The organism is Arthrobacter sp. MAHUQ-56, assembly GCF_019710585.1.
Lineage (GTDB): Bacteria > Actinomycetota > Actinomycetes > Actinomycetales > Micrococcaceae > Arthrobacter.
The window spans coordinates 1-55,541 of record NZ_JAIFZQ010000008.1 but is presented as its reverse complement, the minus strand read 5'-3'; the positions used below and the strand labels follow the sequence as shown (position 1 = coordinate 55,541).

Here is a 55,541-nt window from a genome sequence, read left to right as displayed (position 1 = left end):
CATGTCCCCCATCAGCGCGGTCCCCAGCGATCCGCCGCCGTCCACCACCAGCACCGCGCCGTTCCCGGGCGAGCCGAGCGTGGATTTCACCAGCGCATTGTCCTGGAAACAGCGGATGGTCCGCACCGGACCGCTGAAGTGCGTGCGGCCACCCAGGGACTGGAACTGCAGCGACACGGAGGCCAGTTCATCGCCGCGCTCGTCGTAGAGGTCTGCGGTGTTGATGCCGGCGCCTTGGGCTGGGGTGGGTGCGCTCATGTGGTTCTCCTTTGTACGGCGGACCTTGGAGTACGGCTGGACGGACTGCGGGAGCCACGTCCACGGACGGCCCCTTAGCGCCCACGATAGTCTGGTTCCACCGCCAATCGGCCGCACCAGGGGGAGCCAAGCCAATGAGTCTGCCAGATACGCCCGCCGCCCCGGACGGCACCTCGGATGGCACAAGCACGACGGCGGCGCTCGCCGAGCCCACACAAAAGGTCACCGCGCGCTGGGTCACCGGACTGGTCCTGGTCAACGTGGGCATCAACGCGGCCTTCTTCGGCCCCATCAATGTCTTCATCGGCCAGCAGGCGATCAGCATCGATGCCCCCAGCAAAGAAGCGATCCTGTCGCTGGTGACTGCCTGCGGGGCGGCCGTGTCCCTGGTGGCCAATCCGCTCTTCGGCGCCCTCTCGGACCGCACCACATCCCGCTTCGGCCGCCGGGCCCCCTGGGTTCTGGCCGGGGCCGTCCTGGCCACGGCCGCACTCGTGGCCATGTCCTTCTCCACCGTTGTGGCGCTGATGGTGCTGTTCTGGTGCCTGGTGCAGCTGGGCGCCAATGCCGCCTACGCGGCCATTACCGCTGCCGTCCCCGACAGGGTGCCCGTCATCCAGCGCGGCAGCGTGGGGGGACTTGCTGCGATGGGCCAGACGCTGGGCATCCTCACCGGCGCCGTCTTTGGCGCGGTGGTGTCCGGAAACTTCGTGTTGGGTTACTGGCTGTGTGCGGCTGCGCTGCTGCTGTCCGTGCTGTCCTACCTGTTCCACCGCAATGACCCTGCCCTGCCGAAGTCGGAGCTGGAGGTGTTCCGGCCCCGGGTCTTCATCAAGGGCTTTTGGATCAGTCCCTTCATCTACCCCGATTTCGCCTGGGCCTGGCTCACCCGCTTCCTGGTCAACGTGGGCAACCAGCTCACCATCGTGTACCTGCTCTTCTTCCTGCGGGACGTCATCGGGTACGGGGATCCTGCCACAGGGGTGCTGGTCCTGACGGGAATCTATGCCGTGATGGTGATGATTACCGCAGTGCTCGCGGGGCCGTGGAGCGATCGGGCAGGGAAGCGGAAGCCGTTCGTGATCGGTTCCTCCGCCACCATCGCCATGGCCGGGGCCATCATGGCGTTCTTCCCGGTCTGGCCCGGGGCGCTGGCCGGTGCCGCCGTCCTGGGTATCGGCTTCGGCGCCTACCTCGCGGTGGACTTCGCGCTGCTGACCCAGGTCCTGCCGTTCGCCGTGAGCCGCGGGAAGGATATGGGCGTGATCAACGTGGCCAACTCCCTGCCCCAGGTGGTTGCCCCGGGGCTGGCGCTGTTGGCCGTCACTCTGTGGGGAGGTTACCGGACGCTGTTCCTCACGGCCGCGGTCATCGGCCTGCTCGGTGCCGTCTTCGTGGTCAAGATCAAGGGCGTGGACTGACATCCCCGCCACTCGGCCGTAAGGCTGCTGACGAATGAGGTCACGGGCGTGTGGCGTATAGTTGAGGCGGACTGCAGGGCGGTATGGATGGGGGCGCTCCAGGCAGCAGGCCCCTACCAGACAACCCCGGAATGCTGATGCCCGAGACTTTTTCAGATCATCCGCCCATGGCCGCCAGGCCTTCCGCTCCCCGCCAGCGTCTCCGGTATGCGCGGATCCTCGATACCGCGGCGGGGTTCGCCCGCAAGGGGCTCGACTCGGTGGAGTTGTCCGCAGTGGCCGGGAAGGCAGATGTTCCGCTGGGCACCCTCTACCGGTACTTTCCCTCGCCTACGCACCTGATGCTCGCCCTGTACCGGCACCAGCTCGATGAGCTGCAGACGGGTGCCGCGGGTTCCTCCACCCGCTTCCGGGGGCGTGCCCTGTCCGGCCTGCTGATGGAGATTTTCCATATGCGGGTCATGCAGCCGGCGGTGGAACAGTGCCTGAGCCGGGGCGTATACGTTCCGGACCGGGACACCACCGAGCTCCTGCGCGAGATCGACGCGCTCAGCGAAAAGCTGGTCTTCGGAGCCAGCGGCGATGCGGTGGGAGCCCGGGTGCTGCTCCTGACCGTCACTGGTCTGGTCCAGTCCGTCCGGAACCGCCGGCTGTCCCTGTTTGAGGCCGAGGAAGACCTGAAAAAGGCGTGCGCACGGTTGTCACCCGCTGCGGAAGCAGGGTTAACACTCACCAAAAGCGCGTAATCGGTCTAGACCAATAGCCCATTAAATCGTCCATAATGGCGTGACCCCCGTCACTAGAAGCGGTGATTAAACGTTTTGGCGCGGGTGCGTGATGTCGTCTCCGGCCCGCCGGGCTGCCGGGCTTGCCTACGATGGTGCCACCGGAGCAACAGGGAGTGAACATCCCCAGCGTTCCCACGGACCCGCCACCCCTGGGTTTCCTGTCGCACCATTTCCCACGCTTGGGCCCGGCCGGGCCCGGGCCCCATGAGCCGTGTGCCCACGGCGAGCACCAGGAGACAACGACGTGTCCATTGACGCAATCACCGCCATTGACGATTCCGCTACCGCCCCGCTGACCGAAGACGAGATCTTCGGCGCGCACCAGGGCGGCAAGCTGACCATCGGCACCACCGCCCCGCTGTCCAACAAGCGCGACCTGTCCATCGCCTACACGCCCGGCGTTGCGGAGGTCAGCCGCGCCATCCACGCCAAGCCCGAACTCGCGCGCACCCTCACGTGGGCCGAGCGCCTGGTGGTCGTCGTCAGCGACGGCACGGCCGTCCTGGGCCTGGGCAACATCGGCGCCAGCGCCTCCCTGCCCGTGATGGAAGGCAAGTCCGCGCTGTTCAAGACCTTCGGCGACCTCGACTCCATTCCGCTGGTGCTGAACACCACCGACGTGGACGAGATCGTGGAGACCCTGGTCCGGCTGCGCCCCAGCTTCGGTGCCGTCAACCTGGAGGACATCTCCGCCCCCCGCTGCTTCGAGCTCGAGGAAAAGCTGATCGAGGCACTGGATTGCCCGGTCATGCACGACGACCAGCACGGCACCGCCGTCGTGGCCCTCGCCGCGCTGACCAACGCCGCCAAGGTGACCGGGCGCGGACTTGAGGGCCTCAAGGTAGTGGTTTCCGGTGCAGGTGCCGCCGGCATCGCCGTCGCCGAAATCCTGCTGGCGGCCGGCATCAGCGACGTCGTCCTGCTGGACTCCCGTGGCATCATCAACACCACCCGCGAGGACCTTGCCGCGGACCCGGCCAGCAAGAAGGCCGATATCGCCGTCCGCAGCAACCCCCGCCGCCTGGCAGGCGGTCCTGCCGAGGCGCTGGCCGGAGCCGACGTCTTCATCGGCGTCTCCTCGTCCAAGCTGGATGAGGCGCACCTGGCCTCGATGAACGAGGACGCCATCGTCTTCGCGCTCTCGAACCCGGATCCGGAGGTCCTGCCCGAGGTTGCCGTGAAGTACGCCGCCGTGGTGGCCACCGGGCGCAGCGACTTCCCCAACCAGATCAACAACGTCCTGGCGTTCCCCGGCATCTTCCGCGGCGCACTGGATGCCGGTGCCCGCCGCATCACGCCGGCCATGAAGCTGGCAGCCGCCCGGGCGATCGCCGAACTGGCGGCCGAGGACCTCTCGGCCGACTACATCGTGCCCAGCCCGCTGGACCCGCGCGTGGCTCCGGCCGTCACCGCAGCGGTGGCAGCCGCCGTGGAAGCGGAGTAGCACTTCCCAGCGGAAACCACGACGGCGGCGCCTCCTTGCGGAAGGAGGCGCCGCCGCGCGTTCCAAGCAGGGGGGCGCGTTAGGTCCGGCCCCTAGACTGGGGCCATGAGTTCCGAGACAGTGGTGACCATCCTGTGCGGCCTGGCGATCCTGGTGGGCGTGGCCGGCACCATCATCCCCGTCCTTCCGGGAAGCGTCCTGATCGGCGTGAGCCTGCTGGCGTGGGCCATCTGGGGCGGCGCCGGGACGGCAGGATGGGTGGTCTTTGCGGTTGCCATGGTCTTCGTCGCCGCAGGCATGGCGGCCAGCGCCGTCCTCACCGGCAGGAGACTCAAGCAGCACGCCATTCCCAGCCGCAGCATCGTCGTGGCCTTGGTTGCGGGCGCGGTGGGGATGTTCATCATCCCGGTGGTGGGGCTTTTTGCCGGGTTTGCCGCCGGCTTGCTGGCCGGCGAGTTCCTCCGCACCAGGAACCTTTCGACGGCGGCGCGCTCCAGCTGGGCAGCCCTGAAAGCCACCGGCCTGGGGATGCTCGCCGAGTTTGGGCTGGCATGCCTTGCGGCAAGCACCTGGGTCATTGGCGTGTGGATTGCCGCGGCCAACGGCTGAATGCGTTGCGCGCGGGGTCTCCCGCGGGTAAAACCAAGGCATGACCCACCCAGCTTCAGCCCGGGACCTTGCCCGCGAAACGGTCCACGCCTGGATGGCCAAATACCAGGCGGCGTGGACCAGCAACGATGCCGGGGACATCCGTGCCCTCTTCACCCCTGACGCGGTCTACGAGACCCGGCCCCATGACCCCGAGCCCTGGGAGGGCCAGGACGGGATTGTTGCGGGCTGGCTCGCCGCCCGCGACGAACCGGCCGACTGGACGTTCAGCTGGGAGCTGCTCGGGACCGACGGTGACACGGCCTTCGTCAAGGGTGTCACCACGTACTCCGGCGGCCGGCCCACCTACGACAACCTGTGGGTCATCACGTTCGACGGGTCCGGCCGCGCCAGGTCCTTTACCGAATGGTTCATGGCGCGGACGTGACGGATCGTCCCGGCTAGCATGGAGGGATGACCGCCGGGGACACCGCACCGATCTACTGGGACAGCCGGGACCTCACGCCTTTTGGCCAGGCACAGCTGCGCACGCCGGTCCATGACCTTGCCGGCGGGGTGGGCGGCCTGCTGAACGGAGTTCTTGGCGGACGCAACCCGGCGCTGCTGTCCATCGACGGCGAAGTGCCCCGGCTCAAGCGGCTCCTGCCCAAGCCTGCCAAAGCCGTGCACGAGGCAGTCTTCACCAGCCGCGAACCTGAGCGGCTGATCACCCTGGCGCGTGCCTACCCCGGCTGGGCGGGGCTCTGCTACCTGATGGCCGGGCTGCTCGCCTACAAGCACGGTGGCTACCTGCGCGCCTCCGAACTCCTCCAGCGCGGGCTCACCACCAGAAATGACGAGGAAGCCAACCGCTACTCGTCCACCTACCTCACCAGGATCGTCACGAGGATCGAGCTGGCCGAGCGGGTGGAAATTCCGGTCCTGTTCAGCGAGGAATCGGTGTTCCTGGCCCTGGCCCACTCGCTGCGCGAAACCGGGCGCACGGAAGCTGCGCTGGACGCACTGGCGGGCCTGCCGCCGTCGCTCCCCATGGCGCTGGCACGCTGCTCCCTTGCCCTCACCCTGGGTCGCAGCCGCACGGTGATCGACTGGACGGAAGGCCTGCTGAACGCGGACGATCTCTCCGCCGCCCTGCTGTTGGTCCGCGCCCGCGCGCTGCGCCGGGAAGGCCGGCTGGATGCTGCGCACCAGGCTATCGCCGAGGTCCTGCGCCGCCGCAAGACGCACCTGGCACTGCGGAACGACGCCCTGACGGACCGGGCGCTGCTGGTGCTCGAATCAAGCCGCCGGTCCCTGAACCCGCGCGACTGGGGACGCCGCCGCGGCGACCCGGAACCGCAGCGCGAGCTGGAAGCGCCGGCGCCCATCCGCAAGGACGAGGAAATGCGCCGGATCTGGGAGCAGGACTGGAAGGAGCTCAGCGGGGACTAGGAGCGGCCAGCCAGGAACGGAAGCAGCTGCTCACCGAGGAGCACAGCGCCCAGAGCCACCATGATGATGCCGCTGGCCAAGGTCACTGCCCGGGCAGCCCCGGGCCTGCTGTGCAGCAGGCTGCGGGAGAGAAGTGCCACCACCGTGTACACCAGGGCCGCCAGTGCCACGAACGTCATGCCCAGCAGGCCTGACTGCACCGGAACGGGCAAGGCGGCGTCGGCGCTGACGAACTGCGGAATGAGGGCAACATAGAAGAGCAGGCCCTTCGGGTTGATGCCGCTGGTGCCCATGCCCTGCAGGAATGTCCGCAGTTGGGTGCCGTTGCCGGTGGCTGCGGCCGCACTGAAGCTGGCCCCCCGCCAGGACCGGAGCGTGCCCACCCCAAGCCACAACAGGTAGGCCGCACCAGCCAGCGTGATCCAGGCCAGGACTCCGGGCATGCCGGCGAGCACCGCGGCCAGCCCTGCCACCAGCAGGACGGTGTGGAGGACATAGCCGCCGCAGAGCCCGGCCACGGCCGGAATGAAACTCCGCTGCCGGAGGCCCGCCGCGATGGTGTAGGCCCAGTCGACGCCGGGCGTGCAGGCAAGGGCTGCGGCCACCACCAGGAAGGCCAGGAACAGCTGCGGATTCATCGGGTTTCTCCTGTCGAAGGGCTCTCAGGAGCAACCATAGGGAGAACCGGGCCAAAAGTGCTGTCCTTTTTTCGCCCGCCTCACCGTTTAGGCAGTATGTTTATTGCGTGATTGATGCAATCGACAGGAATATTTTGCGGCACCTGCAGGAGGACGGCCGGATGACTGCCACCGCGCTTGCCGGGAAGGTGGGCCTGACCGTGGCGCCGTGCCACCGCCGGCTGCGCGACCTGGAACAGTCAGGCGTGATCCGCGGGTACAAGGCGGACGTCGATCCTGCCGCCGTGGGCCTGGGGTTCGAGGCGATTGTCTTTGTTACGCTCCGGCAGGTGGACCGGCCCACGATGGAGATCTTCGAGAACCGCGTTGCGGACAATCCCAACATCGTGGAGGCGCAGCGGCTGTTCGGATCGCCGGACTACCTGCTGAAGGTCATTGCCGAGGACCTGCCGGCGTACCAGCGCTTCTACGACACCGAGCTGACATCCCTGCCCGGGGTGGAGCGGCTGACGTCCACCCTGGTGATGAAGAACCTGAAGTCCAACGCCGGGCCGCCGGTGTAGGTATGACAGCCAGGCGGCCGGGGCCGGCTACGCCAGCGGATGGACGTGCACGATGATGACCTGGGTGTCCTTGCTGCCGTCGTACCGAAGGTCGTAATTCACCTCAAGGCCCGTGCTGGTGCCGGAGGTGATGGAAAAGTCGCTCTTGGTGCCGGGGTTGCCCTGCGCGCTGCTGATCCACCCCTCGGCCGATTCGGGGTCGATGCCGTACCTCGCCACGCCGTCCCTGATGAGGCCGATGTACTCCTCCAGTGAAGAGGCCGTCAGGAAGTAGGTCACCTCGCGGAAGTCCGGCCGTGACTGCGTGGTGTTGAAGCGGATGCGGTCAGTTTCGGCCGAGATGTCGCCGGACGGGCCGGCGATGGTCAACGAAATCTTCCCGCTGTCCCGCGTATTGATTTCGGGACCGAAGCTGTCATCGGTCAACCTGACGGCCGCCTTCTGCAGCGTTCCGGACCTCATATCCAGGCGCGCGGTCATGCTGTCCCGGATGGCGTCCACGCCGGCGGCATCGAGGGTGGAGAATTCGGAAGTTTTCACGGTGCTCCCTGCGGAAGGTGGGGTGGCGGACGGGCTGGCAGGTGGTGGGGCGGCAGGCGAGCAGCCCGCCAGGGCAAGGGCTGCAAGAAGGGCAAGGACTGCAGGCGGCGGGGTCACTGGTGGACCTCCGCGTCGAATCCGTCCAGGAACCGGTCCATGATCTGCGGAATGTTGTTGGTGGGCCGGTACTGGTCCACGCGGCCGTCGAAGTCCGAGCCGATGATCTGCGCGGCGCGGTCCGGATCGGTGGCCAGCAGGTGCTGGTAGGCCGGAAGCGTGTCCTGCCGGATCAGCTCCCAGCGCTGGTCGGCATTGGCAATGTTGCCGTCGGGGAATCCGGTGGTGAAGTCGGTGCGGAACTGGGCGGGGTTGTCCCATGAGGTGAAGGGGATGTTCTCCGGGCCCGGGCTTTCGACGCTGAAGCTGTACGGGAACACCTCCGGGTAGCTCCTCGCGCCGGGGATGGAGGGCTCGCCGGCGAGCGTCACCATGTAGGTAACGGCTTCGCCGCCGGGATGGCCGCGCATGTTGTCGTAGTCGTCCGCGATGATGTCGTTCTGCTCGCGGTACAGCAGCACGGTGTTTCCGTCCTGCACACGGGCGGGGTCGCCGGAGTCGATGTCAGCCCACGCCCGGGCCGTGTCCGGATCAATGGCGCCGGAGTCGCGGAGCCGGTTGATCTCGTCGATGCCGCCGCTGAGGTAGGCCTGGTGCTGGCGTGCCTGGTCAAGGAAGATCTCCTTGTTCATGTCCAGCATGCTGGTTTCGTAGTAGCGGATTTCCTGGTCGGTCATGCCGGCCAGCTGCTCCAGCTGGTCCAGGACCGGCAGGGGTATGTCCGAGGCAGGGTTGTCCGTGATCTGTTGTGCCAGGTCCCGGAGCATGGCCATATCCCGGAATCCACCCGCGAAGGATGGGCCGATCATATTGGCCATGCCTGCCCACTGGAGGTCCGGGTTGGCGAGGTAGGCCTGGCCGTAGAAGTCGTAGACGCTCCGGATGGTGTCCCAGTTGTATTCCGTGCCCTTGGCGGTGTCCCAGTCCGAAGGGTCGATTCCCATCTGCCGCATGGCCTGGTTGTTCCAGTACGAGCCCAGGAAATCAGCGTAAACGGGGGACTTCTTAGCGATGAGCCCTGAGTCGGCGGCCGCATCCAGGGCAGCCTTGGCGGCATCGGGATGAGCCAGCGCCCACTGCTTGAATTCGTCGCTCTGGAGGTACTGGAGGCGTTCTGCCGGCGTCATGGCGGCCAGGGTGTCGGTGAGGTCCTGGGCCGTGCCGCCGGAGGGGCCCGCGCCCGATCCTCCTGATCCGCCTGCCCCGCCGCCGGATCCCCGGGAGCTGGCCTTCTCCTGCTCGTCCGCGTTGGCCAACAGCGCCTTGGAGGCCGATTCCAGCCCTGCCGTGGCCGACCTCAGCAGCTTGGCGTGGGAAGAAGTCCACTCGCTGCGGAACCTCTCGGCGTCGCGCCCTTTCCACAGTCCGGAACTGATGCTGCTGCTGAGCTGCTGGCCCAAAGCGTTGAGCCGGTTGGCGCTGCCGGTCAGCTCCTTGGCGAGCTGCCGGAGCTGCGCCACGTCGCCGCCGTAAAAGTTCCCCGCCATGTGTTTCCCCCCGTTAGGATCTCCCGTGCCAGCCTAGCCGGGATGGCTGGCCTCGACGATGGGGAGAGCTATCCAGGGCCGGCCCGGTCCGCCCCGTCGCTGAGCAGGCCGGTGGTGCGGTAGGGAATGACCTCCCGCAGGAACATGCTGGTGGACGTGCGCACGATTCCTGGGCAGAGCCGGATTTCCTCGGACACCCGGTACAGGTCATCCGGGCTGGTGGCCACCACGCGGATCAGCAGGTCGGTGTCCCCCGCGGGGGCATGGCATTCCAGGACTTCGGGGATTTCGCGCAGTGCGGCGATGGCCTCGTTGAGGTGGCTCTGGTCCAACTCTGCGCTCACCGCTGCAGCCACGCCGCGTCCCAGCGCTGCCGGGACCACCCTGCTGCTGTTGGCGCGCAGGGCACCTGATGCCGTCATCCGCTCCAGGCGCGACTGGACGGTCCCGCGGGCCAGGCCCAGCTTCTGCGCGAGCACCATGATGGGCATGCGGGGATCGTCGTCCAGCGCTGCGAGGATGCGCTTGTCGGTCGGGTCCAGTACCTGCAATGTGATCAGTTCCTGTCGTCGATGGGCGCCCGGACCAATCAGATTGACCAGTTGGGCAGGGTCCGGTTGCACTAACTGTAGGAGTACTGCTCAAATGTTGGCAACAAGGGATGCAGGCTACCGCCGGCTCCCGCAGGCTACAGGAGCCCCGGCACACCACCCGGTCCCTGGAACAGGTTTCCCGCAAGGATGCCGCCGCTGATTGACTCTTGTTCACGCATTGTCATTCCGCACCACACGGCAAGAGCCCCTGAGCTACCGACGTCGGCATTTTCCGGAGTCATCGGTAGCTGAGGGGCTCTTGTGTTGTTACGCCTAAAGTGGATCCATGACCTCCGCCGGCCGCTTCGCCCCCAGTCCCTCCGGCGAGCTGCACGTTGGGAACCTCCGCACCGCCATCCTTGCCTGGCTCTTCGCCCGCTCCACGGGCCGGAAGTTCCTGCTGCGGGTGGAGGACCTGGACCGTGCACGCGCCGGGGCGGAGGCGGAGCAGCTTCGCGACCTGCAGGCAATCGGGGTGACCTGGGACGGTGAGGCCGTCCGCCAGACGGACCGCGGCCAGCTCTATGCAGCGGCAATCGCCCGGCTGGAGGAAGCCGGACTCACCTACGAATGCTTCTGCACGCGCCGGGAGATCCAGGAGGCGGCGTCGGCGCCTCACGCCCCGCAGGGCGCCTACCCCGGAACCTGCCGCAACCTCGAACCCGCCGAACTGGAATTCAAGCGCTCCACGAGGCCCGCGGCACTCCGCCTGCGCGCCCGCGTTGCGGAATTCACCGTCCACGACGTCCTCCATGGTGACTTCACGGGCGTCGTCGACGACTTCGTGCTGCGGCGCAATGATGGCGTGACCGCCTATAACCTCGCTGTGGTGGTGGATGATGCCGCGCAAGGCATAGACCAGGTGGTCCGCGGCGACGACCTGCTACCGTCCACGCCGCGCCAGGCCTACCTCGCGTCCCTCTTGCATATTCCCGTTCCGGAATATGCGCACGTGCCCCTGGTGGTGAACCACGACGGCGTACGGCTGGCCAAGCGCGACGGCGCGGTGACGCTCGCCGACCTTGCGCGGACCGGAGTCCGGGTGGAGGAGGTCCGGGACCGGCTCCTCGCATCCCTGGGCCTGCCCGCCGGGACCTTGGAGCACGCCCTGCCCGCGTTTAACCCTGCGAGCCTGCCGAGGGAACCGTGGGAATGGCATCCCCTCGCCGTCAGCGGGTACGGGAAGCAATAGCCCCGCGGCGTTCGTCGACGACGACGGAGGCAGCAACGGCCAGGACGATGACCATCAGCGAAACCGGGACCGAGGCGCCCGCCGCCGCGAGGCCGACGGCGCCGGCGAGCAGCGCCAGTACCCCCGCGGCGACAGCCGTGACCACACGGTCCGGGCCGACCATCACACCATGGAGCCAGGTGAGGGCAAGCTTGAAGACGGCTACCGGGACCGCGATGCTGGCCACCACGGCGGCCGCGCTGATGTGGGCCTCGTGGTCGATGTAGTAGGCGGCCACGTGGAGTCCCGCGCCGGTGGCCGCGATGGCCGCGAAGACCGGAATGTGCCCGTACCCGAACACAAAGGAGCGGTGGCGCCGGTGGTGGAGCGCCCGCCCTGCGGGAAGCAGGAAGTACACCCACCACATGCCGAAAGCGAGGGCAGTCCCGCCGAAGCCCACCAGTGCGGCATCCACGCTCCAGCCGTGGTTGGCCACGATCGCGCGCAGGGTTTCGATGGCCCCGATCAGGCATTCGCCCAGGGCGATGATCGCCAGCAGGCCGTAGCGCTCTGCGATGTGGTGCGCGTGCCACGGCGTCCTGGCTCCCCGTTCGGCCGCGTACGGGGTGGCCATCTCCAGGATGATCAGCGGCACCGTGAGCAGGAACGTGGTGGCCACGTCCATCTCGATGACCAGGAGGGCGATCCAGCCCAGCTGCACGGCGGCCAGGTACTTCGCATAGCGCAGGCACGTGACGCGGCGGGCCGGATCCTGCCGCGACGCGCGGATCCACTGCGTCACCAGGGCCAGCCGCATGAGCACGTAGCCGCCCACGATGACCCTGTTGTCCACGTGCTGTCCCTCCACGATCGAGTGGAACATCGGCTCAATGCCCATGGCGAGGATCAGCACCCCGACGATCTGGACCATGGTGACCACCCGGAACACCCAATCGTCGGTGTCGTAGGCGCTGGCGAACCAGGTGAAGTTGATCCACGCCCAGATCACCGCGAACATCGCGAAAGAAAACCCCAGGAGCCCCGGCAGGAAGTGGGCTTCGGCTATCTCGTGCGCGAACTGGGCGCCGGCCACGCCGAAGGCAATGACGAAGGTCAGGTCGAAGAAGAGCTCAAGGGGAGTGGCGGTCCGGTGCTGTTCGTGCGGGTCCCGGCCGCCCATGCGGGCCAGGGCATGCCTGAGGGGGTTGGAGGACATGCCTCAAAGATATCCGGGTCAGACGCGTCCCAGGGCGTCGATGTCTTCGAGGAAGTCCTGGTGGACCTGTTCGCTCACCGTGGTCCGGGTATCGCCGATCGCGTCCAGGTAATCCTGGGTGGAGGGCCCCTTCCGCACGGCCTCCCGAACGGAAACCTCGCCCCCGGACGCCAGCCCGCCGTCGTCGTACACTGCTTTCTCCAACGCCCGCTGGGAGGCACTGCGGGCCGCGTACTCGATGTCCGCCGGGGAGAAACCCTCCGTGCGTTCCACCAACAGTTCCACATCCACGTCATCCACCACCGGCGCGGGAATGAACCGCTGCCACATCGCCTCACGCGCCTGCCGGTCGGGCAGGCCGATCGGGATCACGTAATCGAACCGGCCATGGCGCAGGAACGCGGAGTCCAGGGCACGGATGAAGTTCGTGGCGCACACCAGCAGCCGGCCGGGCTGCTCGCGGAACGCGGGGATGATCTTCAGCAGCTCGTTGGTGACGCCCTGCAGCGGCGACGGCGGATCCCCCGCGCGCTGGGAGGCGATTTCCTCCACCTCGTCGATGAACACCACCGCGTGTTCGAGCTCGGCGATTTCCAGGAACGTCTCCCGGAGTGCGCCGGCCAGGCCCTGCGGATCGGCCGCCAGCCGGGACGGAAACACCTCCACGAACGGCCATTCCAGGCGGGAAGCGATGGCTTTGGCGAAGGTGGTCTTGCCGGTGCCCGGGGGCCCGAAAAGGACGACGGCGCGCGGCGGCACCACACCGAATTCGTCCGCGAGGTCCGCCTCGGCAAGGGGGAGCACCAAGCGGCGCTCCAACAGTTCCTTTTCCCGGCGCATCCCGGCGACGTTCTCCCACAGGTCGCGGGCGAGGACCCTGCCGCCCAGCTGGCCCAGGGCACCAAGCTCCTGGCGCTGCACGGGAATGGTGCGCTCGAAGTACCGCAGGTTCTTCTTCAAGGCGAAACCGCGGCCCAGGAATGCCTCCACCCGGGTCTCCGATTCCGGCATCAGGGCGGAGAGCTTGTTCAGCCCGTGCGGCGCCATGCGGTTTTCGACGGCGGCGAGCAGTGAGGTGCCGATCCCGCGGCCACGGTACTCAGGGAGGGTGGCCAGGAAGACGATCCAGCCCTGGTCGTGGGCAGCACGGCCGACGGCGGCGCCCACCACCTGCTCGCCCAGCACCGCCACCACCGCGTGGTCCTTTTCGCAGGACGCGAGCACCTCGGAGAGGGCATAGACCGGTTCCACATTGTTCGCCTTGAGGGTCTCCCACAGGTGCAGGATCCCGTCCAGGTCCGCCGAGTGGAAATCCCTGATCCGCCAGTTGGTCATGCGTTACTCCTGTGGGTTCGTCGTTGAGCCGTTCAGCGTGCGCTTCTGTGAGCTTATGCGAACCGCCGCCGCGCGAGGTTGCGGCGGCGTTGCGTGACGCGCGTTCAAAGCCCCAACGTGGCCATGGTGTTCCGTAACGTGTTGGCGGAATGCTGCAGTGCCGCCAGTTCGCCGTCGTCCATGGGTGTGTCCAGGACGCGGCGAACGCCCCCGCGCCCCACGATGCTGGGAAGGGACAGCGCCACGCCCGAGATGCCGTACTGCCCGGACAGCACCGTGGAGACTGGCAGGACGGCGTTGTCGTCGCGCAGGAGCGCCTCCACGATCCGGGCACCGGAGAGCCCGATCGCGTAGTTCGTGGCGCCCTTGCCGGCGATGACCTTGTACGCGGCCTGCGTGACTTCACGCGCGGTTTCGGTGAGGTAGCCGGGTGTGAAGATCCGTTCGCCGCCGTCCGTCCAGTCGCGGATGGGAACGGGGCCGATCGTGGCGCCGGACCACAGCGGGAACTCGGTATCGCCGTGCTCGCCCACCATGCTGGCATGGACGCTTGCCACGGACACGCCCGCGCGCCGGGCGAGCAGCCACCGCAGCCGGGAGGTGTCCAGGACCGTGCCCGAGGAGAAAATCCGCTCGGTGGGCAGCCCTGAAATGCGCTGCGCGGCCACGGTGAGGACGTCGCAGGGGTTGGTCACCAGGACATAGACGGCATCGGGTGCCTGCTCCAGCAGCTGTGGCATCAGCTGCTCAAGGATGCGGACATTGGTGCCTGCCAGGTCCAGGCGGCTCTGGCCGGGGTTTTGCTTGGCACCGGCCGTGATGACGACGACGTCGGCCCCTTCCGTCACGGCGATGTCCCCGCCGCCGCTGACCGAGGCGGAGGCTGCCGCGAACTGGCTGCCGTGGGCAAGATCGAGCGCCTCGGCCTCGGCCTTAGGCGCGTTGACGTCGAACAACGCGATGCTGCTGGCAGAACCGCGGATCAGGGCAGCGTACGCCAGTGAAGTGCCGACACTCCCCGCCCCCACCACCGCAAGCTTGGATCCTGGCATGGCGTACCCCTTCCCGCGGCGCGTACCGCCGGCCGTTGAGTGTGTCCCACCTGAAGAGTAGCGTGGCCCACATCACTCAAACCCCTCTTAGGAGCCACCATGCCACATTTCGGACGCCGGCTCGCAGCCCTGACCGCCGCATTGACGGTGAGCGTGACCACCGGGGCCATCAGCCCGGCCTTTGCCGATGAACGGCAAACCGACAAGGAGCCCACCGCCACCGGCTACGGTGGCGCCGTCAGTACCGTGGACCCGGAAGCGTCAGCGGCAGCCATCGACGTCCTGCGCAAGGGCGGGAACGCCGTGGACGCTGCCGTCGCCGCCGCAGCCACCCTGGGGGTGACCGAGCCGTACTCCGCCGGCATCGGCGGGGGCGGCTACTTCGTCTACTACGACGCAAAGTCCCGGAAAGTCAGCACCATCGATGGCCGGGAGACGGCACCCGCGGGCATCCGGCACGATGCCTTCATCGATCCCGCCACGGGCAAGGCCTACAACTTCACGCCGGAACTGGTGACCAGCGGCGTCTCGGTGGGGGTTCCCGGGACACCCGCCACCTGGGAACGCGCCCTGGAGCGCTGGGGAAGCATCAGCCTCGGGGACGCCCTGAAACCCGCCATCAAGGTGGCCGACCGCGGCTTCGTGGTGGACGATACCTTCCGCAGCCAGACCAAGGACAACCAGGTCCGCTTTGAGGCATTCACTTCCACCAAGGACCTCTACCTCCCGGGCGGGCAGCTCCCGGAAGTGGGCTCGGTGTTCAAGAACCACGACCTGGCGAACACGTACCGCCTGCTGGCGCGTAAGGGCATGGACGCCTTCTACACGGGCCCGCTCGCCGACGAGATCGCCAAGACTGTCCAGGCGCCCCCGAAGTCCCCGGACACCAAACTCCCCGTTCCGGTGGGTTCCATGACGGCGAAGGACCTTGCCAACTACAAGGCCCTGGACCAGGCCCCCACCCACGTGAACTACCGCGGCTACGACGTCTACGGCATGGCACCCTCCAGCAGCGGCGGCACCACGGTGGGTGAGTCGCTGAACATCCTGGACGTGTTCGACCTGCCCGACCTGAAGAAGGACAAGCCTGCCGTCCTTCACCACTACCTCGAGGCCAGCGCCCTGGCCTTCGCGGACAGGGCCGCGTACGTTGGCGACCCCGCCTTCGTGAAAGTTCCCACCAAAGCACTGACGGATCCCATTTTCGGCAAGGAGCGTGCCTGCGGGCTCGATCCCGCGCACGCAGCGACGAAGCCGGTGGCGGCCGGTGACGTGAAGTCGTATGACGGCACCTGCCCCGTGGATCCCGCCGCGCTCCCGGACGAGAAGGACACAGAGAACATCTCCACCACCAACATGACCGTCTCGGACAAGTGGGGCAACGTGGTGGAGTACACGCTGACCATCGAGCAGACGGGCGGCTCCGGCATTGTTGTTCCCGGCCGCGGGTTCCTGCTCAACAACGAGCTGACCGACTTTTCCACCGTCTACAGCGCAACCGATCCCAACCGGATCGAGCCCGGCAAGCGCCCGCGTTCGTCCATGTCCCCGACGATCCTGCTGAAGGACGACAAGCCGTTCCTGGCGCTGGGTTCCCCGGGCGGTTCCACCATCATCACCACCGTCCTGCAGACGCTGGTGAACCGCATTGACCTGGGCATGAGCATCCCGGACGCCATCGCTGCACCCCGCGCAGCACAGCGGAACACCGCGAAGGTCACTGCCGAACCGGCCTTCATTGACAAGTACGGGGCCGCACTGACCTCCCGCTTCGGCCACGAGTTCACCCCGTCGGGCGACTCGTTCTCATCCGCCTCGGAGATTGGGGCGGCAACGGCCATCGAGTTCCTGAAGGATGGACAGGTCCTGGCGGCCGCGGAACCGGTCAGGCGCGGCGGCGGATCGGCCATGGTGGTGAAGCCGGCAAAGTGACCGGAGAAGACCACCGTTAAACCCCGACGGCGGCACCTGGGCTGGTTTGTTCCAGAACCCAGGTGCCGCCGTCGGACGTTTAAGGCAGTTACTTCTTGAAGGTCTCAGCCGGCGCGTTGGCGACCACGGGGGACATTCCGGTGAAGCCTTCGCGGGTTTCGGCAATTTCGCGGATGTGGGTCCGGCAGGCGTACCAGCCGGCCACCATCAGGACCGACGCGATGGCCGTCACGAGCATGGTGAGCGGTGAATCGATGAAGACCATGACCAGCACGCCGATGAGGAAGAGCAGGGAGAGGTAGCCGGTGTAGGGGGCGCCGAACATGCGGAACGAGGGGCGCTCCACCCAGCCCTTGTCTGCCCAGCGCTTGAGCTGGATCTGGCACAGCACGATCGTGGCCCAGGTCATGATGATGCCGACGGAGGCGATGTTCAGGACGATTTCGAACGCCTCGGCGGGGACGAGGTAGTTCAGCGGGACGCCCAGGAGGGACACCACGGCGGTGATGGCGATGCCGCCGTAGGGGACGCCTGCCTTGTTCATGCGGGAGGCGAACTTGGGGGCCGAGCCGTTGACGGACATTGAGCGCAGGATCCGGCCCGTGGAGTAGAGCCCGGCGTTCAGGGAGGACAGGGCGGCGGTGAGGACCACGAGGTTCATGATGACGTCCACGCCCTGGACGCCGATGGAGCCGAAGAACGTCACGAAGGGGCTGACGCCCTTCTGGTAGGACGTGAACGGCAGCAGCAGGGCGAGCAGGATCACGGAGCCGACGTAGAACACGGCGATGCGGAAGACCACGGAGTTGATGGCCTTGGGCATGATCTTTTCGGGGTTTTCGGTTTCGCCGGCGGCGGTGCCGACGAGTTCGATGGAGGCGTAGGCGAACAGGACGCCCTGCATGAGGATGATCATGGGCAGCAGGCCGTTGGGGAAGATGCCGCCGTTATCGGACAGGAGGCTGATGCCGAGCTGCTGGCCGTCCACGGGGGTGCCGAAGATGACGAAGTAGGTGCCGATGATGAGGAAGGCGACCAGGGCGGCGACCTTGATCAGGGCGAACCAGAATTCCATTTCGCCGAAGACCTTCACGGACACCAGGTTCAGGGCAAGGACGACGACGAGGGCGGTCAGTGCCCAGGCCCACTGCGGGACGTCGGCCATCCAGGGGATGTAGTTGCCGAAGAAGTGCATGTAGAGGGCGGCGGCGGTGATGTCCACGATGGTGGTGGTGGCCCAGTTGATCCAGTAGAACCAGCCGGAGACGAACGCTGCCTTCTCGCCGAAGAATTCGCGGGCGTAGGAGACGAACGAGCCCGAGGAGGGCCGGTGCAGGACCAGTTCGCCCAGGGCGCGCAGGATCAGGAACGCGAAGAACCCGCACACCGCGTACGCGATGACCAGGGACGGGCCCGCCGCATTGAGCCGGCCGCCGGCGCCCAGGAACAGGCCGGTACCGATAGCGCCGCCGATCGCGATCATCTGGATCTGCCGGGGCTTGAGGTTCTTGTGGTAGCCCTTGTCCTCGGCGTGCAGGGAGGTCTCGGACGCGTGCGCGTGACCACCGTCAATCACGTGGTCTGGAAGGGAAGTGTTTGTCATTGGGGAGTGTCCTTACAAACGGGGGGGTGGTGGTGGGTGGGCCCACGCCTGCCGGGTTCCCTGGCCGAGCTTGCGAGGCGAGGGAGCAGGTGGGGACTACTTGCTGAGGTTGGCCAGGCGTTCGGGGCTCAGGAGTTCCTGGAGCTGGGCATCGGTGAGGAGCCCGTGTTCCAGGACCAGTTCCGCCACGCCCTTGCCGGTGGCAAGTGCTTCCTGCGCGATGGCAGTGGCGGTGGCGTAGCCGAGGTGGGGATTCAGTGCGGTCACCAGGCCGATGGACTGCTCCACGGTGCGGCGCAGGTGTTCTGTGTTGGCGGTGATTCCCCGGATGCAGCGGGCCGTGAGGGTGCGGCAGGCTGCCTCCAGATGGGAGATGCTCTTGTGGAGGCTGTGGACGATGATCGGTTCGAAGGCGTTGAGCTGCAGCTGGCCCGCTTCGGCGGCCATGGTGATGGTGACGTCGTTGCCGATGACTTCGTAGGCCACCTGGGAGACCACTTCCGGGATCACCGGGTTGATCTTGCCGGGCATGATGGAGGACCCGGACTGGACAGCGGGCAGGTTGATTTCGCCGAAGCCGGCGCGGGGCCCTGAGGAGAGCAGGCGGAGGTCGTTGCAGATCTTGGACAGTTTGACCGCAACGCGCTTCAGCACGCCGGACAGGTGCACGAACGCTCCAACGTCCTGGGTGGCTTCGATGAGGTCGACGGCGGTCACGAGGGGCAGCCCCGTGACCTCCGCCAGGTGCCGGCAGGCTGTTTCGGCGTAGCCGGCCGGGGCGTTCAGTCCAGTGCCGATTGCTGTGGCGCCGAGGTTGATCTCGTGGATCAGCAGCTCTGCCTCCGCCAGGCGGAGCCGGTCCTCGCCGATGGTGACGGCGTAGCTGCCGAACTCCTGGCCCAGGGTCATGGGGACGGCGTCCTGCAGCTGGGTGCGGCCCATCTTCACCACGGTGCGGAATTCCATGGCCTTGGCAGCGCAGGCGTCCTCGAGTTCTTCGAGGGCTGCGAGTAGTTCCCGGGCGGCGAAGATGGTGCCCAGCTTGACTGCGGTGGGGTACACGTCGTTGGTGGACTGGCTGAGGTTGACGTGGTCGTTGGGGTGCAGCCGGGCGTAGTCGCCCTTGGGGTGGCCCAGGATTTCCAGCGCACGGTTGGCGATGACCTCGTTGGCGTTCATGTTCGACGACGTCCCGGCGCCGCCCTGGACGACGTCCACCACGAACTGGTCGGCCAGGCGGCCGGCGAGCACGTCGTGGCATGCCTGTTCGATGGCATCGGCGCGCTCGGCGTCCAGCAGGCCGAGCTCGCGGTTGGTGCGGGCGGCGGCCAGCTTCACGGCGGCAAGGCCCCGGACCAGGTGCATGTTGGAGGACAGTTTTTGTCCTGTAATGGGGAAGTTCTCCACGGCGCGGAGGGTGTGCACGCCCCAGTAGGCGTGCGCCGGTACGTCGCGGTCCCCGAGCAGGTCGTGCTCGGAGCGGACCTGTGCGGGTACAGCTGTTTCGATGGTGGTCATGGTGTCCTTACAGGGCTTCGTTGACGGGTGCGGACAGGGTGTTGTGGTTCAGGAAGTCGGTGGCCTGCAACCGGCCCACCTCGTGGCCCCCGCCCAGCACGGGGGCGGTGGCGATGCCGGCCAGTTCGTCTGTCTCCTGGCCGAGGGCTTCGAGCATGCGCACGGTGGCCGGCATCCGGGCGCGGTCGCCGCCGTCGGAAATCTTCACGGCCACGGCGCTGCCGTCGGCCAGGCCCACCAGCTGGACGCCTTCGAAGCCGTCTTTGGCCACGGAGCCGGGCAGCAGGCGCATCAGGTCGGTGACGTCGCGGCCCTCGCCGGCCACCATCTCAGGGTGCCGCTGCATGGCAAGGCCGACGGCGGCTTCCGGGCTGGTCGAAGCAATGGCGCCGTCGTCCTTTCCAGCGGAGGCGGCCGCGTGGGCGAGCCGGCCGAACGCGCGGGCCATGCCGTGCAGGGTCAGCGCGAACAGGGGCGTGCCGCAGCCGTCGGTGCTCAGGGCTGCGGGCTGTTCGCCGGTCAGCTCGGTGACGGTGCGGGCCACGAGCTGCTGCAGCGGGTGTGTGGGGTGCAGGTAGCCCTGCACGGGCCAACCGTTGATGGCGCAGGTGGCCACCATGGCGGCGTGCTTGCCGGAGCAGTTCTGGGTGATTTGCGTTGCGCTGCCGCCGCTGCGCAGCCAGTCCTCGCGCTCTTCGACACCATAGGGGAGGTCGGTGCTGTTGCCGAGGTCTGAGGCGGCGAGCCCGTGCAGTTCGAGGATGCGCAGTGCGCCGTCGCGGTGCGCCGCGGCGCCGGAGTGGCTGGCGGCGGCGAGGGCCAGGAGGTCGGCGGGGAGCTTCAGTCCGGCGCGGACCATGGCGACGGCCTGCAACGGCTTCAGCGAAGAGCGGGGGTAGAAAGCCGCCTGCGGATCGCCGGCTGCGGCAGCTGCTGTGCCGTCAGGGCCGAGGGCGATGGCAGAACCGTAGTGGACGCTCTCCACTAGGCCGTCGCGGACGGCGGCCACCAGGGGTGTGTGCTGCGGCAGGGCCAATACGGCCGGATCAGCAGTGGAGGCAGCGGAAAACGCAGGGGAGGGCATGGCGTCCTTGGGAAGTTGGATGGCTGGGTCTTGCGTGCGGTCAGTTGTTGAGGATGGAGTCCAAGGCAACGCCCACGGCTTCCAGGTGCCGGGCCATGGCGGCGCGGGCGTCCGCCGCGGAACCGGCCTCGATGGCGGCAAGGATTTCCTGGTGTTCCACATCCGAGGCGTGCTGTCGGTCCGCCACCATGTTCAGCGTCTCGGACTGGTGGGCCAGGGCATCACGGATGTCCGCCACAACGCTGGCGAAGACCTTGTTGCCGCTGGCGCGGGCAATCGTGGCGTGGAAGGTCGAATCCATGGCAACCCATGATTCAGGGTCGGTTTCGGTGGACATGGCAGCCACGACGTCGCGGAGGGTTTCCAGTTCCTCCGGGGTGCGCCGTTGCGCGGCAAGCCCGGCGGCGGGCACCTCGATGTGTGGCCGGGCCTCGGTGAGGTCGCGCGCCGAGTACTGTCCCAGGGTCAGGTCGTTGGCCACCTTGCTGGCGACCACAAAAGTTCCCCTGCCCGTCCTGGTGACGGTCAGTCCCAACGCAGTGCAGGAGCGCAGGGCTTCACGGATCACCGAGCGGCTCACGCCGTACTCCTGCGAGAGGACGGCCTCGGAGCTGAGTTTGCTGCCGACCGGGATGACGCCCGACTCGATGTCTGTCCGGATAGCGTTGAAAACCGCCTCGGCGGCACTCAGCCGGGCGAGGGGGCGGGCTGCAGGCTGTCCTGCTGTCCGGCTGTCTGACAGGTTCACGCCTTAAATATGGCACCGGTCACAGTCTGTGTCAAGCTTCCTATCTCTCCGGCCGGCTGGCCGCACCCCGGCGTTGCCGCCGCCGGCGGGAACGGAAGTGCCAGGCGATAAGTCCGGCCACCGCCAGCACGGCAACTGCGACGGCGATGTCCCGGCCTGCTGCCTGGGCAACGGCTTCATAGGAGTTGCCCGCCAAAAAGCCCAGCAGGACAAAGCCGGCACCCCAGGCCAGGCCGCCTGCCGCGTCGAAGGCGAGGAACCGTCCGTAGGGCATGCGCGACGTGCCGGCCAGCGCGGGCATGACGGCGCGGAAGAACGCTGTGAAGCGGCCCAGGAAGACGGCCGAGCCTCCCTTGCGGCGCAGGAAGTCCTGCGCATTTTCCAGCCGTTCCTGGTGGCGGGCCAGTGGCCGGGAGGTGATGATGCGCTGGCCCAGGTGTTTTCCCACCTCGTATCCGGCGCTGTCCCCCACGATGGCTGCCGTGACCACCAGGCCCATCATGGGAAAGAGTTGCACTTCGCCACGGCTGGCCACCACGCCGCCCAGCACGGCTGCCGTTTCGCCCGGGATGACGAAGCCGACAAACAAGGCGTCTTCGGCGAACACCAGGCAGAAGACGGCGATGTAGGCCACCAGGGGGCTGACGTTCAGGAGGCCATCGATGAAGGCCGTCATGGCAGCAAGTTTAAGCCTGCGGCGCCGGGACGGGCCCAAGCTTTGCCAGGAACGGGATCCGGCCGAGCATGGCCAGGCCGAACCGGTTCCAGAGGCCGGTAACGAACGCCGCTCCGGTTGCCGCCGTAAGGAAGGACGCCACGACGTCGGTGGGGTAGTGCACGCCCAGGTAGATGCGGGAGAGAGCCACCGCCACCACAAGGAGCACACCCAGGACGACGGCGGTGCGCTGCCACCGGGTGCCGCGCGCCAGCAGGAAGATGGCGATGGCGAGGGCCGCCGCCAGGGCTGTGTGGCCACTGGGGAAGCTGTCCGTGCCGGGCTCGGGGATCAGCGGGTTGAACAGGGCAGTGGAATCTGGCCTGTGCCGCGCCACCACTACCTTGAAAAGCTCACTGCTGACCCAGCCCCCGGCCGCCACCATTCCTGTGGCCACCGCGTTCACGGGGCTTCGCCGCACCAGCAGCAGGTACAGGCAGAGGGCCGCGATCATCACCACGCCCCCGGGCGGGCTGAAAACCACGTTGATGAAGAGGGCAATGCCGGTCAGGGGCGGAGTGTGGTCATGGCTCAGCTCGGCATCGACGGCCATGTCGGAGGCGGTCAGGGCCGGGATGAACCGCAGCGCCAAACCGGCGGCGGCGATCAGGACGGCGGCCAGCAGGGGTACCGCGATCCAGTGCCGGAGCTGCGGCAGGGCGGCCATCCGGACCTCAGGAACTTCCGGGCCGGGCGGTGCATCAGGATGGGGTCTTGGGGAGGGCATGGTGTGGTTCTTTCGGGGTACGGGTACTCCCTTGAGTATGGGCCTGTCTGCCTGAAAGGAACCTGTGAGGCGGCTGGGGCGGGCCCGATTTGACGAGGCAGTCTTTCCTGTGACCCGGCACGTTCGTGCCGAATGGCGTGCTTTACTGCGGGTTCCATCGGCGGTACGGTTATTGAGCGGGATAATCGGCACGTTCGTGCCTATAGGCGGGTGGTATTGACGGATATGGACGAGTTGCCGAAGCGGCTGGCAGCAGAAGTTCGGGCGCGGCGGGCATCCTTGCGCCTCACCCAGCGCGACCTTGCGGACATGGCAGGGGTGTCTGAGCGCTTCGTGCGGTTCGTCGAGCAGGGCAAGCCCAGCATCCAGCTCGACTCGCTCGTGGCGGTGCTGGGAACCCTGGGCCTTGAGCTGCAGGTCACCGGCCGCGCCAGCCAGGCCTCCCGCGTTGCACAGCCGCCGGGCGGCCAGGACGGAGCCGGCTCGTGAGGCACCGGGTTGCGGACATTTACAAGGCCGGCGTTTTGGCCGCGCGGCTGGAGCGGCACGACGGCGGCACGAAGTTCACTTACCTGCCGTCGTACCTCGCTGCGAATGGGCCTGCCGTCGCAAGCTCCCTGCCGCTGACAGGCGAGCCTGTCTTCTCTGCCTCGGGGGCAGCCCCGCCCTACTTCACCGGGCTGCTGCCGGAAGGCCGCCGCCTGAACGCGCTGCGGCGCTCCATCAAGACCAGCGCCGACGACGACCTGTCCCTGCTCATCGCAGCAGGCGCGAATCCTGTGGGTGACGTGCAGATCGTGGGACACGGGGAGCCGCTGGAGTCGGACGAGCATGCAGTGGAACTGGACCCGAAACAGCCCGTTGATTTCGACCAGCTTCTGGGTGACCCGGACCTGATTGACCCGGTGGCACTGGCAGGGGTGCAGGACAAATTGTCCGCGGGAATGATTTCGGTACCCGTTGCCCGCGCAGGGCGGCGGTACATCCTTAAACTCAATGCCCCCGAATTTCCGCACGTGGTGGAGAACGAACTGGTGATGTTCCGTTACGCGGCCAAACTGCGGATCCCGTTAAGCCGGGTGGAGCTTATCCGGGACATAGGCGGGCGGCCGGGCCTGCTGGTGGAGCGCTTCGACAGGGTTCCGTTGCCCGGCGGGGGAGCGGACGAGGTTCAGCGTTTGGCTGTCGAAGACGCCGCCCAAGTACTCAAGCTCTACCCGGCGGACAAGTACAACGTGGGCTACGGACAGGTCTGCCATGCTTTGGCTGATCACTGTGCCGCGCCGCTGCCGGCCCTGCGGAACCTCGCCATCCAGGTGGCCTTTGCGTGGTTGAGCGGCAACGGCGACCTCCACGCCAAGAACCTGTCCATGGTGCAGCAGCCGCATGGGGAATGGACCGTCGCGCCGGTGTACGACATCCCTTCCACCGTCGTTTACGGCGACAAGACGCTGGCGCTGACCCTTGACGGCAAACGGACGGGCATCTCTCGCCGCCACTTCCTGGGCTGGGCGGCGGGGCTGGGACTTCCGGCGCGCGCCGCAGCGAAGGTGGCCGAGCTGGCCCTGGCGGCGTCGGGGCCGTTGCTTGCCGACCTTCAGGCAGGGACGGCCTTCGCCGTCGCAACTGGCGCCAAAGGGAACCACGACGGCGGCTCACCGTTCCCGGAGATGGTCACCAGGGCATGGGCCAAAGAGCTGAAGCACCGCCGACGGATGTTCGAGGGATAACACGCTGCTCCCGGCAGCTATGGCAGGAACGCAGCGCAGGCCATGGTTTACAGGTGCTGGATACCGGCGCGCTGCATGGCGTCCCGGTAGACCTCCACGCTCTTAGCGAGGAGCTCTTCCTGTTTGGCCTCGGAGACGGCAAACGCCCTGCCACCCAGTGCGGTTGCCTTGTAGATCTTGATTCCCGCGTTCTTCAGCGACGAGTGGTACGTCTTTTCGAACAGTGTCAGGAAGGTGGACGCATCCGTGCCATGGGCGATGACCGCAGAGACACGGGCGTTGATTTTGAGGAACTGGCGGAAGGGACGGAGGCCGTCCGTCTTTTCCTGGACGCTTAGTGCCGACGGGCTGCCGCTTTCCCGGACCCAGGGGTATGCGTTCCACGGCATCACGTAGCGGGGGTCGAGTTCGGCCAGTTCGTAGATCTGGGTGGCGCGGCGGGCGGCTTCGTCGTCGTTGTTATGGGAGACGAATCCGGACTCGGTGCCCTTGCCGGGGCTCGGGTGGAGACTGATGATCCTGCACTCATCTTCGTCGTGGACGGGGTCGATATAGGGGACGGTGGAGCCGGGCTTCTTTTCCATCAGTTCATCGCAAAGCTGCGTCACTTTGGCAATGTTTGGTTCCTGTAGCAGGGCCTTTTTTTCGTCCCAATCAATCGTCACGATCTCTCCCTAAGCAGCGAGGCGTCCAGAATCAGGCGTCCGATGCCACTTTACGCTCCCCGGGGCAGGGGTGGGCAGGGGCAATATTAGGGGCGCCCCTAATCCCGCGGCGTTTAGCGCATCAGCGCTGGTGGGAGCGGTGTTCCTGGCGCGCGCCCTGCCGGATCCCGGGCTGGGGCGCGTTGGCGCGACTTTGTTCCTTGGGCATCGCAGGTGCGACGACGGCTTCGGGCAGTCGGCGGGACAGCCGCCGTGGTCGCTGGCAGGAGTGCAGGGCCCGGAAGGGGAGGTGCGGTTGACCCGTAGGTGTGTCCGGTGGGGGTGTTTGTGGTGACGGTGTGCCGCGGTTCGGGAACTGGTTGTGCAGTCCAGCCGGGGGTTTCCTTGGTGTGGTTGCAGGCTTCGCAGAGGCCCTGGCCGTTGGACGCAACAGTGGGGCCGCCTGCTTGCCAGGAGACGACGTGGTCGTGGTGCCGGATCGGTGCGTCGCAGTACGGGGTGCGGCAGGTGTCGTCCCGGATCAGGAGGAAGCGTTTCAACCCGGGTGGGAAGAGCCGGGCCTTCGAGTCCATCGCGACAAGTTCCCCGGTGGTGGGGGCGGTGTAGAGCCTGCGGACTCAGAGATTGAGGTCTTGAGTGCCGGTTTCCGGGTTGCCGGTGTCGCTCCCGCTGGTACCACTTGTGAGGGCGTCGTCTGTGCTGTTCTTGCCCGTGAGGGCGAGGTCGCGGGCGGCTGCTGCGGGGATGGTGCCGTAGCCGGGGAGCCTTGCGGGTTCGGCGTCTGCCTGCAGGAGGGTGCGGTCGGTCATGACGAGCTGGATCTCGACCCCGGTGATGCCGCCGGGGGTGCCGGTGACGCGTTCGACCAGGGTGTCGGCCATGACCTGCCCCCGGGACCGGTCATCGCCTGCCGAGCGGGCGGTGTCGGCGTCCCGGGCCAGGGCGGCGTAGGTGGCGACGGGCAGCAGGGCGGTGAGGTAGGTCATGGTGTCCGGGGCAGGGCGCAGGCTCACGCACCGCTCGCCCACAGCCCGGGCCGCACGCTTCGCCACAGAGGCGGGGTCCCGCCGGTAGGCCGCGGCAGGGACCGCGGCCACAACCGCTTTATCACTGGCGCCGTCGAGCGTTCCGGTCTCGGCGGCGAGCTCCTCATCAACCGCGGCGCGGTCCCCGGCCGACAGGCAGATGGTTTCCTTCACGACCAGCGTTGCCCGCCACTCATTCAACCGGCCGTTCCTGAACCCTTCGAACGTATGGGGCATCCCCGTGAGGGTTTTGCCAGGCCCAGCAGCCGCGAACCCTTCGCCGGCGACTCACGCCGCGCCAGAGCGATCTGCGCAGCCACCCCCGCATCCTGTTCCCCGGCAGGCACCCCCGCTGCAGCCTGCCCCCGCCGCTGATCGGCGTCGAAGGCCACGGCAAGCCCCGCCTGCCGGGCACCTGCCAGGCATTTCAGGTCCTCCAGCGCGCGCATCTGGTCCATCATTCCCGCGCCGTCAGCAGCCAAAGGAACACGAGCCAGCAGCTTCAGGACATCCCTAATGCAAGGGGCGGCGGGTGGGTTTGGAGTGGCACCAACAGCGGACAGTTCGGCGCATTGCACCGCCTGCTGCACTGCCACCGTCCCCAAAACCGCTTCCATAACCAAAAGTCTTCCAGCACCCTCTGACAATGGCAGCCACCCCCAACCCCTATGTGGAAAACGGCTCCGGCAAACACCCAAGGAAGACCGCAGGCCTCCAAAAGCCAGCCACCCGCCGTCGTACTTAACGATCCAGGGGCGGCATTGAAACCGTCAGCACCTAGACCGTGCCGCGGAGCCGCTCCATCTCGCGGCGATCCTTCTTGGTTGGCCGGCCGGTGCCCCGGTCGCGCTGGGGCAGCCCAAGTGCCGGGGCAAGGGGCCGTGGCGGCGTATGGTCCGTGAAGCAGTGGGACGCTGCCTCAGCCCCTACGCGCTTGGCAATGAGGCGCCTCACTTCGAGGATGCGCTCGTAGCCCGGCATGCGGACGGTTACAGTATCACCGGTTACCAGGGTCGCCGATGCCTTCGACGGGCTGCCGTTCAGGCGTACATGCCCGGCCCGGCACGCGGCGGTGGCGGCAGAACGGGTCTTGTAGGCGCGGATTGCCCACAACCAGGCATCGATTCGGACACTGGCTGGGGCGGTAGGAAGGCTCGTCATGATTGGCACCGAGTATAGCCCCGGCGCCGGATCAGCTGCCTTCGACCGTCACGTTCACGCGCTGCACCACGTTGTTGCCCATCCCTTGGTAATTCCAGTTCTGCTCGAGGGGCTGCGTGGCACCGGTGATGTCGGTGGCGCGGCAGGCGAGGACATGCTCGCCGGGCTCGGCAACCCACGGCAGTGTCCATTTCCGCCAGGCGTAGCCACCCGCCGGCTTGTCCAGTTGGGCGGGGAGCCAACTGCCGTCGATTCCCACCTCTACGGCCGTGACTGCACCTTCCCCGGACCACGCCCTGCCCTGCAGCAGCACCGGACCGGGGCGGAGAACCCGGCGCCGGGTGAAGAAGTCGGGGATTCCCGGCGGGACCATCAGCGAACGCACGCGGATCCGGGAAACCGGCCGCCCGGCGTCGTCCTCGGAGTCCTGGTAACGGTAGGCGACCTGCTGCTGGTAACCGGTGAACGGCGCCGTGACCACCTCAATGGATTCGAGCCACTTGACGCTGGCCATGCCGTACCACCCGGGGACAACCAGCCGCAGCGGGTATCCGTGCTGGGGCGGCAGTTCGCCCCCGTTCATCTCATAGGCAAGGACGACGTCGGGACGCAGCGCTTCCCGGATCGGCAGGCTCCGCGCGTACTTCTGGGCAACGCCGCCCTGCACCCCCGCGTCGGTCCCGGTAAAGACGACCTCCGTGGCATTGGGCAGCACCCCTGCTTTCCCCAGGAGGTAGGCCAGGGGAACGCCGGTCCAGTGGGCCGTCCCCACCGCCTCCAGCACCCAGGGCTGGCTAAGCGGCCTTGGGTCCAGGAGTGACCGGCCGTTTCCTGCGCATTCAAGGGTGACCGGGACAGTGATGGCCGGGTCCCTGCGAAGCGCGGCCATGCTCAGTTCCAGAGCACGCTCCACCGCACCATTGATCCGCAAATGCCAGGAGTCTCCGTCGATGTCCGGGATGTCGAAATGGGTCAGCACATAGTGGAGACCCGGCGGCGTCACGTCCCGCCGGAGCGCCTCCAGCGGCATGGAATGGTTGCGCGCCGAGAGCTGTAGTTCCTCCGGCGTGATGCCCGCCGCTCCCGCCGCCGGAGTGGTGCCGGCGGCGGGACTTTGGGGTGCCGGTGGAGTGGCCGGCGTGCTGCTGACGGTGGGGTGCTGATCGGTGTAGGACATGGCGCTGCGATTCTGGTCTGTGGATGGGGATAGTGCCCTGCCACAGGTTTACGCCTGGCCCTGCAGACCCGTCAACGCCTCATCTATCCCCGGACCTTGTCAGCCTGCCGGCGGGGCTGCGGGCGGTTCGTAGCCCTGTGGATAGTTGTAACCGGACGGGGAGGAACCCGGGTTGGCGTTGCCCGGCGCCTGTCCGTACGGGTACTGCGGTGCACCGCTGGCGTAGCTTGGCGCGCCGGAGGACGGGCCGCCCTGCAGCCGGACCAGTTCCGCCGTGTTTTCAGCCGTCCGGATCCCGGCGATCAGCGATTCGAGGCCAATCCGCGCCAGCGCCAGGTAGATCAGGACAAACAGCGGCCCTATGACCAACAGCACCAGGAACCCCATCACGGGCTGCCTCGAGGCAAAGGCGGCGATGACGAAGACAAGGTAGGTGACAGCCAGGCCGATCATGATCAGGATGTAGACGATCTTGGCGATCGACGGCGACACGAACCTGGTAAATGAAAGGTCGAAAAGGTTTTTCATGGTCCCCCAATATTTATGCCCGCCCATGACGGGCCGGATGATGACGAAGCCAGCGTAGCAGCGGCCCCGGACATCACAGGTTCGCCGCTACAAAACGGGCCGTGTCAGGAACTCCGCCAGGCTGATGGGGTCGTCGCCCGTCAGTCCGTGCACGTCAGGGGATAGTCCGGCCATCTCGCCCGCGGCCATCGCCGTGTACGTGCTGACCCACGCATCCAGCTGCCACTGCGGAGCACCGTAGGAGGCCCGTGATGCATAGGCTTCCCCGACCGTTTCAGGGTGGTAGCTGACAGACCGCCCGGTCCCCGTAGTGAGGATCTCCGCAGCCCTTGCCAGGGTCAGTTCCTCGGGCCCGGTCAGGTTGTAGGTCTTCCCCTTATGCACGGCCGGGTCGCGCAGTACGGCGTGGGCGCAGCGGGCAACATCCTCCCGGGCCACTCCGGAGAACACGCCGTCCCCGGCCGGGCCCCGGATCACGCCGTCCTCTCCGGCCAGCAGCGGCAGGAAGTCGAGATAGAAATTGTCCCGGAGGAACGTGAAGTCCACCCCTGAAGCCTTGATGCGCTCCTCGGTGGCGTAGTGGTCACGGGCGAGGGTGAAGGTGGCGTCCGGTGCGGCGCCATAAAAGGACGTGTACACCACATGCTCCACGCCCGCTGCCGCGGCGGCGTCCACGAACGCATAGTGCTGCTGCAGTCGGTCCTCGGCTTCAGCAGCGGACACCATGAACAGGACCTCCACCCCGTCCAGCGCCTGGCGGGCGGCGGCCCCGTCCCCATAACTGCAGACAACTGCGGACGCCCCATCAAGTTCGGGGGCCCGGGCAGCGTCACGCACCAGCAGGCGCTGGGCGGAACCGGATGCGGCTACGTGCCGCGCCACCATCCCGCCCAGCCCGCCGGTGGATCCGGTGACGGCAAGTGCGGGCAGCGCCACTCAGGCTTCCCGGGTGGCCGGCGATTTGGTCTGGGCGGGGTCGCGCTCCGCCAGGGAACCGATGGCCTCGTCGATCCTCTTCAGGACCTCCGCTTCCAGCTTCACTCCGGCCGCGCCCACGCTGTCCGCGATCTGCTCCGGGCGGGACGCACCAATAATGGCCGACGCCACGTTGGGGTTCTGCAGCACCCAGGCGACGGCGAGCTGCGGCATGGAGAGCCCGGCTTCCTGCGCAATTGGTTTCAGTTCCTGCACGCCTGCCAGGACGTCGTCGCGCATCCAGCGTTCGATCATCTTGGCGCCACCCTTTTCATCAGTGGCGCGGCTGCCCTCGGGGGCTGGCTGGCCTGGCAGGTACTTGCCGCTGAGGACGCCCTGTGCCATGGGGGACCAGACGATCTGGGAGACGCCCAGCTCTTCCGACGCCGGCACCACTTCGGCTTCGATGACGCGCCAGAGCATGGAGTACTGGGGCTGATTGGAAATGAGCTGGAAGCCGAGTTCCTTCGACAGCTTGTGGCCTTCACGGAGCTGGTCCGCGGTCCATTCGCTGACACCAATGTAGAGGGCCTTGCCCTGCCGGACGATATCCGCGAAGGCCTGCATGGTCTCTTCCAGCGGCGTTTCGAAGTCGTACCTGTGGGCCTGGTAGAGGTCCACGTAGTCCGTCTGCAGCCGGCGCAGCGAACCGTTGATGGACTCCATGATGTGCTTGCGGGAAAGGCCAAGATCGTTCTTGCCCTTGGGCCCGGTGGGGCCGAACACCTTGGTGAAGATTTCCAGGGATTCGCGGCGCTCGCCCTTCAAGGCCTCGCCCAAAACCGTTTCCGCTGCCGTGTTGGCGTAGACGTCCGCCGTGTCGAACGTGCTGATCCCGGCGTCGAGGGCCGCCCGCACGCACTGGGTGGCAACGTCGTTTTCCACCTGCGAACCGTGGGTGAGCCAGTTGCCGAACGTGATTTCCGAGACTTTGAAGCCGCTGTTTCCGAGGTATCTGAATTCCATATGTTCACGCTAACCCAGATAGTTGCTCAGGGTAAGGGCTTTGTTCCGTTCCGTTCCTGTGCCTGCTCCTTGATCGCCTGCGGAGCGGAGAGCGAAACCAGCGAGCCAGTATCGAGCGGTGCGAGCGGGTGGGGCGGCTGCGGCTTCTTGAACGACCGGGGCAGTTCCTGAGGGGCCCGCTGGTTATGCAGCGCGGATTCGACCAAAGGGGCGACCTCCGCCACCTTCTCGGCAGGCACGGAAGGGTCCGGGAGGTCACGCACTGAAAGCTTGATTTCCGGTGCCGCGGCGCGCGCCCTCGAGATTGCGCGGGCGTCGGCATCGGCCACAGCCGAGGCCCAGTCCTCCGCGAGCACGGGGGGTTCACGGCGGGCGGCAAGCGTTGGGTGGCGTTCGACGGCGGTGCGGAGCGACCTTGCCAGCCGGTCCGGCTTCAACGCGGCAGCCCGTTTCCGGAACGGCCGCCGGGGTGTGGCAGGGCCGGCCCGGCTGCCCGCAGTGTCCCGGGACCGGCCCATGGGACGCCTGCCGAACAGGGCCATCAGCACGACGGCCGCCAAGCGGCCCAGTCCCGCCAGGACCAGGGTGACGACCCCCAGCAGGAAGAGGACGAAAAACATCATCAGTGCCAGGCCCACGGTGCCGAGGAAGGTCAGGTTGAGGACGAGAGTGTCCGGTTGCTCCACGTACTCTCTCCTCTCTCCCGTCATCCTGGACCCGCACCCGGCGCATCAGGCCGTGAGGCGAAGCTCCTTCTCCACCATACGGATTTTTGCTTCGTGGTGCCGCCCGCATGGCCCGGCCATGGGGGGTTGTAGCAAAGCTGTTACCGGATATGACAGCATCCGGGTATGACAACCATTGAAGGGCAGGACAACTGCGTGTGCCTGTCCGGGGAGCAGTACCAGGACTGCTGCGGACGGTTCCACTCAGGACAGTCGGAGGCGGCAACGGCGGAGCAGCTCATGCGCTCCCGCTACTCAGCGTTTGCCCTTCTTGACGAGGACTACCTGCTGCGCACCCATCATCCGGCGACAGCTCCCCGCGACCTCCAACTGGACCCGGAGATGGAGTGGCGGCGCCTGGACATCCTGTCCACCAGCGGGGGTGGTCCCTTCGACACAGAGGGAACGGTCGAGTTCAAGGCCCACTACCGGCACGGGAGGGAGCGCGGGTTCCTCCATGAGGCCAGCAGGTTTGTCCGGGACCGCGGCCGCTGGCTGTATGTGGACGGCGACGTCCGGGCCTGACTACTTATCGTCGTCGTAGTATTCGCTGTCCGGTGTGAAGCCCGCACGGTCCACCTTGCGGTGGAACCGCATGCCCGCCAGGCCGCCCAACACCGCGCCGACCAGGGCCACCGCGGCAACCACGACGGCGGCGATGATGCTGGTGGTGGTCAACTGCCCCTCGTTGATGGGGATGCGCGGGAAGCTGTTCAGGCTCGCCAGGACGTTGAACTGCTGGCCGGCCACCGTGCCAAGCACGGCGATCAGGATCGCCGCGATGAGTGCCCAGATCCACACCATCAGGCCCTGTTTGGCACCGTTGAACCGTGCCATCCGCCCCGCCACGTAGCCGCCGCAGTAGTAGGACAGGAACAGGATCACCAGCAGGACGATGATGCCAACCAGCCCCACCGTTCCAGTATTCTGGGCGGCCTGGTTCACGGCCTCGTTGACGTCCGTGTTGCTGGCAAGGCCCACTGCCATTCCGGCTGCTGCCACCAACGCGGTCAGGAGCACTGCCATTCCGGTGGCGGTGAGCCAGCCGAAGAAGGCCGAGCCGGCCTTAATGCCGCCAAAGCGTTCCCTTTGGCGTGCGACGGCGGTTTCCCGGTCAGCCAGCCCCCGGTCCACGACGGGTGCCGCGGCGGTGGGGGCGGGTTCGTATGCCCGCTCGGCCGTTGGCTCGGGGTAGTAGTCGCCGCGGTCGCCTGAACGCGCGGGGGCCTGGTCGAACGAGCGGGTGGCGGCATCGTCCGCGTCCGCTGCACGGTTGCTTCCGCTCCGAGGGGTTTCGTCCTCCCGATGACGGCGGGGAGGCAGGTTCTCTGGGTCCGTTGAGCTGCTCATGTGAACCACTCAACCACCCGCGCGGGGCGATAGCAAGCGTGCTTACTATGTTGTGACCTGCGGTTTTACCGGTACTTCCGGTGCAGGTCCTCCTTCCTGGAGGGGGCCGGGGAAGCGTCCGCGATCCAGGGACCGGTGCCCTCGGACGGGTCCAGGACTCCCGCCTCCAGCCAGGTGTACTCCCCGGCGAGGACCTTGCGGGTCAACTCATGGTCGGCGTCGTCGGTGTTCCGCCACAGCCGGTCGAAGTATTCGTCCACGCGCACACGGGCCTGTTCGCAGTAGGCCTCAGCGAGCTCGTAGGCGCTGGCACCCTTTTCGGGGGCCGTCTTCAGGAGCATCTCCGCACGGACGCAGCAGGCAGTCATCGCGAAGAGCTCGGCGCCGATATCCACCACGCGGCCCAGGAAGGCCTGTTTCCGTTCCAGCTTCGCCTGCCACCTGCCCATGCCATAGAAGGTCTGCCGTGCCAGCCGCCGCGATGAGCGTTCGACAAAACGCAGGTGCTTGGCGAGCCTGCCGAATTCGTTGTAGGAGCGCGGGTCCATGCCTGCCCCCGCCACCAGCTTGGGCAGCCACTTGGCGTAAAAGCCGGAAGCGCCGACGGCGGCCTTCGCTTTGTCTGCCAGGCTGGCATCGAGGGACGCAAGGTCGCCCGCGGCGGCCAGGTGCGCATCAACGGCTTCCCGGGCAATCAGCAAGCGCATGATCTCCGATGACCCCTCGAAGATCCTGTTGATCCGCAGATCCCGCAGCTGCTGCTCCGCCGGCACCGCGCGCTCCCCGCGCGCCGCCAGCGATTCGGCCGTCTCGAAGCCGCGACCACCGCGGATCTGCACCAGCTCGTCCGCAATGAGGCAGCTGATCTCCGTGGCCCAGAGTTTGGCCAGTGCAGCTTCGATCCGGACGTCCTTCTGTCCCGCATCGGCAAGTTCGGCCGAGAGCTCGAAGACGGCGTCGAGTGCAAAGGCCGAGGCTGCGATGAAGGCGATCTTCTTGCCCACGGCTTCGTGTTGACCCACGGGCCGGCCCCACTGGGTGCGGGCGTTGGACCACTCGCGGGCAATCTTAAGGCTCCACCGGCCGGACGCCACGCAGAGGGCCGGCAAGGCAAGCCGGCCGGTGTTGAGGGTGGTGAGGGCGATCTTCAGGCCCTGCCCTTCGCGGCCCAGCCGGTTCGCGGCCGGGACCCGCACCTGGTGGAAGCGGGTCACGCCGTTTTCGATACCGCGCAGCCCCATGAAGGCATTCCGGTTCTCCACCGTGATGCCCGGGGAATCCATCTCCACCACGAACGCGCTGATGCCGCCCTTGTGCTTGGTTCCATCCGCGTCGGTGTGGGCGGGGACCAGGGCCATCACCACCACCAGTTCCGCGATCACCCCGTTGGTGGTCCAAAGCTTCACGCCGTCCAGAAGGTAAGCGTCGCCGTCGTCCGTGGGCGTTGCCGTGCTGCCCATCCGGGCGGGGTCGCTGCCCACGTCCGGTTCGGTGAGGAGGAACGCGGTGACAGCACCGGCGGCGCAGCGGGGGAGGTATTCGCGCTTCTGCGCCGGCGTGCCGAAGACCTTGACCGGTTCGGGGACGCCGATGGACTGGTGGGCGGAGATGAGTGCGCCGAGGCTGGGGTGGACGCTGCCGAGCAGTGCCAGTGCACGGCCGTAGTACACCAGGGACAAACCCAGGCCGCCGTATTCTTCGGGGATCTTCATGCCGAACACCCCGAGGTCGGCGAGGCCCTTGATGTACGCGTCCGGGATCTGTGCCGCGCGCTCGATGACGCTCCCGTCCATCGTGCGGGCGTACTCGGTGAGGCGGGCCATGAACTTCTCGCCCCGCTCCACGGACAGGGGGTCGGCCGCAGGCCAGGGGTGGACCAGGCCGAGGTCGAAGCTGCCAAGGTAAAGGCCCTTGGCGAAGCTCGGCCGGTCCCAGCCGGACTCCCGGGCCGCTTCGGCGACGGCCCGCGCGTCCTCGGCGGTGGCAGCCGCGCCGATGTTGCCGGCAGGAACGGGGATTTCTTCAGCCGGGGCGTCTTTGGCCTGGCTGTCAGTCACGGAGCTCATGGGTTATCTCCTTGGCCGGATTGGCCGGTGTAGCCATGGATCCGCCGGGTTGGAGAACCCTTCAGCTGTCCCTCAAGATTACCCGCGGGTAGGTTCCGGTGCTAGGGGATGGCTGGGGCTGGAAATCGCCGGAGCGGTCCACCGACGCAGCCCGGCGGACCAGCCTCTCCCAGCCGGCATTGATGCCGTGGACCACCGCGAGGAGCGTATTGGCTATGGCCATCCAGGTCAGCTTGCCGGCACCCAGCAGGACCAGGGCAACCAGCCCGGCCACGAGGACGAACGCGGCCAGGACTGCCGCGATGGCCAATGTGCCGATAAAGACGAGCGTGGATGTTTCCACGGCGCTCAGATCAAACTGCATGAATCCCCCTGCTGCGACGTTGCTGTGGTGAATGACTGCTGTGTTGAAGATCAGTAGCAGAAGCGTAGGGGGACACTGACGCGCCCAGCCATAGCTGCCACGCGCGCGTGCGCCGGTTGATACGGGATCGAGATACTACCGCTTGGTAGGTCACGGGGCGGTCGCGGCGCCTGCGTTAACCTTGTAGTTGGCAGTTTGACGGTCCGTCCTTTGCCCGGACCCTGCCCAGCCCCCGTTACCAGCCCAAGGAGAGTGTGTGCCCCGCTCAGCCAGGTCGTCCGCTGACGCCATCAGCGCCCGGCTCCGGGACCTTGAACTCCTCACCAAGGGACCAGCGTGGGCTTTGACGCGTTCGGCGCCCTGGGTGATCGCGGTGCTGCAGGCATCCTTCACCCGCACCCGGCCTCAGTTGCCGCTTGAGGAATTCCACGCCGACGTCGATTCCTTCCTTGAGGAGCTCCGTCGCCAGGACCCGGGGCTGGGAGGCGGGGCGAACGGAAAGTCGTTCGGCGACGAGTGGACCCGCCGCCAGTTCCTGACGCGCCGGAACCAGTCGGGCCAGATTGTCTACGAGGTCACGGAGCCGGCCGCGCGGGTGCTCGCGTTCCTGGACAGCCTCTCGAGCGAGCGGTCCACCCTGAACGGTTCCCGGCTGGGCACGCTCCTGGGTGACGTGGAGAAGCTCGCCAACGAAACCAACCCGGACCAGAGCGCCCGCCTCGAGGCCCTGGAAGAGGAGATCGAAGAGCGGCAGCAGCTGATCGAGGACATCAGCAGCGGCGAGTTCGACGGCCTGCTCGACGACGACGAAGCAGTGGAAGCCGCCGGAAACATCCTCGACCTCGCCGCCAGCCTCCCCGCCGACTACAAGAAGATGCGTGACCGGATCGAGGAACTGGTGGGCGAACTCCGCAACCAGATCATCGAGGAATCACTGACCAAGGGCGCCACGATGGCCCAGGTGCTGGAAGCTGACAAGCGGCTCCGGCAAAGCCCGGAGGGCAGGACGTTCCGGTCCTTCACCGCCTTCCTGGAGGACCCGCAGCAGCAGCTGAGATTCCGGTCCGCCATCGGCGAGGTCCTCAGCCGGCAGTTCGCCGATGACCTGTCGCCCGAAGACCGCGAAACACTGAAGAACCTGGTGGCTGAGCTCCGGCAGCAGCACAGCCAGATCCAGCGCATCTACGGCAAGCTCAGCGAGAGCCTCAACACTTACGTCCAGAGCGACGACTTCCGCCAGTCAGTCCGGCTCCGGCAGGTCCTGCGGGAAGCCGAGCAGGCCATCCGGTCCCTCCCGTACGAGCGCGAACGCCCGGGCCTGGTTCCCGGTCCGGTGCTGTTCAACGCGGGGTTCGAGTCGCTGTCCATGGTCAAGCTCTTCGATCCGGACGAGTTCGCGGCGCCGCCCCGGCTGGCGGACCCCATCGCGTTCACCGACTCCGACCGTGTGCGCTCGCCGCGGACGGGCAAGGCGCGGCCCGACGTGGTCCGCGCGGCCCTGGCCGGGGCTGCCACCCTTGCGGACGCCTGGCAGCAGGTGCCGCCGGAAGAGCAGCACATCAACACCATCCGCGCCCTCCTGTCGGAGGCCCTGCACGCCGGGGCCGAATTCAACCGCAGTGACTTTGCGGGCCTGGACTTTGAACAGATAGACGGCTCCATCCGCAGGGCCTACCTGCCGGTGGTCACGCTCGCAAAGGATTCCGATGACTGAAGAGATGACGACGACGGCCGGCGCGCCGGACCAGCCGGACGTTGAGGCCAGCGAACCAAAGCCGGGCTCCATTGCGGGAGTAACCCCGCGGGACACGTTCGTCGACGGTGCCGCGCTGTTCCCCGGCGACACCGGGGTGCTGCCGATGAAGGTCCGGCAGGCGCTGGTGAAGCTCCTCAAGGGCCCCTACATCGACGGCGGCCGGGACGAGAAGCTCTGGACTGTGCTCTTGGACAACCAGGTGATCCTGCGCAGCCGCCTCTCGGAGCTGTTCCTTGCTTTGCAGCTGGACCATGAGCGGAAGATCGCCGTGCTTCGCCCGGTGGATCCGGACGTGATCGGCGGCAACATCCGGTCCAGCATCCTGCGCCAGCAGCGTGCCCTCAGCCGGGTGGAAACCATCGTGCTGCTGAGGCTCCGCCTTCTCCTGGACCGGCACGTCACTGCCCAGACCGATCCCACCATCACGCGCGAGGAAATCACGGAGCTGGTGGCCCACTACCAGCCCGCCGGGCAGCAGGACGCCCTCCGTGACTCGGACGTGGTGACCCGGGCCATCACCAAGCTCCTGGCCCGCCAGCTCCTGCTCCCCACGGGCCTGGACGACGTCTACACCATCTCCAACGCCCTGCCCCTGGCCCTGCCATTCGAAAACATCGGCGACATCCCGGCCCACATCGAGGCCCTGGTAGCCGCATCGGCAGACCAGTCAGGAACAGAGCCGTTGCTGGACCTGGAGTCCGAGACGGCAGTTGAACCTGCCGATGCCGGGGACGACAACGACGACACGGAGGGCGCCAAATGAGTATCCCGAGCATGCTTCCGCTGGGTGAGGTGGTAAACCCGGGACAGATGCGGCTTGCGCTGGTGCAGGTGGTCAACTGGGGAACGTTCCACGGGGCCCACACGATGCACGTGGACCGGAACGGGACGCTGCTGACGGGAAACTCGGGCGTGGGAAAGTCCACCCTGTTCGACGCGATGCTGCGGGTGTTCGACGCCCGGCCGCGGTCCAATGAGGCGGCTGCCCAGCGTTCAGGGGCCGTTGAGGACAAGCGGACCACGTTCACCTATATGCGCGGCAAGGTGGGGGACAAGGCCGTGGGCGAGGGCTCGGCCAGTGCGTTCCAGCGCCCCGGCGCAACCTGGTCCGCCGTCGCCCTGACGTTCGACAACGCCGCCGGGACCAGGGTGACGGTCTCGGCGCTGTTCGACCTGCCCAAGAACGGGACGGAGTCGAGCGTGGGCCGGTTCTACCTGATCGACAACGTGCCCCTGGACCTGGAGGCGGTCGAGGGGATCGCCGACAAGCGCTTCACCAAGGGAGCGCTGGAGACGATCTTCCCGCACGCCCAGGTGTTCGACGTCCACAAGGCGTTCGCCGAACGGTTCCGGCGCCTGCTGGGGATCAGCTCGGACCAGGCGCTGCCCCTGCTGCGCGTGATCCAGGCCGGCAAGGGCCTGGGCGGCAGCGTCAACACCTTCTTCCGTGACCAGGTCCTCGACGCCCCCGCCACACTGGCCGCCGCGGACGACGTGGTGGAGGAGTTCAGCAACCTGATGTCCATCCGCCAGCGGCTGGAAGACGTCCGGCAGCAGCGCGACCAGCTGGCCCCGGTGCCGGGCCTGAACCGGGAGTACGCGCAGTCGCTCCTGGATGCGAACCGGCTCCGGGAGCTGGTGGGCGAGGAGTTCGAGGCGTACAAGCAGAAGCTGGCCGTCACCGTGCACCAGAAGACGCTGGCGCGTTTCAAGGAGCTGGCGCAGGCGAAAGCCAAGGAACTTGGCGCCGAGCGCGCGGTCCGGGATGGCCTGGCCAAGGAGCTGCGGCAGCTGGAAACGGACTACAACAGCCAGGGCGGCAACGCGATCTCCGCGATCGAGCAATCGCTGGAGAACGCCCGGGTGGGGCTGAAGCTCCGCCGGCAGGTGGAGGAGGCGGCGCAGCAGGCACTGGCCGACGCCGGGCTGCAGCTTGAGTGGAGCGCCACGGGCTGGGAGCAGGCACACGAGCAGGCGGCGGCCCGGTCCGCCGAGCTGAAGGATGATTCGCAGGCCCTGCAGGAGCTGAGGTTCGAGGCGTTCGACGCCCACGCGAGCCGGAAACGGGAGCTGGCCGCGGCTGAGCAGGAACTCGTCTCGCTGAAGACGCGCAAGTCCCTGCTGCCGCCGTCGAGCATTGAAAACCGCGCCGCGATCGCCGCCGCTACCGGCATCCCCGAGGACCGCATGCCGTTCGCCGGCGAACTCATGGACCTCGCCGACGGGCAAGAACGGTGGCGCCCCGCCGCCGAGCGCGCACTCCGCAGCCTGGCCACCACCCTGCTGGTCCCGGGCGAGCACTTCGGCGCCGTCACCCGGTACCTCAACGGCCACAACGTCCGCGGCGCGCTGCGGGCAGTGGACGTCTCCCAGCCGCTCGCCGGCGGTGCGCTCGCCGTGGAGGACGTGCGCGACGGCGACCTGCTCACCAAACTGGACATCCTCGCCTCCGGTGCGGCTGCTGAGGCGGGCGAATGGGTGCGCGAACGGATCGCCCTGGACTTCGCGTACCCCTGTGTGGAGGACCCGGACGAGCTGGCCGCCCTGGACAAGGGCCTGAGCCTGGGCGGCGTCGTCAAGCGCAACCGGCACACCGTGGAGAAGGATGACCGGTTCACCAGCCGCCAGGACTACGTGCTGGGCTTCGACAACGCCGCCAAGCTGGAACTCGTGGCCGGCCAGGTGGAGGATCTCCGCCAGGAAGTGGCCAAGGCCGCCGAGCTGGCGCAGAGCCGCGAGGACTCACACCAGGGCATGAGCCGGCAGCTCGACGCGCTGCGGCGGATCGCGGAAGACGACCGTCCCTGGGAACAGGTGTCGGCAGCGGTTGCCGCGGACGAGCTCGCGCGGATCGAGCAGCGGCTCAAGGCCGCCCTTGCCGCGCAGGCGGACCTGGAGCCGCTGCGTGCCACCATCGAGGACGTCCGGCAGAAGCACCAGTCCAGCACCGAGTCCGCCGCCGTCCTGCAGAGCGAATACAAGGCTCTGGACCGGCAGTTGACGGCAGCGGACAGCCTGCTGGAAGCCGCACGGAACCGCCTGGCCCAGGCGCCGCCGTCGGACGCCACCGTCACCGCGTTGGAACCATACTTCGCGGAATTCGGCGACGTGACCGAAATGCACGAACTGGACAACCTCGCCCACCGGGTGCGGACCGCACTGCTGGGCGACCTGCACGCCGCCGAGTCCCGCGGCCAGGCCACCGCCGAGCGGCTCACCCGCATCTTCGAAGGCTTCGTGAGGGAGTGGGGCAGCGCCATCTCGGCGGACCACGGCACCAGCATCGGTGCCGCCAGCGAGTTCGAGGCCCGCTACCACGCGATCGTCAACGACGGCCTGCCCGCCCAGGAGGCAGAGTTCCGGCAGTTCTTCAACCAGCGCACGCACGAATCCTTCAGCACCCTGCTGCACCTGCTGGACGAGGAACGCCGCTCCATTACCAGCCGCATCCTTCCCCTGAACGGCATCCTGTCCCAGGTCAACTTCCACGAGGGCAGCTACCTGGAACTGGACATCAAGCAGACGCTGCCGCCCACGGCCAAACAGTTCAAGGACGCCATCCAGAACGCGCTGAAAGCCCGCCACACCCGCCCGGCCAAGGCGGACTCCGCCAAGTTGGATTCAGCGGGCAGGGACGACGACGCCGAACTCACCGCGCGCTACAAGTCCCTGGAAACCCTGGTCAAGCGACTCGGGTCCCAGGCCCCCGAGGACCGGCGCTGGCGGGCCGAGGTGCTCGACGTCCGCGGACACCTCTTCATCCAGTGCAAGGAGCACCGTGAAGTCGCAGGTTCCCGTGGCGGCAAGAAGACCGAGGTGTTCATGCACGCGGACACCGGCTCCATGTCCGGCGGCGAGCGGCAGCGGTTCACGGCGTTCATCATGGCCGCTGCGCTGAGCTACCAGCTGGGGATCGCCGAGCAGGGCTTCACCACCTACGGCACGGTGATGATGGATGAAGCCTTCGTGCTCGCGTCGGAGGAGTTCGCCGGTGCCGGCATCAAAGCGCTGCACGAATTCGGGTTCCAGCTGCTGCTGGCCGCGCCGGAAAACGTGATCGACCTGTCCCGGCACCTGGGCTCCGTCACAGAAATCCTCCGTGACCGCCGCACCAACCGCTCGGGCGTCCTTACGGCACCGGTGATCCGTCCCCGGACGGGCAGGGAGGGCGCGTGGCGTTCTGAGGCGAACCCGGTGGACATCGTCCTGCGCTGAAAGCCCTATAACAAATTGATGGATTTATCGCCCGGGATATGGCGGCCGGCTTTTTCGGTGTGCCACTCTGGTCGGTACCAATTCACCTCGCCTGACAAAATCCCCTAGGTACTGCGGGATGCTGGGTCCGCGCTGTTTCCCGAGAGAACGATGGCGTCCTCTTGAAAGGCACCCCCATGCGCCCTCCAAAGCCTGCAGCCTTCCTTCTGGCGTCCACGACTGCGGCGGCGGCACTGTCCCTGGCAGGCTGCGCTTCGGATGCGGGGAGCGGCGGGCTGCCGGCAGGGCCTGCCGTCCAGGCAGCCGCGGCGGGCGATCCTCCCTCCATCGTTCCTGCCGCCACCTCTTCTGCCGTGCCTGCTCCCGCGGGGATGGTGACTTACACCTTCCCGGACGGCCGGTTGTCCTTTGCCTACCCGGAGGGCTGGCACGTCGAGCATGAGCAGGTCCTGGTGTCGCCCCCGGTGGAAACGGTGACTGTCCACGATGCCGCCGGCAAAGGGCGCGTGAATATTTACTACAGCGAGGTGGGGGACGCCACGGGCGGTCCCGCCACCAGGTTCGTCCTTGAGACGGACCCCGTGCCGGGACTGCTGGGACGGTCTGTCCCCACGCCGCATTCGTCGTTCTATGTGGACCACGTTGACGGCGGCGTCCAGTACCGGATGGGGCTTACGCCGGGACTTCCCGTCGCGCCGGACGGGAAGGTGCAGTACGGGCTCATCATGCTCGGCCCCCGCATGCTGACGGCCGACGTGCTGTTCACCGGGGCACCGTTCGCCAACGATGAGGAGGCGAGAGCGTGGTACTGGGGCAGCGAAGGCCAGACCTTGAAGGCACTGCTGATGAGCTTCACCTACTGCTGAGCGGCCAGCGCCCTGCGCCTTACGTGCCCCGCACCCGGGAAAGGAACTGGTCCGTCCGGTCCTGCAGGCCCAGGATCTGGCGCTTGACGACGACGGCCGGGTCCGGGTTGATTTCACTGGCCGGCGGTTCCTTGCGTACGTTGGCGCAGCAAAGGAAGTCGGCGCAGATGAGGGTGCCCACCGTGTTGCCGTCGCGTCCCGGCTGACCCGCGCGCCGGGCAACCCAGAGCAGGACGTCCTCCTTGGAGAAGACGTCCCGGCACAGCTCGCAGAGCACTGAGCGGTTCTTCCTGGCACCGCCTTCCGGGGCGCGCAGCATGATGCCGGTGAGGCCTTTCGGTCCGGGGACCACCAGGTAGCCGCGCAGCGGCATTTTCGCATCCCGCCAGCCAAGGAAGTCGAGGCTTTCCCAGTCCAGGGAGTCGAAGTCCTTGGGCAGCGTGAGCTTGGCGGCTTCGGAGCGGCTGGCGTTGATGAAGGATGAGCGGATCTGTTGGGGCGTGGCTGATTGCATGGCTGAACTTTCGTGAAAGGTGTGGGGCCCGACGGCGGGCGAGGCAGCGAGGAGTCAGTCAAGCTCCGCGGAGCAGGCCAAAGCGGCCACCCCGCTCTCCATGGCAGCGGCGGCCGGAACGGCCTTCTGCGTGCGCATTGTTCCTGGTACCCAATCCCTGTTCAGCAGCCCGGCTGGTTTTGCGCGGGCAGGCAAAGCCATCCTGCCGCATCCGGCGCCGCCTGTCCAAGGACCGGGGTCCAGGGTGCGGCCCCGGTGTGCTCTTCGTCACCCGACTGCTATTACGTGACATAAACCTTGCGTAATAGTGATTTGGATAGGTTAGCCTTACTTAAGTTTGCCTCACCCACTTAAGGAGCTCCGTGACTTCGCCCCTCTTCCCAGGCCCCATCTCCACCCGCCGCACCCTGTTTTCCTCAGCGGGCAAAGCTGCGGCCATCCTCGCCGCAGCAGCAATGACGCTCTCGGCCTGCTCCACGGGAGCGGCCTCCTCGACGGAGGCAACCACCGCTAGCACCGGCAGCGCGCAGTTCCCCGTCACCATCGAGCATGTATTCGGCAAGACGACCATCGGGAAGCAGCCCACCCGTGTTGCCACCGTCTCCTGGGTCAACGACGACGTCGCCATTGCCCTCGGCGTGGTCCCGGTCGGGGTTCCCAAGAATGAGTGGGGCGGCAACGGCAAGGGCTCCACCCCCTGGAAGGACGACGCCCTCGAAAAGCTGGGCGCCGGTTTCGGCTCCGCCAAGGCACCGGTCCAGTACTCAGAGGCCGACGGCATTAACTTCACCGAGATCGCCAAGCTCAGCCCGGACGTCATCCTCGCCGCCTACTCCGGCCTCACCGAAGAGGACTACAAGAAGCTCAGCGAGATCGCCCCCGTGGTTGCCCATCCCGAGGTGGCCTATGGCACCTCATGGCAGGACTCCACCACCATCATCGGCAAGGCCCTCGGCAAGGAAGCGGAGGCGGCCAAACTGGTTTCCGATACCGAAGCCACCATCAAGGACAAGGTGGGCAAGTTCCCGCAGATCGAGGGCAAGAGCTTCATTTACGGCAACCTCGAACCTGCCAAGGGTGACGGGGTGAATGTCTACACCGCCAACGACAACCGGCCGCGTTTCCTCAGCGAAATCGGCATGACGCTGGCCCCGGTGGTCACCGACAACTCCAAGGGCTCGAAGGAGTTCTATATCCCGTGGTCCGCGGAAAAGGCGAACGAACTGCAGTCCGACATCTTCGTGACGTGGGTTCCCGATGCCTCCACCGCGGACGCCATCAAGGCTGATCCGCTGCTCGGCCAGATCCCCGCCATCAAGAACGGCGCCCTGGTTGCGGACTCTGACAACACCCTGACCCTTTCCATCTCGGCATCCTCGCCCTTGAGCCTGCCGTGGTCCCTGGATACGTTCCTGCCGCAGCTGGCCACCGCAGCGGACGCCGTGAAGTAGGCACACCGCCATGACGCAGAGTACGACGACGGCGCGTCCCGCCGGGCGCGCGGGCGCCGGGGTGCCGGGCCACGTTCCCGGTGGGCGCCTCACCAGCACCGCTTCCGGAAGGAAGCGGGCCGCCTGGCTGACCGCCGCCGTCGTCGTGCTGGCGCTTTTGGCCGGCGCTTCGCTGGCCGTGGGAGCCCGGGACGTTCCCCTGGCCACCGTGTGGCAGGCCCTTACCGCCTTCGACCCTGCCAACGGAGACCACGCCGTGGTCCACGCCAGGATTCCGCGTACCGTTCTTGGCCTGCTGGCTGGCGGCGCCCTGGGCCTCGCCGGGGCGGCAATGCAGGGCGTGGCCCGCAACCCCCTTGCGGATCCCGGCATCATCGGGGTCAACGCCGGAGCCGCCCTGGCAGTGGTCACGGGAATCCATGTCTTCGGCGTGGCGACCTTTTCCGGCTACATCTGGTTCGCGTTCCTCGGCGCTGCCGCTGCCGCCGTCGTGGTGTACCTCGTTGCCTCGCTGGGCAGGGAGGGCGCAACCCCGGTGAAGCTGGCGCTGGCGGGAGCGGCATTGAGCGCCGGACTGTACTCGCTCATGAACGTCATCCTGGTCTCCAGCCAGGACACCCTCGACCGGTTCCGTTTCTGGCAGGTGGGCGGAATCGCCGGGCGCGACTGGCCGGTGATCCTGCCGGCGATGCCGTTCCTGGCCGGTGGCGCGCTCATCGTGCTGTTGGCCGGCCGGATCCTCAACGGCCTGGCCCTGGGGGACGACATTGCCCGCGGGCTTGGCCAGCGCGTCGGCCTCTCCCGCGCCGTTACCGCCCTGGGGATCGTCCTGCTCTGTGGTTCGGCCACCGCGCTGGCAGGTCCCATCGGTTTCGTCGGCCTGGTTATTCCGCACGCGGTCCGGTTCCTCACTGGCCCCGATTACCGCTGGATCCTGCCCTTCTCCCTGGTCGCTGCCCCGGTGCTGCTCCTTGGTGCGGACATCGTCGGACGGGTGGTGCTGCTGCCGGGTGAGGTTCCGGCCGGCATCATGACCGCACTGGTCGGTGCCCCGGTATTCGTCTGGCTGATCCGCCGCGGGAAGGGGGCAGGCCTGTGACCCGTGTTGCTCTATCAGGTATGGCTGCCAAAACGACCCCTAAAGGACCAAAAGTGATAGGGCAACGACGGTTGGTTCCGGTGAGCCGGACGGCTGTGCTGGCTGCCGGCGCCGTGCTGATGTTTTTCGTGTCCGTCCTGCTGGGCAGCTACACGGTGACCATCCCCGACTTCTTCACGATCGTCGCCAACCACCTGACGGGCGGCCCCGGAATCCCCGGTGCGAGCTTCATCGTGATGCAGGACAAACTTCCCCGGGCCGTCGTCGGGGCCATGATCGGGACTGCTTTCGGCCTGGCCGGTGCCCTGTTCCAGACCATGCTCCGCAACCCGCTGGCCAGCCCGGACGTCATCGGCATCAGTTACGGGGCCAGTGCCGGCGCTGTGGTTGCGATCGTCATTTTCGGCGCAGCCGGGGTTGCCGTTTCGGGCGCGGCAATGGCCGGTGCCCTGGCCGTGGCAGCCCTGATCTACGCGCTTTCCAGCGGCGGTACAGCCCGCGGGAATGCCGCCGGAAACCGGTTGGTCCTGGCCGGCGTTGGCATCGCGGCCGCGCTGCAGGCGGTGGTCAGCTTCCTGATGACCCGCGCGGACATCCGGACGGCAGCCGACGCCCTGGTCTGGCTCAACGGGTCCCTGAACTCCGCCAACTGGGACCGCGCCGGCATCCTGTTCCTTGCGCTGGGGGTCCTGCTTCCCGCCGTCGTCGTCATTGCCGGGCCGCTGCGCATCCTGGAACTGGGCGACGACACCGCAGCCGGCCTGGGCATCCGGGTCAACGCCGCGCGCCTCGCCCTGGTCGTCGTCGCCGTCACCCTTGCGGCAGTGGCGACGGCGGCTGCCGGGCCGGTCTCGTTCGTCGCCTTCCTGGCCGGTCCCATTGCCCGCCGCTTCACCGGCAAAGCCAGCCTGCCGGCGTCGGCCCTGGTGGGTGCCCTGATTGTCCTTGCGGCGGATTACTTCGCCGCGAATGTTGCCCCCTTGCTGCTGGGCGGCACCGTGCTGCCGGTCGGCGTCGTTACCGGCGCGCTCGGCGCCCCGTTCCTGCTGTGGCTGCTGGTCACGGCCAACCGAAAGGATGCCTGACGTGGCAGTTCTGACCGCCAAGGACCTGACGCTGAAATACGACCAGCGCTGCGTGGTGGAGGGCCTCAACACCGAAATCCCCGAAGGCCGCGTGACCATGATCGTGGGCGCCAACGCCTGCGGGAAGTCAACCCTGCTCCGCGGCCTGTCCCGGCTCCTCAAGCCGGCCGGGGGCGCGGTAACCCTCGACGGCAGGGACATCCACTCCCGCCCCGCACGTGAACTTGCCCGCACCCTGGGCTTGCTGCCGCAGCACCCCACCGCGCCGGACGGCATCACCGTCCGGGACCTGGTGGGGCGGGGCCGTTACCCGCACCAGGGCCTGTTCCGAAGCTGGAGCGAAAAAGACGACGCCGCCGTGCAGCGCGCGCTGGAGGCCACCGAAACGCTGGACCTCGCCGGGCGCGACGTTGACGAACTCTCCGGCGGCCAGCGGCAGCGCGTCTGGATCGCCATGGCTCTGGCACAGGAAACCGACGTACTGCTGCTCGATGAACCCACCACGTACCTGGACCTTGCACACCAGGTGGAGGTCCTGGACCTCGTCACGGATTTGAACCGTCAGCGCGGCACGACGGTGGCCATCGTGCTGCACGACCTCAACCTCGCCGCGCGTTATGCAGACCACGTGATCGCCATGAAGGCCGGCGCCGTGGTGGCTGCGGGCTCCCCGCGTGAAGTGGTCACAGAAGACCTCGTCCGCAGCGTCTTCAACCTTGAGTCCCGGGTCATCCCGGATCCCGTGTCCGGAACACCCCTGGTTATTCCCATCGGCCGCCACCACGTCCCCGCTATAGAACTGGAGCTCGTTTCATGAAGACCCGGGAACACACTGCCGCTGAACCCATGACAACTGAACCCATGACCCTGGCGTTCGACGTCACCGTGACCTCGGTCCGGGAACTGAGCCCGAACTTCCGCCGGATCACCTTCGGCGGCTACTCGTTGCGGGATTTCGGGGTGCACGGCGACACCCTGGACCTGCGCGTCAAACTCATGATCCCGTCCCTCGCGGAAGACGGCTCCGCGCTGCCGCTGCCGGTCTTCGAGATGGCCTCCTCCAGCTGGTACCGCGAATGGCTGGCCATGGACCCGGCCGTCCGCGGTTCCATGCGCACCTACACCGTCCGCCAGGCCCGGCTGGACGCTGTCTACCCGGAGATCGACCTGGATTTCGTCATGCACTTCGATGACCGCGGTAACGGCGGTCCCGCCGCGAACTGGGCGTTGAACGCCAAACCCGGCGACGCCATCACCATCATCGGCCCCAACAACAGGGCCGCGCACTGCATCACCGCAGAGACCTACTCAGGCATCGAATGGCGGCCCGGGCTGGCGCAGCGCATCCTGCTCGCCGGCGACGAAACCGCCGTCCCGGCCATCTCCGCCATCCTTGAGAGCCTGCCGCCGTACATGAGCGGGCACGCCTTCCTGGAAGTCCCCGAAGCAGGCGACTTCCAGGAACTGGCCTCGCCCGCCGACATCGACATCACCTGGCTTGCCCGGGGCGCCGCGATCGGCCAATCCCGCCCGCACGGCCAGCTGCTGCAGGAGGCCGTGCGCAACGCGGTCCCCGTGCCGGGCTGGGTTGGCATCAAAGCGGCCGACGGCGGTGCGGGCCCCGAGCCCGAGGACGTCAACGTGGACAAAGACATCCTCTGGGAGACGCCCGCCCGGATGGAAGCCTCCGATATCCAGGCCACCAGGAACCCCGAAAAGCCCGCCGGTGCGCTGCCCTTCTACGCCTGGATGGCCGGCGAGGCCGGGACCATCAAGGACCTGAGGAGGTACCTCGTGCGGGACGTCGGCATCGACCGGAAGCAGGTTGCCTTCATGGGCTACTGGCGGCAGGGCAAAGCCGAAGGGTAGGCACCCACTGTTCATCCCGGCGTCGCCCTTGCTTTTCCCTGGCCCGTTAGTTTGGGCCCGTGTCCTCCGAATCCCTGCTTCCCGTGTCCGGGCGGCGGGTGTTTGTAGCCCTTGGCGACTCCTTTACCGAAGGCGTGGGGGACCGGGACGAGCGGCTGCCCAACGGGGTCCGCGGATGGGCCGACCGTGTTGCGGAGAAGCTGGCCAAGGCGCAGCCGGGCTGGAAGTACGCGAACCTGGCCATCAGGAGCAAGCGGCTGCGGCACATCATTGACGAACAGCTGGAACCGGCGCTGCAGATGAAGCCTGCGCTCATCACGCTCTACGCCGGCGGCAACGACATCCTCGACCTGAAGACGGACATGGCGGCCCTGATGGCGGACTACGAAAAACTCGTTGCCCGCCTTGCCGGGACAGGCGCCACGCTGGTCCTGTTCACCGGATTCGACGTCAAGGTCTCGGCGCTGCTGGAGCCGTTGAAGAAACGCAACGCCTTCTACAACCAGCAGGTCCGGACCATTGCGGAGAAGTACGGGGCCGTGCTGGTGGACTACTGGTGCCTGGACGCCTTCCATGACCGGCGGATGTGGGACTCGGACCGGCTCCACATGTCCAAGGCGGGCCACAAGTACCTGGCCGGCCAGGTCCTGGACCAGTTGGGGGTGCCGCACAAGATCCGGCCCAAGGACTGGAAACCACCGCAGCGGCTCGGCCTGCGCGAGTGGGAGCGGCGCCAGCGGCGCTGGGTCCACGACTGGGTCCTGCCGCTGTTCGGCCGCAAGCTCCGCGGCGTGACGCTGGGGGACACGCTCACCCCGCGCTGGCCCCAGCCGGTGAAGGTCCCGCGGAAAGGCGGGCTGAGGAAGCTGGCCGCAGGAATGTACGACGGCGGCCCGGTGCGTTAGGGGGCAGGCTGCGGCGGGGTGTCCAGCAGGTTCTCAAACCCCGGCGCCACACGGCCGGCATGGAACTCCACCACCTCGAAGTCCGCGACCCCGTTGCTGTAGAACGGGTCCTGCGCGATGCTCGCATCCAGGGTGGCGCGGTCAGCCTGGGAGAGCAGCAGGCCTCCGGTGCGGGGAATCTTGCGGCCGGCGGCGATGAACACGCCGTCGTCGAATGCCTTCTGCAGCCAGGCCATGTGCGCGCCGTTATGGAAGTCGACGATGTCCTGGGGAACCCGGTAGGTCAGGGAGACAACATACATGCAGCCAGCCTACCGGCCGCGGACCAGGCTGCTTGAAGGATCAATCGTAGAATAGGGGCCATGACCGAACCCCGCTGGCTCAACGCTGACGAACGCCGAGCCTGGCTGGCCCTGGTCAGCATCAACACCCTGCTTCCCGCGGCCCTGGACACCAAGCTGCACGCAGCGGGCAAGCTGTCGCTCTTCGACTACACCGTCCTGGCCATGCTGTCCGAGGCGGAGGGCCGGTTCCTGCCCATGAGTGAGCTGGCCGCCCGCAGCAGCGCCTCCCTGTCGCGGCTCTCCCACGTGGTGACCAAGCTGCAGAAGCGCGGCTGGGTTGAACGCCGCCCGCACCCGTCCGACGCGCGGGTCACCACCGCCCACCTCACCGAGGAAGGCATGGCAACCATCGTCGGGCTGGCGCCGGGACACGTGGAGGACGTCCGCAACCTGTTCCTTGACGCCCTCACGGAGCAGGATGTGCTGGACCTGGCACGGATCGGCGAAAAAGTGGTGGGCCGCCTGGACAGGGACCACTGGATCCTCCGGGAAACCCAGGCCTGACCTCCCGATTGGTTGCTCCCGGCAACGGATGGCAAACTAACCGCATGGATTTCACTTCCCGGTTCGTGGCCCTTGGCGACTCATTCACCGAAGGGGTCGGCGACGACGATCCCGCGCGTCCCAACGGCGTCCGCGGCTGGGCGGACCGGGTCGCGGAGCAGCTCAGCGCCGCTGATCCCGGATTCGGGTACGCCAACCTCGCCATCCGCGGCAGGAAGCTCCGCCAGATCCTGGCTGAGCAGGTGGATGCCGCCGTCGCGCTTCAACCCACGCTGGTGAGCATCTACGCGGGCGCCAATGACATCCTCCGCCCCCGCGTGGACATCGACGACCTGCTGGTGGAGTACAACGACGCCGTCGGCAAGCTCGCTGCCACCGGCGCCACGGTGGTCATGTTCACCGGCTTCGACGCGCGGGGCTCCAAGGTCTTCGGCACCATGCGCGGCCGGACGGCGATCTATAACGAACTGGTCCGGGGTATCGCCGGCGACCACGGGGCGCTGCTGGTGGACTACTGGCGCTTCAGTGAGTACTACGACTGGGGCATGTGGGCGCACGACCGGATGCACATGTCCGCCGCCGGCCATGCCAACATGGCCAAGCGCGTGCTCGAGGTGCTCAAGTACGACCACTCCATCAATGTCCCGCCCATGACCCCGGTGCCGGAACTGAGCGGGGCCGAGGCCCTCCGCGCCAACGCACAGTGGTTCCGGGAATACGCGGCGCCGTGGGTGGTCCGCCGCATCACCGGCAAGTCGTCCGGGGACAACCTGCAGCCCAAATACCCGCAGTTCACCCGGCTGTAGCGGTTCCTTTTTTGCCGGGTGGTCAGGCCTGGCGGAAGCCCGGGGTTGCCAGCAGGGTCCCGTCCTGGTGCACCGCCAGGATGGCGACATCCCAGGTATCCGCGGCGAGGTCCAGCGTGGGGGCTCCGCCGGACACGATCGCGGTGGCCAGGATGTCCGCGGTGACGATGTCCGCCGCAGCCACGGAGACCTGGACGAACCCGGGCCCGCCTCCCACCCGCCAGATGTGCTCGCCACGTTCGGCCGAGCCCGAGGTGGCAAGCGCACTGTGCCGGGTGTTGCCGCCGAGCGGGTAGCCGGTAACCAGGGTGCGGCGGTCCGCCGGATCCACGATGCCGGCGTACCACGGCTCGGCGCTGCCGGGGCGCGGCGACCCGCTGACCAGGACGTCCCCGCCGGCGTTGAGGCACCAGTCACGGCGGCCCAGGGCCAGCAGCGATGTTCCCGCCTCGCGGATAGCGTGGCCCTTGATCAGCCCTGAGAGGTCCAGGACGCCGTCGGGACGTTCCGGGGTGAACGCGCCGTCGGTCCGCAGCCGCCACTCATGCGCCTCGGCGTACCGCTCACGCATCTGCGCCGAGGCGTCGCGCAACGCCAGCTCCCCGCGTGCCAGCATGCTCGCCTCGGAGTCCGTGAGGTAGAGGCTGAAAGTTTCGTCCAGGCCCCGGAACAGGCGTTCGACGACGGCGGTGGCGGCAGTAAGCTCGTCCGAGGTTGGCTGCCCTTGCACCACAGCGTCCGCCGCGAGGGTGAGGCTGATGACCGTTCCCATGCACTCGACGGTGCGGGCCTTAAGGACCGGGCTGCCGGTGCCCCGCGCCTGCGGATCAGAGATTTGCTGCATCGATGGCCGCCTGGAGCGAGGTGAGGTAGGCCCTGCTGGTGACGGTGGCACCACTGACGGTCTGGACGTTGGCCGACTGCGCCGCAAGGACCTTGGTGCGCAGCAGGGGCGCCGCCCGGTTGCTGATCTGGATTGACCTGCCGTCCGTATCGGTCAGCTGGAGCGGAGTGACTTCGGTGATCTTGCCGTTCGACACCGTGATCTGGACCTGGACGGCGCCGAACCTGGTCTGGACCGCCGTTCCCGTGTACGTGCCGGACGCCGAGGAGTTCGAGGTCCCGGACGAACCCGTCCCGGAGGAGCCCACGGAACCCGTGGTGCCTGTGCCCGTCGAACCTGTGCCGGGCGAACCTGTACCCGTCGAACCCTTGGTGCCTGTCGCCGTCGTGCTTGACGTGACAGTGCTGATGCCGTGCACCTGGGTTCCGGCCTGCCAGCCGGCCAGGAGGATCCCGGCGGAGGCCAGGGCCGCTGCAACTGCTCCGCGTATTTTCACCAGTCAAACCTTTCGTGATGGATCTGTTCCTCGCGAACGCCGGCTTGCACGGCATCCGCGATGACGTTCTCCGCCCAGGCGGCCGGGCCGCAGACATAGACGTCCGCGTCGGCAATGTCCGGGACGTAGGACGTGAGGCTGTAACCGTTCCGCACGGCATCCTCGGGAAGCCAGGTGGAATTGGTGCGGGACCTGGAATTGGAGCGGGACCTGGAATTGGTGGGGGACCGTCGCCCCGTGAGGTGGAAGAGCCGGACACCCCGGGCTTGGCAAAGGTCGAGGATTTCGCGGCTCAGGTACAGCTCCCGGTCCGTGTGTCCGCGCAGCAGGACCGTGGCCTCGCCCGGAGCGAACGGCGTGGTTTCCAGCAGCGCCCGCAGCGGTGTGATGCCGATGCCCGCGCCGATCATCACCACCTTGTTCTTGGTCCTGGCCGCCGTGCTGAGCAGGCCGTAAGGGCCCTCGAGTGCCACTTTGGTTCCCTTCCGGAGCTTGAGCAGCTGGGCGGAGCCGTTGCCGAGGTTGCGTACGGTGACCCGCAGCGTCCCCTCGCCGGCCGGACCGTTGAAGACGGGCTCCGCGGACAGGCTGAACGGGTGGGGGTGCCACCACATTCCCGGGGCCAGGAAGCGCCAGATGAAGAAGCGCCCGCCTGTTCCCGCCAGCTCGTCCAGCTTCCGGCCCCGCATCACGATGTTCACCACGCCGGGCGCCACTGCCTCCACGCGGGCCACAGTCAGCTGGTGCCGTGCCGTGGCCAGCACCGGCTCCAGGATCCGGAAGTACACCAAGGCCGTGCCGGTGTAGGTCCAGATGGCCAGCCAGTACCAGCGCTGCCAGGTGCCCGCGGCAAAAAGGCCGCCCACACTGAACTGGTGGGGGATCGAGGTGGCAACGGCGGCATAGGTCAGGAGGTGGACCACGTACCAGAACTCGTAGGGGAAGCGGCGGCGGACAGCCACGAGGGACGTTACGACGACGGCGATGAACAGCGCCATGGAAACGAACGCCAGCCACATGTCGGGCACCTGGATCCAGAGGTTGACGGCCTCGCTGACCGGGTCCAGTCCTTCGGCCAGGCCGTACCCGATGATGAGCAGGACACCATGTGCCAGGAGCAGGTAAAGGGAGGGTTTCCCCAGCTTGCCATGGAACTCCAGGGCACGGTCGTGGCCGATGGTGCGGTCAACGAACGGAATCCTTGCCGCCAGGAGCAGCATCAGGAGGACCAGATCCATGCCAATCAGGCCAGTCACGATCCCGGCCGCAGTGAAAGCCTCGGCCACCGTAGTGGTGGCGGCAGCACCGCCGTCGGCCAGCCAGAGGGCGACCGAAGCGGCCACCGACGCCCAGGCGATGACCGTAAGGAGGTCGGTGCGCAGCATGCGCTGCCGGTATTGGCGATCAAACCAGCCGCGTGCTTGCCGTTTCGTGGGTGAAAGCTCCGGGCGGCCGGAGCGGCTTGCGGCCGGTGATGCCGGCAGGAGCTTTGTGTTCATGCATCAAAGATCCGCCCCGAAGCTTTCGTTTTCCTGTGAGGAAGGACGGTCTGTTGCTGTGATCTTCGGCAGTGCTTATACACCCATACCGGTCCCGATTGGTCTTTAATTGCGTCAACTCGTAGACTTGGTAGGCGCTAAGTGCGCGGAGCGTGCGCAATTGCTCCGGTTGCCCGGTATTTTTCTCCAGGGTGGCCGGTAGTTAGGGGCTCAAGTTGCGTAACTAACCGTTGCCCGTACATTCTGTGGGTCGCACTTGGCAGCATGGTCCAGCAGCAGATATGCGGATCATTACTTTCAATTCTTGAGGAGAAGTCATGGCAGCACACTGCCAAGTGACCGGGGCCGAGCCGGGCTTTGGGCACAGCATTTCGCACTCGCACCGCCGCAACAAGCGTCGGTTCGATCCGAACATTCAGAAGAAGCGCTACTGGGTTCCGTCCCTGCGCCGTAATGTCACGCTGCAGGTTTCTGCAAAGGGCATCAAGACCATCGACGTGCGCGGCATCGACGTTGTCGTCGCCGACATTCTCGCTCGTGGGGTGAAGCTCTAGTGGCTAAGGACAAGGACGTACGTCCCATCATCAAGCTCAAGTCGACTGCGGGCACGGGTTACACCTACGTAACCCGCAAGAACCGTCGTAACGACCCGGACCGCATGGTCCTGAAGAAGTACGACCCCAAGATCCGCCAGCACGTCGAATTCCGAGAGGAGCGCTAAACATGGCTAAGAAGTCCAAGATTGCTCGTAACGAGCAGCGCAAGGTCATCGTTGAGCGTTACGCTGCCAAGCGCCTCGAACTGAAGAAGACCCTGGTTGACGAAAACGCAACCGACGAAGCACGCGAAGCAGCCCGTCTGGGCCTGCAGAAGCTGCCCCGCAACGCGTCCCCGATCCGTCTGCGTAACCGCGACATCATCGACGGCCGTCCCCGCGGTACTTTCCAGAAGTTCGGCATCTCCCGTGTCCGCTTCCGCGACATGGCCCACAAGGGTGAACTCCCGGGCATCACCAAGTCTTCCTGGTAATCAGCACCTGCTGACCCCAGCTGCTTGAAAGAGCCGGCAACCATACGGTTGCCGGCTCTTTGTGTTTAACGCCGCGGCCGCGCCGCTTGTCAGTCCACTGCTTGAGTCGGTTCCAGGCTGTGGCGCAGGACACGGGAGGGAAGTACGACGGCGGGAGGCCGGGGAGGTGCCCCGATGGCCGCCTCTGCCCCGGGATTGCGGGGGTTTCGCGGTCCTGGGAGGGGGATTTGCGGCCGCCCCCGAGTGGGTGTATTGTTTTCTAAGTCGCCGCGAGGGAGACAGCGAAGAGCTGGTAACCCGGGCGGCCAAAACCCCAAAAAATAAGCCAAAAACTGGTTGCTCTTTAGGGCGCTGGAAAGTGGCGGGGGCGGTCCTCCTGCCGGTACGAATCCTGAAAGATGGATTTGCATCGGGACGGCGGGTCGGGTAAGTTTGGAAAGTTGCTCCGGAGCGATCCTGAATGTTTGGTTTGGGTGGTGCCGGGTGTGTCTGTTGTTTGAGAACTCAATAGTGTGCCATGTTTGTTGATACCGATTT

General features: G+C 67.1%; 56 protein-coding genes and 1 pseudogene (1 of these 57 running past the window's edge). 27 read left to right on the top strand and 30 right to left on the bottom strand.

Going from position 1 to position 55,541, the window contains the following annotated elements; all coding sequences use genetic code 11:
- On the bottom strand, positions 1-258 hold the 5' portion of the coding sequence (gene rraA, locus K4G53_RS04400; protein ID WP_221384288.1) for a ribonuclease E activity regulator RraA. Its footprint begins 237 nt before the window's first position; the window shows 258 of its 495 coding nt (coding positions 1-258); its start codon is at positions 256-258; the stop codon falls past the left edge of the window.
- A gap of 134 nt (positions 259-392) precedes the next feature.
- Here rraA and K4G53_RS04395 point away from each other — a divergent pair, with 134 nt between their 5' ends.
- From K4G53_RS04395 to K4G53_RS04370, 6 genes are all read left to right on the top strand, one after another.
- Positions 393-1,679 carry an MFS transporter gene (locus tag K4G53_RS04395; protein WP_221384287.1) on the top strand — a complete coding sequence of 429 codons (1,287 nt, stop codon included), beginning with the start codon at positions 393-395 and terminating at the stop codon, positions 1,677-1,679.
- Positions 1,680-1,816: 137 nt separating this feature from the next.
- Positions 1,817-2,425: a TetR/AcrR family transcriptional regulator gene (locus K4G53_RS04390; protein ID WP_221384286.1), complete on the top strand. Its 609-nt coding sequence runs from the start codon at positions 1,817-1,819 to the stop codon at positions 2,423-2,425.
- A gap of 286 nt (positions 2,426-2,711) precedes the next feature.
- Positions 2,712-3,911 (top strand): NADP-dependent malic enzyme, encoded by a 1,200-nt coding sequence (locus K4G53_RS04385; protein ID WP_221384285.1) that lies wholly within the window; start codon positions 2,712-2,714, stop codon positions 3,909-3,911.
- 105 nt (positions 3,912-4,016) lie between these two features.
- Positions 4,017-4,520, top strand: coding sequence for a DUF456 domain-containing protein (locus tag K4G53_RS04380; RefSeq protein ID WP_221384284.1), 504 nt, complete (start codon positions 4,017-4,019; stop codon positions 4,518-4,520).
- A 40-nt stretch (positions 4,521-4,560) separates the two neighbouring features.
- Positions 4,561-4,947 (top strand): nuclear transport factor 2 family protein, encoded by a 387-nt coding sequence (locus K4G53_RS04375; protein WP_221384283.1) that lies wholly within the window; start codon positions 4,561-4,563, stop codon positions 4,945-4,947.
- Positions 4,948-4,973: 26 nt separating this feature from the next.
- The gene (locus K4G53_RS04370) at positions 4,974-5,951 is read left to right on the top strand and encodes a hypothetical protein (protein ID WP_221384282.1); all 978 of its coding nucleotides are present in this window, start codon (positions 4,974-4,976) and stop codon (positions 5,949-5,951) included.
- Here the strand turns inward: K4G53_RS04370 and K4G53_RS04365 are convergent.
- Positions 5,948-6,589 carry a LysE family translocator gene (locus K4G53_RS04365; RefSeq protein WP_221384281.1) on the bottom strand — a complete coding sequence of 214 codons (642 nt, stop codon included), beginning with the start codon at positions 6,587-6,589 and terminating at the stop codon, positions 5,948-5,950. The genes K4G53_RS04370 and K4G53_RS04365 overlap by 4 nt on opposite strands.
- A 107-nt stretch (positions 6,590-6,696) precedes the next feature.
- On the opposite strand from K4G53_RS04365, the gene K4G53_RS04360 reads away from it, so the two are divergent.
- A complete protein-coding gene (locus tag K4G53_RS04360) occupies positions 6,697-7,152 on the top strand; it encodes an Lrp/AsnC family transcriptional regulator (RefSeq protein WP_221384280.1) in 456 nt (151 codons plus the stop codon).
- A gap of 27 nt (positions 7,153-7,179) precedes the next feature.
- Here the strand turns inward: K4G53_RS04360 and K4G53_RS04355 are convergent, their stop codons facing one another.
- From K4G53_RS04355 to K4G53_RS04345, 3 genes are all read right to left on the bottom strand, one after another.
- Positions 7,180-7,830, bottom strand: a complete 651-nt coding sequence (locus tag K4G53_RS04355; protein WP_221384734.1) for a hypothetical protein — start codon at positions 7,828-7,830, stop codon at positions 7,180-7,182.
- Positions 7,806-9,296 (bottom strand): WXG100 family type VII secretion target, encoded by a 1,491-nt coding sequence (locus tag K4G53_RS04350; protein ID WP_221384279.1) that lies wholly within the window; start codon positions 9,294-9,296, stop codon positions 7,806-7,808. The genes K4G53_RS04355 and K4G53_RS04350 overlap by 25 nt, the downstream gene beginning before the upstream one ends.
- A gap of 68 nt (positions 9,297-9,364) precedes the next feature.
- A complete protein-coding gene (locus K4G53_RS04345) occupies positions 9,365-9,847 on the bottom strand; it encodes an Lrp/AsnC family transcriptional regulator (RefSeq protein WP_221384278.1) in 483 nt (160 codons plus the stop codon).
- Between the two features lie 328 nt (positions 9,848-10,175).
- On the opposite strand from K4G53_RS04345, the gene gluQRS reads away from it, so the two are divergent.
- Positions 10,176-11,081, top strand: a complete 906-nt coding sequence (gluQRS, locus tag K4G53_RS04340; protein WP_221384277.1) for a tRNA glutamyl-Q(34) synthetase GluQRS — start codon at positions 10,176-10,178, stop codon at positions 11,079-11,081.
- Here the strand turns inward: gluQRS and K4G53_RS04335 are convergent.
- From K4G53_RS04335 to K4G53_RS04325, 3 genes are all read right to left on the bottom strand, one after another.
- Complete coding sequence (locus K4G53_RS04335; protein WP_221384276.1) at positions 11,059-12,276, bottom strand: low temperature requirement protein A; 1,218 nt, start codon at positions 12,274-12,276, stop codon at positions 11,059-11,061. The genes gluQRS and K4G53_RS04335 overlap by 23 nt on opposite strands.
- Before the next feature lie 18 nt (positions 12,277-12,294).
- The gene (locus K4G53_RS04330) at positions 12,295-13,611 is read right to left on the bottom strand and encodes an ATP-binding protein (protein ID WP_221384275.1); all 1,317 of its coding nucleotides are present in this window, start codon (positions 13,609-13,611) and stop codon (positions 12,295-12,297) included.
- A 104-nt stretch (positions 13,612-13,715) separates the two neighbouring features.
- Positions 13,716-14,663 carry an L-lactate dehydrogenase gene (locus tag K4G53_RS04325; protein WP_221384274.1) on the bottom strand — a complete coding sequence of 316 codons (948 nt, stop codon included), beginning with the start codon at positions 14,661-14,663 and terminating at the stop codon, positions 13,716-13,718.
- A gap of 99 nt (positions 14,664-14,762) precedes the next feature.
- Here K4G53_RS04325 and ggt point away from each other — a divergent pair, with 99 nt between their 5' ends.
- Positions 14,763-16,595 carry a gamma-glutamyltransferase gene (gene ggt, locus K4G53_RS04320; RefSeq protein ID WP_221384273.1) on the top strand — a complete coding sequence of 611 codons (1,833 nt, stop codon included), beginning with the start codon at positions 14,763-14,765 and terminating at the stop codon, positions 16,593-16,595.
- Positions 16,596-16,683: 88 nt separating this feature from the next.
- Here the strand turns inward: ggt and K4G53_RS04315 are convergent, their stop codons facing one another.
- The 6 genes from K4G53_RS04315 to K4G53_RS04290 form a co-directional block, all read right to left on the bottom strand.
- Positions 16,684-18,198 (bottom strand): amino acid permease, encoded by a 1,515-nt coding sequence (locus tag K4G53_RS04315; protein WP_221384272.1) that lies wholly within the window; start codon positions 18,196-18,198, stop codon positions 16,684-16,686.
- Positions 18,199-18,294: 96 nt separating this feature from the next.
- Entirely contained in the window at positions 18,295-19,716 is a 1,422-nt protein-coding gene (locus K4G53_RS04310) for an aspartate ammonia-lyase (protein WP_221384271.1), read from the bottom strand.
- Positions 19,717-19,723: 7 nt separating this feature from the next.
- Complete coding sequence (locus K4G53_RS04305) at positions 19,724-20,800, bottom strand: asparaginase (RefSeq protein WP_221384270.1); 1,077 nt, start codon at positions 20,798-20,800, stop codon at positions 19,724-19,726.
- A gap of 40 nt (positions 20,801-20,840) precedes the next feature.
- Positions 20,841-21,548: a FadR/GntR family transcriptional regulator gene (locus K4G53_RS04300; RefSeq protein WP_221384269.1), complete on the bottom strand. Its 708-nt coding sequence runs from the start codon at positions 21,546-21,548 to the stop codon at positions 20,841-20,843.
- 40 nt (positions 21,549-21,588) lie between these two features.
- Positions 21,589-22,224, bottom strand: coding sequence for a DedA family protein (locus K4G53_RS04295; protein WP_221384268.1), 636 nt, complete (start codon positions 22,222-22,224; stop codon positions 21,589-21,591).
- 10 nt (positions 22,225-22,234) lie between these two features.
- Positions 22,235-22,990 carry a phosphatase PAP2 family protein gene (locus K4G53_RS04290; protein WP_260323233.1) on the bottom strand — a complete coding sequence of 252 codons (756 nt, stop codon included), beginning with the start codon at positions 22,988-22,990 and terminating at the stop codon, positions 22,235-22,237.
- Positions 22,991-23,215: 225 nt separating this feature from the next.
- On the opposite strand from K4G53_RS04290, the gene K4G53_RS04285 reads away from it, so the two are divergent.
- Both K4G53_RS04285 and K4G53_RS04280 read left to right on the top strand, forming a co-directional pair.
- Positions 23,216-23,479, top strand: coding sequence for a helix-turn-helix transcriptional regulator (locus K4G53_RS04285; protein ID WP_221384730.1), 264 nt, complete (start codon positions 23,216-23,218; stop codon positions 23,477-23,479).
- A complete protein-coding gene (locus K4G53_RS04280) occupies positions 23,476-24,720 on the top strand; it encodes a type II toxin-antitoxin system HipA family toxin (RefSeq protein WP_221384267.1) in 1,245 nt (414 codons plus the stop codon). Before K4G53_RS04285 ends, K4G53_RS04280 begins: the two co-directional genes overlap by 4 nt.
- A gap of 47 nt (positions 24,721-24,767) precedes the next feature.
- Here K4G53_RS04280 and K4G53_RS04275 read toward each other — a convergent pair whose 3' ends face one another.
- From K4G53_RS04275 to K4G53_RS04240, 8 genes and pseudogenes are all read right to left on the bottom strand, one after another.
- Positions 24,768-25,385 (bottom strand): uracil-DNA glycosylase, encoded by a 618-nt coding sequence (locus K4G53_RS04275; RefSeq protein WP_221384266.1) that lies wholly within the window; start codon positions 25,383-25,385, stop codon positions 24,768-24,770.
- Between the two features lie 113 nt (positions 25,386-25,498).
- Positions 25,499-26,871 (bottom strand): annotated as a pseudogene (locus tag K4G53_RS04270) (HNH endonuclease).
- A 316-nt stretch (positions 26,872-27,187) separates the two neighbouring features.
- Positions 27,188-27,571, bottom strand: a complete 384-nt coding sequence (locus K4G53_RS04265; protein ID WP_221384265.1) for an RNA-binding S4 domain-containing protein — start codon at positions 27,569-27,571, stop codon at positions 27,188-27,190.
- Between the two features lie 31 nt (positions 27,572-27,602).
- A complete protein-coding gene (locus K4G53_RS04260) occupies positions 27,603-28,748 on the bottom strand; it encodes a sulfite oxidase (protein WP_221384264.1) in 1,146 nt (381 codons plus the stop codon).
- A gap of 99 nt (positions 28,749-28,847) precedes the next feature.
- Positions 28,848-29,276: a DUF4282 domain-containing protein gene (locus tag K4G53_RS04255; protein WP_221384263.1), complete on the bottom strand. Its 429-nt coding sequence runs from the start codon at positions 29,274-29,276 to the stop codon at positions 28,848-28,850.
- 87 nt (positions 29,277-29,363) lie between these two features.
- Complete coding sequence (locus K4G53_RS04250) at positions 29,364-30,212, bottom strand: SDR family oxidoreductase (RefSeq protein ID WP_308287819.1); 849 nt, start codon at positions 30,210-30,212, stop codon at positions 29,364-29,366.
- Positions 30,213-31,217: an aldo/keto reductase family protein gene (locus tag K4G53_RS04245; protein WP_221384262.1), complete on the bottom strand. Its 1,005-nt coding sequence runs from the start codon at positions 31,215-31,217 to the stop codon at positions 30,213-30,215.
- A gap of 26 nt (positions 31,218-31,243) precedes the next feature.
- Entirely contained in the window at positions 31,244-31,903 is a 660-nt protein-coding gene (locus tag K4G53_RS04240) for a hypothetical protein (RefSeq protein ID WP_221384261.1), read from the bottom strand.
- Between the two features lie 165 nt (positions 31,904-32,068).
- Here K4G53_RS04240 and K4G53_RS04235 point away from each other — a divergent pair, with 165 nt between their 5' ends.
- Positions 32,069-32,467, top strand: a complete 399-nt coding sequence (locus K4G53_RS04235; protein WP_221384260.1) for a YchJ family protein — start codon at positions 32,069-32,071, stop codon at positions 32,465-32,467.
- On the opposite strand, the gene K4G53_RS04230 is transcribed toward K4G53_RS04235, so the two are convergent.
- The 3 genes from K4G53_RS04230 to K4G53_RS04220 form a co-directional block, all read right to left on the bottom strand.
- Positions 32,468-33,292: a TIGR04086 family membrane protein gene (locus tag K4G53_RS04230; protein WP_221384259.1), complete on the bottom strand. Its 825-nt coding sequence runs from the start codon at positions 33,290-33,292 to the stop codon at positions 32,468-32,470.
- Positions 33,293-33,357: 65 nt separating this feature from the next.
- On the bottom strand, positions 33,358-35,358 hold the full coding sequence (locus tag K4G53_RS04225; RefSeq protein WP_221384258.1) for an acyl-CoA dehydrogenase family protein: 2,001 nt from the start codon (positions 35,356-35,358) through the stop codon (positions 33,358-33,360).
- Positions 35,359-35,419: 61 nt separating this feature from the next.
- Positions 35,420-35,722, bottom strand: a complete 303-nt coding sequence (locus K4G53_RS04220; RefSeq protein WP_221384257.1) for a hypothetical protein — start codon at positions 35,720-35,722, stop codon at positions 35,420-35,422.
- Positions 35,723-35,978: 256 nt separating this feature from the next.
- Here K4G53_RS04220 and K4G53_RS04215 point away from each other — a divergent pair, with 256 nt between their 5' ends.
- From K4G53_RS04215 to K4G53_RS04200, 4 genes are all read left to right on the top strand, one after another.
- Positions 35,979-37,436 (top strand): DUF3375 family protein, encoded by a 1,458-nt coding sequence (locus K4G53_RS04215; protein WP_221384256.1) that lies wholly within the window; start codon positions 35,979-35,981, stop codon positions 37,434-37,436.
- Positions 37,429-38,241, top strand: coding sequence for a DUF4194 domain-containing protein (locus K4G53_RS04210; protein WP_221384255.1), 813 nt, complete (start codon positions 37,429-37,431; stop codon positions 38,239-38,241). The genes K4G53_RS04215 and K4G53_RS04210 overlap by 8 nt, the downstream gene beginning before the upstream one ends.
- A complete protein-coding gene (locus tag K4G53_RS04205) occupies positions 38,238-41,693 on the top strand; it encodes an ATP-binding protein (protein WP_221384254.1) in 3,456 nt (1,151 codons plus the stop codon). Before K4G53_RS04210 ends, K4G53_RS04205 begins: the two co-directional genes overlap by 4 nt.
- A 176-nt stretch (positions 41,694-41,869) precedes the next feature.
- Entirely contained in the window at positions 41,870-42,559 is a 690-nt protein-coding gene (locus tag K4G53_RS04200; protein ID WP_221384253.1) for a hypothetical protein, read from the top strand.
- Between the two features lie 19 nt (positions 42,560-42,578).
- Here K4G53_RS04200 and K4G53_RS04195 read toward each other — a convergent pair whose 3' ends face one another.
- Positions 42,579-43,073 (bottom strand): FBP domain-containing protein, encoded by a 495-nt coding sequence (locus K4G53_RS04195; RefSeq protein WP_221384252.1) that lies wholly within the window; start codon positions 43,071-43,073, stop codon positions 42,579-42,581.
- A 362-nt stretch (positions 43,074-43,435) separates the two neighbouring features.
- Here K4G53_RS04195 and K4G53_RS04190 point away from each other — a divergent pair, with 362 nt between their 5' ends.
- The 6 genes from K4G53_RS04190 to K4G53_RS04165 all read left to right on the top strand — a co-directional run bounded on the left by K4G53_RS04190 (position 43,436) and on the right by K4G53_RS04165 (position 49,482).
- On the top strand, positions 43,436-44,524 hold the full coding sequence (locus K4G53_RS04190; protein WP_221384251.1) for an iron-siderophore ABC transporter substrate-binding protein: 1,089 nt from the start codon (positions 43,436-43,438) through the stop codon (positions 44,522-44,524).
- 10 nt (positions 44,525-44,534) lie between these two features.
- Entirely contained in the window at positions 44,535-45,623 is a 1,089-nt protein-coding gene (locus K4G53_RS04185) for an iron ABC transporter permease (protein ID WP_221384250.1), read from the top strand.
- Positions 45,624-45,742: 119 nt separating this feature from the next.
- Entirely contained in the window at positions 45,743-46,708 is a 966-nt protein-coding gene (locus tag K4G53_RS04180) for an iron chelate uptake ABC transporter family permease subunit (protein WP_260323306.1), read from the top strand.
- Position 46,709: 1 nt separating this feature from the next.
- Positions 46,710-47,525, top strand: coding sequence for an ABC transporter ATP-binding protein (locus tag K4G53_RS04175; protein WP_308287818.1), 816 nt, complete (start codon positions 46,710-46,712; stop codon positions 47,523-47,525).
- Entirely contained in the window at positions 47,522-48,577 is a 1,056-nt protein-coding gene (locus tag K4G53_RS04170) for a siderophore-interacting protein (protein WP_221384247.1), read from the top strand. Before K4G53_RS04175 ends, K4G53_RS04170 begins: the two co-directional genes overlap by 4 nt.
- A 59-nt stretch (positions 48,578-48,636) precedes the next feature.
- Complete coding sequence (locus K4G53_RS04165) at positions 48,637-49,482, top strand: SGNH/GDSL hydrolase family protein (RefSeq protein WP_221384246.1); 846 nt, start codon at positions 48,637-48,639, stop codon at positions 49,480-49,482.
- On the opposite strand, the gene K4G53_RS04160 is transcribed toward K4G53_RS04165, so the two are convergent.
- Positions 49,479-49,784 (bottom strand): YciI family protein, encoded by a 306-nt coding sequence (locus K4G53_RS04160; protein ID WP_221384245.1) that lies wholly within the window; start codon positions 49,782-49,784, stop codon positions 49,479-49,481. The genes K4G53_RS04165 and K4G53_RS04160 overlap by 4 nt on opposite strands.
- A 60-nt stretch (positions 49,785-49,844) precedes the next feature.
- Between K4G53_RS04160 and K4G53_RS04155 the strand changes: the two genes are divergently transcribed.
- Together K4G53_RS04155 and K4G53_RS04150 are read left to right on the top strand one after the other, a co-directional pair.
- A complete protein-coding gene (locus tag K4G53_RS04155; RefSeq protein ID WP_221384244.1) occupies positions 49,845-50,330 on the top strand; it encodes a MarR family winged helix-turn-helix transcriptional regulator in 486 nt (161 codons plus the stop codon).
- A 44-nt stretch (positions 50,331-50,374) separates the two neighbouring features.
- Positions 50,375-51,136 carry an SGNH/GDSL hydrolase family protein gene (locus tag K4G53_RS04150; RefSeq protein WP_221384243.1) on the top strand — a complete coding sequence of 254 codons (762 nt, stop codon included), beginning with the start codon at positions 50,375-50,377 and terminating at the stop codon, positions 51,134-51,136.
- A gap of 22 nt (positions 51,137-51,158) precedes the next feature.
- Here the strand turns inward: K4G53_RS04150 and K4G53_RS04145 are convergent, their stop codons facing one another.
- Genes K4G53_RS04145 through K4G53_RS04135 form a run of 3 tightly spaced genes read right to left on the bottom strand, consistent with a single transcriptional unit; the run spans position 51,159 to position 53,975 of the window.
- The gene (locus K4G53_RS04145) at positions 51,159-51,908 is read right to left on the bottom strand and encodes an FAD:protein FMN transferase (protein WP_221384726.1); all 750 of its coding nucleotides are present in this window, start codon (positions 51,906-51,908) and stop codon (positions 51,159-51,161) included.
- Between the two features lie 55 nt (positions 51,909-51,963).
- A complete protein-coding gene (locus tag K4G53_RS04140; protein WP_221384242.1) occupies positions 51,964-52,476 on the bottom strand; it encodes an FMN-binding protein in 513 nt (170 codons plus the stop codon).
- On the bottom strand, positions 52,473-53,975 hold the full coding sequence (locus K4G53_RS04135) for a ferric reductase-like transmembrane domain-containing protein (protein ID WP_221384241.1): 1,503 nt from the start codon (positions 53,973-53,975) through the stop codon (positions 52,473-52,475). The genes K4G53_RS04140 and K4G53_RS04135 overlap by 4 nt, the downstream gene beginning before the upstream one ends.
- A 317-nt stretch (positions 53,976-54,292) precedes the next feature.
- Between K4G53_RS04135 and rpmB the strand changes: the two genes are divergently transcribed.
- Genes rpmB through rpsN form a run of 3 tightly spaced genes read left to right on the top strand, consistent with a single transcriptional unit; the run spans position 54,293 to position 55,004 of the window.
- Positions 54,293-54,529: a 50S ribosomal protein L28 gene (gene rpmB, locus K4G53_RS04130; RefSeq protein WP_003798559.1), complete on the top strand. Its 237-nt coding sequence runs from the start codon at positions 54,293-54,295 to the stop codon at positions 54,527-54,529.
- On the top strand, positions 54,529-54,696 hold the full coding sequence (rpmG, locus tag K4G53_RS04125; RefSeq protein WP_013602737.1) for a 50S ribosomal protein L33: 168 nt from the start codon (positions 54,529-54,531) through the stop codon (positions 54,694-54,696). The genes rpmB and rpmG overlap by 1 nt, the downstream gene beginning before the upstream one ends.
- 2 nt (positions 54,697-54,698) lie before the next feature.
- Positions 54,699-55,004 carry a 30S ribosomal protein S14 gene (gene rpsN / locus K4G53_RS04120; RefSeq protein ID WP_009358853.1) on the top strand — a complete coding sequence of 102 codons (306 nt, stop codon included), beginning with the start codon at positions 54,699-54,701 and terminating at the stop codon, positions 55,002-55,004.
- The last annotated feature ends 537 nt before the right edge of the window (positions 55,005-55,541 follow it).

What these genes read in the sequence shown, in the direction of transcription:
- K4G53_RS04395 (WP_221384287.1), top strand. Translation starts at nt 393, where the DNA reads ATGAGTCTGCCAGATACGCCCGCCGCCCCGGACGGCACCTCGGATGGC.
- K4G53_RS04390 (WP_221384286.1), top strand. Translation starts at nt 1,817, where the DNA reads ATGCCCGAGACTTTTTCAGATCATCCGCCCATGGCCGCCAGGCCTTCC.
- K4G53_RS04380 (WP_221384284.1), top strand. Translation starts at nt 4,017, where the DNA reads ATGAGTTCCGAGACAGTGGTGACCATCCTGTGCGGCCTGGCGATCCTG.
- K4G53_RS04375 (WP_221384283.1), top strand. Translation starts at nt 4,561, where the DNA reads ATGACCCACCCAGCTTCAGCCCGGGACCTTGCCCGCGAAACGGTCCAC.
- K4G53_RS04370 (WP_221384282.1), top strand. Translation starts at nt 4,974, where the DNA reads ATGACCGCCGGGGACACCGCACCGATCTACTGGGACAGCCGGGACCTC.
- K4G53_RS04365 (WP_221384281.1), bottom strand. Translation starts at nt 6,589, where the DNA reads ATGAATCCGCAGCTGTTCCTGGCCTTCCTGGTGGTGGCCGCAGCCCTT.
- K4G53_RS04350 (WP_221384279.1), bottom strand. Translation starts at nt 9,296, where the DNA reads ATGGCGGGGAACTTTTACGGCGGCGACGTGGCGCAGCTCCGGCAGCTC.
- gluQRS (WP_221384277.1), top strand. Translation starts at nt 10,176, where the DNA reads ATGACCTCCGCCGGCCGCTTCGCCCCCAGTCCCTCCGGCGAGCTGCAC.
- K4G53_RS04335 (WP_221384276.1), bottom strand. Translation starts at nt 12,276, where the DNA reads ATGTCCTCCAACCCCCTCAGGCATGCCCTGGCCCGCATGGGCGGCCGG.
- K4G53_RS04330 (WP_221384275.1), bottom strand. Translation starts at nt 13,611, where the DNA reads ATGACCAACTGGCGGATCAGGGATTTCCACTCGGCGGACCTGGACGGG.
- K4G53_RS04325 (WP_221384274.1), bottom strand. Translation starts at nt 14,663, where the DNA reads ATGCCAGGATCCAAGCTTGCGGTGGTGGGGGCGGGGAGTGTCGGCACT.
- ggt (WP_221384273.1), top strand. Translation starts at nt 14,763, where the DNA reads ATGCCACATTTCGGACGCCGGCTCGCAGCCCTGACCGCCGCATTGACG.
- K4G53_RS04315 (WP_221384272.1), bottom strand. Translation starts at nt 18,198, where the DNA reads ATGACAAACACTTCCCTTCCAGACCACGTGATTGACGGTGGTCACGCG.
- K4G53_RS04310 (WP_221384271.1), bottom strand. Translation starts at nt 19,716, where the DNA reads ATGACCACCATCGAAACAGCTGTACCCGCACAGGTCCGCTCCGAGCAC.
- K4G53_RS04305 (WP_221384270.1), bottom strand. Translation starts at nt 20,800, where the DNA reads ATGCCCTCCCCTGCGTTTTCCGCTGCCTCCACTGCTGATCCGGCCGTA.
- K4G53_RS04295 (WP_221384268.1), bottom strand. Translation starts at nt 22,224, where the DNA reads ATGACGGCCTTCATCGATGGCCTCCTGAACGTCAGCCCCCTGGTGGCC.
- K4G53_RS04290 (WP_260323233.1), bottom strand. Translation starts at nt 22,990, where the DNA reads ATGCCCTCCCCAAGACCCCATCCTGATGCACCGCCCGGCCCGGAAGTT.
- K4G53_RS04285 (WP_221384730.1), top strand. Translation starts at nt 23,216, where the DNA reads ATGGACGAGTTGCCGAAGCGGCTGGCAGCAGAAGTTCGGGCGCGGCGG.
- K4G53_RS04265 (WP_221384265.1), bottom strand. Translation starts at nt 27,571, where the DNA reads ATGACGAGCCTTCCTACCGCCCCAGCCAGTGTCCGAATCGATGCCTGG.
- K4G53_RS04260 (WP_221384264.1), bottom strand. Translation starts at nt 28,748, where the DNA reads ATGTCCTACACCGATCAGCACCCCACCGTCAGCAGCACGCCGGCCACT.
- K4G53_RS04255 (WP_221384263.1), bottom strand. Translation starts at nt 29,276, where the DNA reads ATGAAAAACCTTTTCGACCTTTCATTTACCAGGTTCGTGTCGCCGTCG.
- K4G53_RS04245 (WP_221384262.1), bottom strand. Translation starts at nt 31,217, where the DNA reads ATGGAATTCAGATACCTCGGAAACAGCGGCTTCAAAGTCTCGGAAATC.
- K4G53_RS04235 (WP_221384260.1), top strand. Translation starts at nt 32,069, where the DNA reads ATGACAACCATTGAAGGGCAGGACAACTGCGTGTGCCTGTCCGGGGAG.
- K4G53_RS04230 (WP_221384259.1), bottom strand. Translation starts at nt 33,292, where the DNA reads ATGAGCAGCTCAACGGACCCAGAGAACCTGCCTCCCCGCCGTCATCGG.
- K4G53_RS04225 (WP_221384258.1), bottom strand. Translation starts at nt 35,358, where the DNA reads ATGAGCTCCGTGACTGACAGCCAGGCCAAAGACGCCCCGGCTGAAGAA.
- K4G53_RS04220 (WP_221384257.1), bottom strand. Translation starts at nt 35,722, where the DNA reads ATGCAGTTTGATCTGAGCGCCGTGGAAACATCCACGCTCGTCTTTATC.
- K4G53_RS04210 (WP_221384255.1), top strand. Translation starts at nt 37,429, where the DNA reads ATGACTGAAGAGATGACGACGACGGCCGGCGCGCCGGACCAGCCGGAC.
- K4G53_RS04205 (WP_221384254.1), top strand. Translation starts at nt 38,238, where the DNA reads ATGAGTATCCCGAGCATGCTTCCGCTGGGTGAGGTGGTAAACCCGGGA.
- K4G53_RS04200 (WP_221384253.1), top strand. Translation starts at nt 41,870, where the DNA reads ATGCGCCCTCCAAAGCCTGCAGCCTTCCTTCTGGCGTCCACGACTGCG.
- K4G53_RS04195 (WP_221384252.1), bottom strand. Translation starts at nt 43,073, where the DNA reads ATGCAATCAGCCACGCCCCAACAGATCCGCTCATCCTTCATCAACGCC.
- K4G53_RS04185 (WP_221384250.1), top strand. Translation starts at nt 44,535, where the DNA reads ATGACGCAGAGTACGACGACGGCGCGTCCCGCCGGGCGCGCGGGCGCC.
- K4G53_RS04180 (WP_260323306.1), top strand. Translation starts at nt 45,743, where the DNA reads ATGTTTTTCGTGTCCGTCCTGCTGGGCAGCTACACGGTGACCATCCCC.
- K4G53_RS04170 (WP_221384247.1), top strand. Translation starts at nt 47,522, where the DNA reads ATGAAGACCCGGGAACACACTGCCGCTGAACCCATGACAACTGAACCC.
- K4G53_RS04160 (WP_221384245.1), bottom strand. Translation starts at nt 49,784, where the DNA reads ATGTATGTTGTCTCCCTGACCTACCGGGTTCCCCAGGACATCGTCGAC.
- K4G53_RS04155 (WP_221384244.1), top strand. Translation starts at nt 49,845, where the DNA reads ATGACCGAACCCCGCTGGCTCAACGCTGACGAACGCCGAGCCTGGCTG.
- K4G53_RS04150 (WP_221384243.1), top strand. Translation starts at nt 50,375, where the DNA reads ATGGATTTCACTTCCCGGTTCGTGGCCCTTGGCGACTCATTCACCGAA.
- K4G53_RS04145 (WP_221384726.1), bottom strand. Translation starts at nt 51,908, where the DNA reads ATGGGAACGGTCATCAGCCTCACCCTCGCGGCGGACGCTGTGGTGCAA.
- K4G53_RS04135 (WP_221384241.1), bottom strand. Translation starts at nt 53,975, where the DNA reads ATGAACACAAAGCTCCTGCCGGCATCACCGGCCGCAAGCCGCTCCGGC.
- rpmB (WP_003798559.1), top strand. Translation starts at nt 54,293, where the DNA reads ATGGCAGCACACTGCCAAGTGACCGGGGCCGAGCCGGGCTTTGGGCAC.
- rpsN (WP_009358853.1), top strand. Translation starts at nt 54,699, where the DNA reads ATGGCTAAGAAGTCCAAGATTGCTCGTAACGAGCAGCGCAAGGTCATC.